Below are 57,671 nucleotides of genomic sequence, written 5' to 3' on the forward strand. Positions count from 1 at the left end.
GCGTTCGCGCACGCTGTCCCACCCAAATCAGATAGTGATGGAAGAACGGCGGGATCATCGCCCGCCTTCATCAGCAGAAGCTATGCTTTTCTCCGCATCTTGTACGACATCCCCCCGATTTGATGTCGTCTGCGCGATCGTACGTACCGACAGATCCGTTTCCGTGAGGGTCGCCGTCATCCGCATATCGCAAATTCCCCCAAAAAAATATTCGCGAATGGGCATCGTTACCGAAAAGAAGTTTGCTTCATCCTTCCAACTCAGTATCCGTTGGGCATTAAAATAACGGTCCCTCTCAAGAGAGACATAGGATTGTACCTCATAAAAACCGATGCCGAGCGAGCAATCACACTGCAATTCTAGGGAGAATTCTTCGTCCTTGTCGAATTCTCTGTCCCAGAAGATATCCCCGCGACTGCGCCCGGCCCAAATGGCGATATCCTGATTCAAGGTTCCCCATGAATAGATTTTGATGCCTTGCTTGTTTCTGATGCGGATGCCAACGTTGAGATTCTTCAACTTTTTGCGCGCGATTGCACGCATGCGAATGGTCATCGTCTCCCCGGGAGCGAAGACGTTTGCTTCCCGACCCTCGGCATCGTGGATGGTAACCGAGAGGATTTCAGCGTCGCCTGTGCCGAAATCAAAAGCGGCGGATTTTCTATCGTCGTCCTGCGTGTCCTTTTCGACCGAGACTTCCGCATTGGCTTCGCTTCGTGCCACAGCAACCTCATGAGCGAGCGATGCCGTCTCCTTTGAATGCAGAAGCTTACGATACTCCAGGACGACTTCGCTGGAGTTGCCCCACATTATTTGATTGCCATTATCGATCAGGAGCGCCTTGTCGGTCAGCGTGCGGACCGTTTCCTGATCATGCGAGACAAAAAGTAGGGTTACTCCCTTGGCACGCATGGCTTCAATGCGCTCGAAACAGCGCTTCTGGAATAAGTTGTCACCGACGGCCAGCGCTTCGTCCACGACCAGGATTTCGGGATCGACGTGAACGGCTACCGAGAAGGCAAGGCGCATCTGCATGCCGCTGGAATACGTGCTTACTTTCTGATCGACGAAGTCGCCAATCCCGGAAAAGTTAACGATATCGTCGTATCGTTCATTAATTTCTTCGCGCGAGAGGCCAATGATCGCAGCGTTAAGATATATATTGTCACGTCCGGTAAAGTCCGGATCGAAACCGGATCCAAGTTCGAGCAATGCGGAAATGCGGCCGACAACTCCAAGTTCGCCACTGGTCGGAGCTAATGTACCGCAGATCATCTGCAGCAAGGTCGATTTTCCCGAGCCATTGGTGCCGACGATTCCCACGGCACTACCCTTTTCGACCTCGAAGCTCACGTCTCGCAAGGCCCAGAAATCACGATGGAACTTCCTACGTCCCCGCCATAGGGTTTCCTTTAGGCGATCGGCCGGCCGATCGTATATTTCGTATTTTTTGCTGAGGTTTCGTGCGTGAATCAGAACGTTAGAGGACATCGGCAAAACCCTTCTTCGTCTTCATGAACCAGAAATAGCCCAGCGAAGCAATGGCAGAGGTAAAGACTATCAAGAGGGAGAGATGGACAAAATTCGGCATGGCGCCGTCGAACGCGACTTTGCGACACTCTTCGACGATCCATCCGATAAAGTTGAACTCCAGCAGCCAGCCATAGCGGTTTTCCAGCATCGAGGCAGGATAAAAAATAGGCGACATGAACATCAAGATGGTTATGGCGATGGGCACGACGTTGCGCATATCTCGCAGGAAGATCGTAAGTGAGGCGACAAACCACATAATGCCTAGAGCCGTAAGGACCAGAGGCACCAGCAACAACAACATAAATAACGAAGTTACATGTGGAGTACCGATAAAGATCGCGTAGCACAGAACGAAGAGTACTAGATTGATCGCAAAATTTCGCAACGCGGTAAACAGCGTGACATAGGACAATATTTCCAGCGGAAAGACCACTTTCTTGACAAATGCCACACGGCTGAGCACTAGCATCGGAGATTGCCCGATGCATTCGGCGAATAAATTAAAAATCGTCATGCCAAGAAAGATTTTGAGGGCTGAAGTTGCCGCAGACGCCTGAGCATCCGTCGACCATCGAACATTGAAGACGAATGCAAAAACAAAAGTATACATCGCGATCTGAATTAAAGGGCCAAGAAATCCCCAGAGCCATCCGAGATACGTGTTGGCATTCTTAGTCTCGATTTCGCGCACGCTGAGCGAGAGCACTAATTGCCGGTGGCTGATTAGCGGCTGGAAAAACAAAAAACCTTTGATTCTTTTTATCATTCTGACCTCGCGTCTCGGCAAATGCGCTAGTTAGTCGCGTTGCGGCGCAGCGACACATAGAGTTCTTCATAATGCCGCGTGCAGTCCTCTATATCAAATTGGGCAAGAACATGTTCCCTCGCTCGGCTGCCCATGGCCGCGCGCTCCGCCTCCGGCATGCCGGAGGCTGCTTCCATTGCTTTCGCTAGTTGGTTTGCTTCGGCCGGCGGCACTACCCAACCACAGTTTGCTACGACGTTCGGACATTCGCCGACGTTGGTGACGATCGCCGGTAATTTACATGCCATCGCTTCGCAAAGCGCAAGCGGAAGCGCCTCACCGAATGCCGATGACATAATAAATATGTCCAAAGCCGAGAGTACGGCGGGTATATCTCGCATCAGTCCGACCAGAGACACATGTGCTTCGATGTTCAGCTTGCGGATCAAAGCCACAAGCTGGACATTTTCAGCCGTCAAGCCGTCTCCGACGAGCACGAGGTGGAGGGCATTGTTTCCTCGTTGCGCTTGAGCGAACGCTTCCAGTAGGGTGGCGTGATCTTTTTGCGGATGCCAGCGTGCTACGTTACCGATGACGATTTTGCCATCAAGATTCCAGGCAGCGCGCAAACGCTGCCTGTCGCTGGCAGAGGATTGAAACCGCGCGGTATCGATTCCGTTGTTGATTATCACTGCACGCGACATGTCATAGCCAATGTGAGCATGATAAGCCTTTGACGATGGCGAGCAGTAGACTGTTTCTTGAGGCAGGGACCTAGAAAGCCACTGTCCAAGGGTAACCATCATACGCGTCGCTACTTTGGTGTACTGAGCCTCCAATTCAGTGGCATGGAGTGACCACAAGAGTGGCCGGCCGCGTGGCTTTAGAGCGCCGCCGATGAGATTAGCATGATACATCCACGTATGAATAACGTCGGCATCGCTTAGGACACGGCGTACAGCACTCAATCGATTGACTGCCGTTCTCATCGATGGAAGCCCCAGATTGGAGACCGGCACGTCTGCGTCCAGGAGTTGCTGCCCCAATGCACCGATCGACGTTAGGCTGACGACGTTATGCTTGAAGCGGCTGCGGTCGCTTTTTGCGATCAGCGTCTGCATCAGGCGTTCGGCCCCTCCGACGTTAAGACCGGTAATGACGTGTGCAACTCTTACGCGCTCGGAAATGGTTTATCGCCTTCGCCGTTCTATGACTTCTTGTAGGTATGTGAGGCGCCCATAAAGTATCGAGCCAGGTTTGCCAAGAGAATTTGCTTTCGCTGGCCTGGATTTCCCTTCAATGCCATGGCAAGTGACCAACAATTTCCTCTGCTCACACCGTTGCGGACGGTGTCAAAACAGATTTGCATCAGGTGGGATTGCTTTAAAATTTTTCCGTCTTGCATAGAAATGGGTGACGTGCCTTTGAGCGGTCTCATCAAAGGCATGCTTATTTATTCGCCCGGATTGCCCCGCCAGGCCGGTTGTACCATTGTTAGGTAAAGACGGCCGACTGCGGAGGCGACTTTCGCCGTCGTATACCCTTCCCGAACGCGTTCAGCCGCGCTCAAGCCCATCAAGCCTATCTGCTCCGGACGTGCGGCTAACTCAGCTATCGCGGCGGCGAAAGCAACTGAATCCGCAACCGGCAAAACATAGCCGTCTATCCCGTGGCGCACAAAATGTCGACAGCCAGGAATATTCGTTGTCAGAGACAGACGACCACATGCGGCTGATTCCAGCAATGTGCGCGGCAAGCCTTCTCCACCTCGAGATGGAAGGCAAGCGATGTGATGCTCGCGCCAAACACTCAAGATATCCGACGTTGCGCCACGCCAGGTTATGCCGGGCTCCATCGACCATTCACGGAGTTTTGCCTCAGTGATCGCTTTTGGATTAGCCAAATCCGGATTGCCAAATAAGGACAACTCCACATCCACGCCATTGGCGCGCGCGCGCTGAACGGCCTCTACCGCCGTGTCCACGCCCTTTGACCATAGCATCCGGGCGACAACTGCGATGCGAAGTGGTTTGACCTCGGGAAGCGGCTGGACCGGATAATCATCCGGATCGATGCCGGCTCCTCCAACTATTTCCACTGCGTCGTCGTGTGCATCAAGTCCCAAAACCGCTGGATCGTCGTCGTTTTCGAATAGAAACGTTGTTTCCGACGAACGTAACAACCTCATAATGAGCAAACGGATCGCAGCTCGAACGGTTTTACTGATGATATTCTGCCGCACACCAAGATAACCCCACCCCGTGATCGCAAATATGCGCTTTTTGATTCCCGATGCGGCAGCGGCCATTCCACCCAGCAGAATTGGTTTCAAAGAGATGCAATGCACAAGTGACGGGCGTTCCGTGTTCAAAATATGGATTAGCCGTCTAATCACCGCGAGTGCGGCCAAAGGGTTAAGGCTGCGGCGGTGAAGGTCGATGGTAATGACCCTCGCACCGGTCGCTTCGATTGCCGCGGCGTGGCGGCAAACCCGCGTCATAACGACCACTTCGAAACCGAGCGCCACCGCCTCTCGTGCCATGGGGAGGAAATGCGAGGCAAAAAACCAGTCCTCGGTAACTATGAAAGCTATCTTAGCCATTGTGACGATTCAAGAAAATCAGACGCCCGCCATTTGCGCAACTCAAGTTTTGGTGCATCGTTTCGGGTGAGATCGTGGTCGGTCTTATCTTCTTGGTGGCTCAATGAGACCTCCGGGGCCTTAATGTTTAGCTCTCAATGATATATGTGATTGCTTAGATGGCGGCTGCCGCGGCTCACGGCGCAGGCTTCGCTGCCTCCAAGTACTCCCCCTTCAGCCGCATGTGACACCAGCAGGCGAAGGCGGAGCTTGCGAAGGCGAGGCTTTCGCCGATCGCCAGGCGATTGTTGGAGTTGCTGAGCAGGGTTAGCGAGAAGAAGAAGAGGCAGGCGATATAGGCGTGCCATGCGGCGCGCGGAATAATGCCGGCCTTGCGGGCGCGCCAGACGGCGCGGATGAAGATGGCGAGCATGAAGCCCATGATTGCCGCACCGAACAGGCCGTAGCGCACTAGGATTTCCAGATAGCCGTTGTGCAGCAGCGTGTACTGGACATGCGAGTAGCGCGTCTCGGCCCAGCGTTCGAGCCACCGGTTACCCCAGCCAAAGATCGGTGCCGAGGAAAAGACTTCCCAGCTGTTCGACCAGAGCTGCAGGCGTTCGTCCATCGACACCGGTGTATTGCTGGAGCTGATGGCGTTTGAAACCACGCCGCCCATCTCATGCCCATTAGCCACATTTTCGACCATGGAAATGGCTGCCGACAAAGTCGGACCAGCCGTCTTGTCGAGATTGTGCCTGACGCCATAGATACCGGCGATCAACAGGGCTGCGACAGCGATGATGATGACGACGCCGCTCTTCAGGCGCAAATAGGTGAGCGTAACTAGCGCCAGGACAGGCAGTGTTATGCCGAGTGCCAGCCAGACGCCTTTCGATTTAGCGCCGTAGATGGCGATGAAACAGAGCGCGACGATGAAGGGCGAAGCGATATAGGCGAAGCGGGCGATCCGGCGGTCAATGGATTTGTCCGTTAGGTAATGCAACAGCCAGAACAGGGTGAAGATCACGATCATGCCGCAGGCAACGGCGCCGTGGATCTGGTTGTTCATGATCAACGGCCGGATGGTTTCGCCGGCAAAGACCTCGCGCAGATGCTGAGTGGCGACCAGCATGATGAGGACCACGGCGAAATAGGCCGCGACGATCTTTTCCATCAGCTCTTCGTAGAGCAGGAAGGCGACGCCCATGATGGGGAAGAAGAAGGGGAAGGCATAGAGCCAATCCGAAGCGCCGATATCGTGCTGCGGCGTCAGCCAGAAGGTGATGAAGAAACGCGCCATGACATAGAAGGCCCAGCCCATGCAGAGCCAGCCGATCCAATCGGTGCGCGGCCGTATCGGCGCCTTCATATAGTAGTAGAGGGCGATCAGAGAGAGGAGCGCGGTGGCATACCGGTAGGCGTCGCTCTCGACGACGGTCGGCGAAGCGACAAGCAGCCAGAGAATGCCGCCGATGATGGCGAGCGGCTTCGTCATGTTGCTTCCTGCCTTCGTGACGCCGATCGGTTCGGCTGCAAGATCAGCATGCGGTTTGTTGATGCGCGAGTCGTCCAATGTCGTCATCCGCCTTTGTCCAGAATCGGTTCACCATCCGGCATTCCTCGCCCCGTTACGGGCCGTATGGTCGCAAAGGGGCAGGAATACGGCAATTTTCCCGCGCCGTTGTGTCACTGATGCCGATTTCGCTGATTGTTTGTCAATGAGCAACTCCGTCGCGCCGGACCACTTTCAATACCGTCAGGAAAATGATCTTCAGATCGAAAAGAAAGGAGCGTCGGTGCAGATAGTCCTCGTCCAGCGCCACCTTCTCGGGGATCGGCAGCTCGTCGCGGCCGTTGACCTGCGCCCAACCGGTCAAGCCCGGTAGCAAAGCGTCGACGCCACGTTCCGTGCGCAGTGCGACGAGATCGTGCTGGTTGAATAGCGCCGGGCGCGGGCCGACGATGCTCATCTCGCCTCTCAGGATGCACCAAAGCTGCGGCAACTCGTCGAGGCTCGACTTGCGCAGGAAGGAGCCGATCGGCGTCAGATAGATCTTGGGGTCCTTCAACAGATGGGTCGCAACCGCCGGCGTATCCGTACGCATGCTTCGAAATTTCGGCATGCGGAAGATCTTATTTTTCCGGCCGACCCGATCCGACCAATAGAGGATCGGACCAGGTGAGGTCAGACGCACTGCAAGTGCGACGATCAGGATCGGGATGAAAAAAACGATGGTCGCGGCTAGAGCGGCGAGAAAATCGAAAAGGCGCTTGGCGATCGTATAAAACATCGTCTCTTGTCGTTGCATCACCCTCTGTTCTGAGGGTGATCAAGGTCGTCAGTGTTCCGTCCATCTCATATCGCGATTTCAAGCACAACCAGTCCCGGCAAGATTCCCCGCCCTTGTTCTAAGCAGACATCCCGTGCAAAGCATGTCCCAATTAATCATGGTGCGGAAAAGTGGAGGCAGCTGGCGGATGATCCTGGTGACGGGTGCGACGGGTTTTGTCGGACAAGCTCTGTGCACGGAGCTTTCCCGCCGGCGAATGGAGTATCGGCCGGTCAGCCGCAACTTCCGCCCAGGCTTCGTCGCCATCGGGACGATGGATCGCGATACGGATTGGACCGATGCGCTTGCCGGCGTCGATGTCGTCATGCATCTGGCGGCCCGCGTCCATGTCATGAACGAGAGCGCCGCCGATCCCTTGGCTGCGTTCCGAGCCGTCAATGTCGATGCGACCGTCAACCTGGCGCGACAAGCCGCGGCCGCGAGCGTAAAACGCTTCGTCTTCCTGAGCTCGATCAAGGTCAATGGCGAGGAGACGGCGGAGGGGGAGCCTTTCAAGGCTTCCGATATACCGAATCCGGAAGATGCCTACGGCCGCTCGAAACTGGAGGCGGAGGAGGCCTTGCTCGCGATATCAGCGGAAACGGGCATGGAGGTCGTCATCATCCGGCCGCCGCTCGTCTATGGTCCCGGCGTTAAGGCGAATTTCGCAAGCTTGATGAGGTGGGCTGCGCGGCCGTTTCCCTGGCCGTTTGGGGCGGTTCGAAACCGCAGGTCGCTCGTTTATATCGGCAATCTCGTCGATTTCATGCTGCTCTGCGCCAGCCACTCTGCCGTCAGTAATCGTGTATTCCTGGTCAGCGATGGCGAAGATCTTTCGATTGGCCAGCTGATCTCCAAACTATCTCTGGCTGCAGGGCGCAAGGCTTGGATACTACCGCTGCCGCCTGCGCTGCTTGAGGGACTTGCCGCAATTCTGGGACGTCGAGCCGCCGCGCGGCGATTGCTTAGCTCGCTTCAGGTCGATATTGGCGAGACGCGGGCGCTCACCGGCTGGTCGCCGCCTTACTCCGTCGAAGAAGGGTTGGCGGCAACGGTCGCCGGCGGGGATAAAGGCGCGCTGAGCTAGCGTTTCAGCCTTACAGACTCCAGACTGAGTGACCTTCCAGCAGAGGATTACTCCGATCGAGAGCTGCCTTCACGTCGACGACGACGCCGTTCTCGCTCAAGAGATCGAGGATAGTGGCTGCACCTTCCGCCAGATAGGATTTATGGGGAACGGCAAGCACGACGGCATCAAGCTTGCCGAAATCCTTCAGCTCCATCAGGCGAATGCCGTATTCCTCCTCGGCTTCCGCATGGCTCGCCATCGGATCGTGCACCAGCGGCTCCAGGCCGAACTGATGCAGTTCGCTTATAATGTCGGGAACGCGGCTGTTGCGCAGGTCAGGCACATTTTCCTTGAAGGTCAGACCGAATATGCCGATGCGCGCGCCATTGATCGGCTTTTTCGCCGCAACCAGCATCTTGATGAGCTTCTGGGCAATGAAGGCGCCCATTCCGTCATTAATGCGGCGGCCGGAGAGGATGACTTCGGGATGATAGCCGAGCTCTTCTGCCTTGGCAGTCAGATAATAGGGGTCGACGCCGATGCAGTGGCCGCCGACCAGGCCGGGAGTAAAGGGCAGGAAGTTCCATTTCGTCCGTGCCGCCTTTAAAACATCGGCGGTGCGGATATCCATTTTCTCGAAAATGATCGAAAGCTCGTTCATCAGTGCGATGTTGACGTCGCGCTGGGTGTTTTCGATCACCTTGGCGGCCTCGGCCACCTTAATACTCGGGGCGCGATGAATGCCCGCCTCGACCACGGCACCATAGATGGCGGCGATCTTTTCCAAGGTTTCCGCATCATCGCCGGCGACGACCTTCACGATGCGCTCAAAGGTGTGTTCCTTGTCGCCAGGGTTGATTCGTTCCGGCGAATAGCCGACATGGAAATCCTCGCCCTGGCGCAGCCCGGAAACTTCCGCCAGCACCGGGCCGCAGACCTCTTCGGTAACGCCGGGATAGACGGTCGATTCATAGACAACGATCGAACCCTTGCGCAGGACTTTGCCGACGGTGCGCGAGGCGGAAATCATGGGCCGCAGGTCGGGCTGGCGGTTCCGATCGATCGGCGTCGGCACGGCAACGATGAAGATATCGCGATCCTTGAGATCCTCGATCTCGCTGCTGATGTGCAGTCCGCTCGACCGAAGCCGTTCAGAAGAAATCTCCCGGGTATCGTCCTTGCCCGCCTGCAGCGCAGTGACGCGAGAGGCTTTGATGTCGAAGCCGACCACATCATGGAATTTTTCGGCAAGCGCAATCGCGACAGGTAGGCCAACATAACCGAGGCCAATGACGGCAATTTTTTCGTTCAACACAACATACCTCGAACACTCCGCCTGAATTAGCCCGAATTTGAAGCTGATGTCAGCGCCTAATATTTGCCCTCGGGATCATTTCAGCCGCAGTCGCATGAATGTGATGACCGGTCGGTCACTTTGAAACAAGTGTGAAACGGCGGCATTGCGGCATTTCGTGACAAGAGTTTCAGGTGGGTGATGGGACGTCTATCGAAACTTTCTGATTTCGAACCTATTTATTGGGAGTGACTTCATTTCTTTGAAAGCGTATTCGCAATGCGAAACAGCTATCTCAAACATCTGCGCACACAGCGCGAGCAGCTTGAAGCCAAGCTTGAGCTGCACATTGCCCGCTATTGTTTTGGCGAAGGCGAGGTGGACGACGGTACCGAGGCGGAGCTCCGTCAACGCATCGCGGAAATCTCCGACGAGATTGCCGCTCTCGAGGCCGAACGCGCGGAGTAAGATTTGCGCGCCACCTCACTTTATCGTCATGCTAGGTCCTTGCTTTCCGAATTCGTCATGCGTGCATCGGCGCGGAACGCTTCCATACCAATCTTGTGTAGATGACGGTATTGCGCGGTATCTTGCGGGATCCGGCTCGCCTCGATCAGAGCGCCGAGCAAGAATGCGCGATCGGCTTTCCTCAAGCCAGCCTTGATGATCAATCCGCCGAAGATCATCCTTTCGCGCGTTTCGCGCTTGCGATCTTTTATCATGTCGCGCTCCTGCCTGCGTTCGAGAAGCATAATCCGCTGATCTAGCCTCTTAAGTGGATGCGCCCGTTTTCCTTTTTTCGCCGTCGCGAAATCGCTCTGTGATTTCGGCGAGAACCTCATTGAGCTCGGCGTCGGAAATGTCCAGTTCCGCGAGACCGGCCCTCCGTGCCGCGCTAGCGAAACGTTCATTGGCCCTGGCGACCATGTTCTTGCGCTTCTCTCTGAGCAGCTCGATCTGCCTGTCGATCTCGGAAGTCGTGGTTCTTGAACGCATGCCCGTCCTTTCTTTCATCGGGATCAATTCTGATAGCATCTTTTATACTGCATTAAACGCTGTAGTCAAATCGGCTGAAATAGTATAGGAAAGTGGAATTCATCCTAAAAAATCGGCCTCTTAGAGGCCTTTTTGCCAGGTCTCTCGATATCTATGCGCTACCGATGTGCCAGAAAAGATAGAGTCAAATATGGCTATTATGTTTTTGAGAGCGAAAATAATCAGCCGTGGAGCGGGGCAAAATATTATCTCGGCTGCCGCATATCGTCATCGTACCAAGATGAAGGATGAGCAGGTAGGGACTAAGTTCCGCTACTCCGCGAGGGCGGACGAACTCATCCATGAGGAACTCGCTCTGCCTGATGATACACCGGCATGGTTGCGAACTTTAATCGACGGACGATCGGTTGCCGGCGCCAGCGAAGCGCTCTGGAATGCCGTCGATTGCTTCGAGACCCGGTGTGATGCGCGGTTAGCCCGCGAGATTATCCTTGCGCTTCCAAACGAGCTCGGCAGGACTGAGAATATCGCGCTGGTGCGCGATTTCGTTCGCGAGAATCTTTTGTTGCGCGGAATGGTTGCAGACTGGGTCTATCACGACAAGAAGGGCAATCCGCACGTCCACGTCATGACCACGCTGCGTCCACTGACCGCGGAAGGGTTTGGGCCGAAGCACGTCGCTATCGTCGACGACACGGGCGAGCCGCTGCGCCTCAAAAGCCCCGATAGGCCGAAAGGAGCAATCATTTACCGTCCGTGGGCAGGCAACAAGGAAACGATGGAGGAGTGGAAGCTTGCCTGGGCTCAAACGGTAACGCGCCATCTGGCACTTGCCGGTCACGATATTCGCATAGACGGCCGCTCCTATGAGGAGCAGGGATTGCGAGGAATGGGGCAGCGTCATCTCGGTCCTGCCCGCACGACGCTTCTACGCAAGGGTGCCAATGTCTATTTCGCCCCGGCGGCGTTGGCGCGGCGTTACGAGACGGCGGATCGCCTTGCTGCCGACCCCGGTCTACTGCTTAGGCAACTCAGCAATGAGCGCTCGACTTTTGGTGAAGCCGAGATCGCCCGTGCCCTGCACCGCCACGTTGATGATCCAATCGTCTTTGCCAATATCCGCGCGAAACTGATGGCGTCGGACGATTTGGTAATGCTGCGGCCGCAGCAGGTGAGTGCGGAAACTGGTGGGGTCGAGCTGCCGGCGGTCTTCACGACGCGCGCGACGATCAGAACCGAATTCCACATGGCGCGGTCGGCATTCAATCTCTCGAACATGGGTGGTTTCGCGGTATCGTCATCCCAAGTTGATGCCGCCATAGGTGAGATTGAGGCGGCTCCCGACAGGGTCATCCGCCTTGACGCTGAGCAGCTCGATGCGGTTCGGCATATCACGGCCGATAGCGGCATTGCCGCGGTCGTCGGGATTGCGGGCGCTGGCAAATCGACATTGCTGAGTGTGGCACGTCTCGCCTGGGAACGAGACGGCAGGCGCGTCCTCGGAGCAGCGCTCGCCGGCAAGGCGGCGGAGGCATTGACTGGCAGTTCCGGGATTCGTTCGCGTACGATTGCCGCTTGGGAGCTTGCCTGGAAAAACGATCATGACCTACTTCAGAAGGGCGACGTCTTGGTCCTAGACGAAGCTGGCATGGTATCGTCGCAACAGATGGCACGTCTCCTCAAACGCGTCGAGGATGCCGGCGCGAAAGCGGTTCTTGTCGGCGACGCGATGCAACTTCAGCCGATCCAGGCGGGGGCTGCCTTCCGTGCCGTCGTCGAGCGCATCGGCTTTGCCGAATTGGTCGGCGTTCGCCGCCAGAGACACGAATGGGCGCGAGAGGCGTCTCGTCTATTTGCCCGTGGAAATGTCGAGGAAGCCTTGAGTGCCTATAGCGCCCATGGCCATCTCCTTGAAAGTGACACGCGCAATGATGCGGTTCAACGCATCGTCTCCGACTGGGTCAGCGCCCGCCTTGATGCCATTGCCAAGGTGGAGGCCGAAGGTCGTAAATTGCGTGGCGACGAGTTGATGGTTCTCGCCCACCCTAACAGCGATGTGAGACGCCTCAACGACGCGATCCGTGCGGTCATGTTGCAACAGGATGCGCTTGGGGAAGGCAGGTCGTTTCGTACAGAGCGCGGCATACGTGAGTTTAGTAAGGGAGACCGGATCATCTTCCTCGAAAATGCACGTTTCGTCGAACCGAAAGCCCCTCACTTAACTGTTCAGCACGTCAAGAACGGCATGTTTGGAACGGTCATATCGACAGCGGGTCGAGGCGGGCTACCATTCCTTTTCGTTCGGTTGGACAGTGGTCGCGATGTCATGTTCTCCGAAGACACTTATCGCAATGTCGACCATGGCTATGCCGCAACGATTCACAAGACCCAAGGATCGACCTTCGACCGCACTTTCGTGCTGGCAACCGGCATGATGGACCGGCACCTGACATATGTTGCCATGACGCGTCACCGCGAGCGTGTCGATCTTTATGCGGCAGGGGAAGATTTTCAGCCAAGGTTCGAACGGGCCAAGACGGCGCGCGTCGAGCATGCGGCTGGCATTACCGGCGAGCTTGTTGAAATCGGACTTGCGAAGTTTCACAAGCAGGACGACTCCGGTCCTTCTCCTTATGTTGACGTCAGAACGAACGATGGAACCACGCATCGCCTTTGGGGCGTCAATCTGCCCAAGGCGCTTGAGGAGGCCGGCGTCGGGGTCGGGGATACTGTGACCATGCGCAAGGAGGGGACTGAAAAAGTTACCGTTAAAGCGCCTGTTGTTGATGAGGAAACGGGTGCGAGGCACTTTGAGGATCGTGTTGTCGAACGCAATATTTGGACGGCCTATCCCATTGGCAAGCCCGAGGCTCGGACGGAGCAACCTGCCGCAGACAATCACCGACCAACGTTCTTTGCGCAACTGATTGAACGGCTGTCGCGCCCCGGCGAAAAGACCACAACGCTCGATTTCCAAAATGAGCCGTCTTATCAATCCGTGGCTTTCGATTTCGCAAAGCGGCGCGGCATCGACATCATCGCGGACCATAGTCACGCAGTCACCGCACGGGTTGAGCGTCTATCCAATTGGCTCATTGCCCAGGGTGATCATGTGGCGCGGCTCTGGCAACGGCCGAACGTGCCCTTCGGGGTCGCAGTCGAAACTTCAGGGCGAAATGCTGCTATTCACGCAACACACGACAAAGACGCCTTGCTCGTTCCAACGGCGGATGCTTCCGATCTATTACCCGCGGTGAACTCCCTAACCCGATCGTTTGCAGAAGAGGCGCGTCTCGCCCAACTCGCATCGCCTGCGATGTTGCCGGCGGTCACGAAATTCAATGTAAGCCTCGATGAGGAGGCTCGAACACGCGTAATCGAGACTGAGCATTACAAACAGGCGAGAGCAGCACTCACCGCGACGGGGTCCGTGATCTGGCGCGATCCCGCAGCCGCCGTGGCGATGATCGAAGATCTGGTGCAAAAGCAGATCGACCCTGAGCGTATTGCGCGTGCCGTCACCACAGAGCCAACTGCCTATGGCCCTTTGCGCGGTAGCGGCAGAATGATGGATAGGCTGCTTGCTGGTGGTCGCGAGCGTAGGGAAGCTCTGCGGGCGGTTGAACCAGTTGGTGCTAATGTACGCTCTCTGGGGCGAGTTTACTTGAGCGCTTTTGAGGACGAAAAAGCGGCGGTCATGATAGAGCGGGAACGGATGGCAATACCTATTCCGGCGTTGACGAGAACCGCTCAGACAGCGCTGCGACACATTTCGTCCGAGACGGAGAAGAAGCCGCGCGAACTGGCACGATTGGTCCGGTCGTTGTCGGCAGATGTCCGTCAGGAATTTTCTCTCGTTAGCAAGGCACTTGATGCTCGCTTCGGACCCGGTGTCATTTTGCGCAATGAAGCTGATGCTGCCAAGATGGTCTCAAAGTCTCAGCAGACGGACTTCAAGGCCATCCTGGGCCAATTGCGCATGGTCCAACGTGTCGTCGCTATAGATAGGGCAGAAGAGATTATCGCCGAGCGCCAACTTCGAACGATCAACCATGCCCGTGGCGTTGATCGCTGAGAGCATCCGGAGATTTTAGAGGGAACGATAGGCTTATATCCGGACCGACCGGCGCCGCACGGCGATGCTTCGCTTCTCCAGCGCGCAAACGTCTCGACATCGGAGGTCATTCGGCGCGATAAGGTCGGAGACGATCGAAGCGAGCGAGAAAGCAATGAAGCCGAGCCTGCCCACCCTTCTGAGCATCAATGGCGGCTATGTCGATACCGCGGGGTTTCTTGCCCTGCATGGCCTGTTCACGGCGCATGTCACGGGCAATTTCGTCACGCTCGGTGCTTCCCTGGCGCTTGGAACGTCGGGCGCGCTGGCCAAGCTTCTGGCGTTGCCGGTTTTCTGCGTCGTCGTCATTCTCGCCCGTCTCCTTGGCGGCGATCTCTCGCGGCGCAATCTGCCGACGCTGCAGATCATCCTCTCGCTGAAATTGCTGCTATTAGCGTTCGCGGCGATCCTCGCTTTGCGCTTCGGTCCGTTTGGCGATGGAGACGGCTGGCAGCCGCTTCTGACGGGCATGACCCTTGTCGCGGCCATGGCCATCCAGACGACGGCGCATCGCATTCACCTCGGCTCGACACCACCGACGACCATGATGACGGGCACGACGACGCAGATCATGATCGACATCGCCGATCTGCTCCATGGTGCCAAGCCAGAAGAAAAGGCGGCGATGCAGGCGCGGCTTCGCCGCATGGGAGCGGCCGTCGGCGGCTTTGCCTTCGGCTGCGCGCTGGCGGCGGCGCTTTTCCTGATCGTCGGCATGGCTTGTTTCCTGCTGCCGCCGGTTCTGGCGCTGGCGGGAATTCTCATGCATAGCGGTAAGGCGGAGGTGAAGCCGGCTTAGCTTTTTCGCCTACGTCCATTCTTGAGACTACCAATCTTGCTCCTTTCTCCCGCCTTGCAAGTCGGCTACAGCTCTCTAAGTGTACGCGTCGGATCGAACCGGTCCGCCGCGTTCGAGGCGGCAAATCCTTGTGAGTTAAGAAGGGATGGTCATGGCAGGAGAAACGGTGCTTGTGGTCGGCGGAGCCGGATATATCGGTTCGCACACTTGTCTGGATCTGGCGAATAAGGGGTTCAAACCCGTCGTCTACGACAATTTCTCCAATGGGCATCGCGAATTCGTCAAATGGGGTCCGGCCGAGGAAGGCGATATCCGCGATCGGGCGCGCCTCGACGAGGTGCTGGCCAAGCACAAGCCTGCCGCTATCCTGCATTTCGCCGCACTGATCGAGGTCGGCGAGTCGGTCAAGGATCCCGTCGCCTTCTACGAAAACAATGTCATCGGCACGCTGACGCTGCTGTCCGCAGCGCAGGCGGCCGGTGTGAAGGCTTTCGTCTTCTCCTCGACCTGCGCAACATACGGTCTGCCGCAGAGCGTGCCGCTGGACGAGAGCCACCAGCAGGTGCCGATCAATCCTTATGGCCGCACGAAATATATCGTCGAGCAGGCGCTGGCGGATTATGACCAATACAAGGGGCTGCGCTCCGTGGTTCTGCGCTATTTCAATGCTGCCGGCGCCGATTTCGAGGGGCGCATCGGCGAATGGCATACGCCGGAAACCCATGCGATCCCGCTCGCCATCGATGCCGCCCTTGGTCGCCGTCAGGGCTTCAAGGTCTTCGGCAGCGACTATGACACGCGCGACGGCACCTGCGTGCGCGATTACATCCATGTGTTAGACCTCGCAGACGCTCATGTGCGAGCCGTGCAATATTTGCTTGATGGCGGCGATTCCGTCGCGCTCAACCTCGGCACCGGCACCGGTACGACGGTGAAGGAATTGCTCGGAACGATCGAGACCGTGTCGAACCGGCCGTTTCCGGTCGAGTATGTCGGCCGCCGCGAGGGCGATTCGACGACGCTTGTCGCGAATAACGACAAGGCTCGCGATATTCTTGGCTGGTCGCCGCAATATGACCTGACCGAGATCATTCAATCCGCCTGGAATTGGCATGCCAAATCCAACCAGCACTAAACGGCGTTCTGTCGCTGGTGTTGAGGGCAAACGCCCGAATGTCCTGCTGATTTCAGCCGACCAGTGGCGGGGAGATTGCCTCTCCGCCGTCGGGCATCAATGCGTGAAGACGCCGAATGTCGATGCGCTCGCGCGGGAAGGCGTGCTCTTCCGGCGGCACTATGCCGGAACGGCCCCCTGTTCGCCGGCGCGCGCGACGCTCTATACCGGTCTTTACCAGATGAACCATCGTGTTTGCCGCAATGGTTCGCCGCTGGATGGCCGTTTTGACAATGTCGCGCTCGCGGCGCGGCGGGCCGGCTATGACCCGACGCTGTTCGGCTATACCGACACGGCACCCGATCCGCGCAGCCGCGATCCCCACGATCCGCATCTGACGACCTATGAGGGCGTACTGCCCGGCTTCACGCCGCGGCAGCTTTTGCCCGAGCACGAGAAACAATGGCTTTCCTGGCTGCGGTCGCGCGGCCATGCCGATGCCGTCAGCCGGGATATCCATATTCCCGTCGGCGCCGGAGCCGGCGAGATTTCCAGCAATGCACCCGCCTACTCCAAGGAGGAGACGCAGACGACCTTTCTGGCGGGCGAATTCATCCGCTGGCTCGGCGAACAGGATCAGCCCTGGTTCGCGCATGTTTCCTTCCTAAGGCCGCATCCGCCTTTCTCGGTGCCGGAGCCTTATAACCGTATGTTTTCGGCCGCCGACGGCCCGGCCTTTGCGCGCGCCGCCGATCGCGAGACGGAAATGGCAGCGCATCCGCTGCTCGCCTTTGGTCTACCGCTGATCGGCAAGAGCGGCTTCATCTATGGCGGCAAAGGCTCCATCAGCGACTGGACGTCACAAGACTTTGCGGCGATCCGCGCGATCTATTACGGCATGATTGCCGAGGTCGACGCGCAGCTCGGCCGGATCTGGCAGGCATTGAAGGATGCCGGCGCCTGGGACGATACCATCATCGTCTTCACATCAGATCATGCCGAGATGATGGGCGACCACTGGATGCTCGGCAAGGGCGGTTTCTTCGACGGCAGCTATCATGTGCCGCTCGTTATTCGCGATCCCGGCCAGCTTGCCACGCACGGCCGGCAGGTGGAGCATTTCACCAGTGCTGCGGATATTTTCCCGAGCCTGTGCGACCGGCTTGGCATCGCCCCGGCAAATCATGTCGATGGCGAAAGCCTGCTGCCGTTCCTTTCCGGTTCCGAGCCGGAAAACTGGCGCGACGCGGCTTTCTGGGAGTTCGATTTCCGCGATATTGCCGAGGGTGTCCCCGAGCAGCATTTCGGCTTGCGGTCCAATGCCTGCAATCTGGCGGTCGTTCGCGACGAGCGCTTCAAATATGTCCATTGCGCCGGGCTGCCGCCGCTGCTCTTCGATTTGGCGAAGGATCCGGCCGAGCTGTCCAATGTCGCCGAAGACGGCGCCTATATGGCGATCAGGCTCGCCTATGCCGAAAAGCTGCTTTCCCTTCGCGCGGAGCATCTCGACCAGACGCTCGCCTATACGGAACTGACGGAAAAAGGGCCGGTCTCGCTCCGGCCCTGAATCATCTTAGCCGAGTGCGCCGAGATAATTCATCTTGCCCACCGCCAGGCCGCGGCTGCGCAGGATGTCGTGCGTAGTGGTGACGTGGAAGAAGAAGTTCGGCAGCGCGAATTTCGCCAGGTAATCTTCGCCCTTGAAGGTGATCTTGTTGCCTCCCGGCGTGATCGTCACTTCCCGCGTTTCGCTGCCTTCCATGGTGGCCGGCGTGATCGTCGCCAAAAAATCCTGCGTCTTCTTCAGACGCTCCCGCAAGTCCGCGACGGTCGTCTCGTTATCTTCGAAACGCGGCGCATCGATCCCGGCGAGACGGGAAATGGTGAGCTTCGCCGTATCCGAGGCGCGCTGGTACTGGCCGGAGAGCGGCAGCATGTCGTCGATCAGGCGCGCGGAAACGAGTTCCTCCGCCGCAATGCCTTTCTCCGTCGCATAGGCTTCGATCTTGTCGAGATAGGCCGAAAGGTTTTGCAGGCCGCGTTGAAAGATGGGGACTGAGAAACTGTACATCGAGGGCATGCGTTTTCTCCATTGCGGGCCGCGGCGCGGCTGGTGGGTTTGCCGACATTCTATTCCGTTTCCATCTCGATGGAATAATCGTTCTACGGTATCGGCGCTCATATGTAGGGTTAGACCGCCTATTCTTGCACCAGCGGACACGAGAAAACGCGTCGTCGTGAGGTCCCGTTTCGGGGACTAGAATTTGCTGTTGACCTTTCCCTTGAAAAATGGAATGAATATTCCGGATAGAGAATTTTACGGTTTGTTTGTTCCGTTTTTCGATGTGGTCGCCATGGGAGTGGCGGCTGAATTGACTAGAGGCCCCGCAGTCGAAACTGGGGGCTCCGGCATTTAGGAGGGGTGTGGCCGGGCACCTTATCTGGGAGGAAAACATGAAGAAATTTATCCTTGGCTCCGCGATGGCTCTTCTGCTGTCGACCGCTGCCCACGCCCAAACCATCGGCGTTTCGATGGCGCTCTTCGACGACAACTTCCTGACCGTTCTGCGCAACGGCATGCAGGACTACGCCAAGGACAAGGGCGTGACCCTGCAGGTCGAAGACGCCCAGAACGACATCGCCAAGCAGCAGAGCCAGATCCAAAACTTCATCGCCAGTAAGGTCGATGCCATCATCGTGAACCCGGTCGATACCGACGCGACGGCTGCGATTTCCAAGCTCGCCGCCGACGCAAAGATCCCGCTCGTCTACGTCAACCGCGAGCCGGCAAACGTCGACAGCCTTCCGGACAAACAGGCTTTCGTCGCCTCGAACGAGCAGGAATCCGGTACGCTGGAAGCCAAGGAAGTCTGCCGGCTGCTGGGCGGGAAGGGTAAGGCCGTCATCATGATGGGCGAGCTTTCCAACCAGGCTGCCCGCATGCGCACCAAGGACGTCCATGATGTCGTGGCGACCGACGAGTGCAAGGGCATTAAGATCGTTCAGGAGCAGACCGCCAACTGGCAGCGCACCCAGGGTGCCGACCTGATGACCAACTGGCTCTCCAGCGGCATCGAATTCGATGCCGTCATCTCCAACAATGATGAAATGGCGATCGGCGCTATCCAGGCACTAAAAGCTTCCGGCAAGTCGCTGGACAAGATCGTCGTTGCGGGCGTCGACGCCACGCAGGACGCGCTTGCCGCCATGCAGGCTGGCGACCTGAAGGTCACCGTGTTCCAGGATGCCGCCGGCCAGGGCAAGGGTGCAGTCGATGCCGCACTCAAGCTTGCCAAGGGCGATAAGGTCGAGAAGAAGGTCTATATCCCCTTCCAGCTCGTCACGCCGGCTAACGTCAAGGACTTCGTCAAGAAGAACTGAGGACGAGAGTGATCGACGGATACGGGCTTAAAAAGCCCGTATCCTTTGAAATCCGATCTGCCCGGAGGGAAAAATGGTTGTGAGCCCATCCACCATGGCGGCGGTGCGCGCCAGCGGCGTTGTCCCCAATGCCGCCTATCTGTTGAGCGCCGAAGGCATCCGCAAGGAATTTCCCGGCGTGCTCGCCCTCGATGAGGTTTCCTTCCGCCTGAAGCGTGGAACGGTGCATGCGCTGATGGGCGAAAACGGCGCGGGCAAGTCGACGCTGATGAAGATCCTTGCCGGCATCTATATCCCCGATCAGGGCGAGGTACGCCTCAAGGGCGTCGAAATCCGGCTGAAGTCACCGCTTGACGCACTGGAAAACGGCATCGCGATGATTCATCAGGAATTGAACCTGATGCCATTCATGACGGTTTCGGAGAATATATGGATCCGCCGCGAGCCCAAGAACCGTTTTGGCCTCGTCGATCATGCGGAGATGAGCCGCAAGACCGAGGAGCTCTTCCAGCGCCTCAATATTTCCATCGATCCTGAAATCCAGGTGCGCGAGCTTTCTGTCGCAAGCCGCCAGATGGTCGAAATCGCCAAGGCGGTCTCCTATAATTCCGACGTGCTGATCATGGATGAGCCGACCTCGGCGCTCACCGAGCGCGAGGTGGCGCATCTATTCCAGATTATCCGCGACCTGCGCGCCCAGGGCATCGGCATCGTCTACATCACCCACAAGATGAACGAGCTGTTCGAGATCGCCGACGAGTTTTCGGTGTTCCGCGACGGCAAATATATCGGCACGCATGCCTCCACCGATGTGACGCGCGACGACATCATCCGCATGATGGTCGGCCGCGAGATCACGCAGATGTTCCCGAAGGAGGAAGTGCCAATCGGCGAGACCGTGCTGTCGGTCAAGGATTTGAGCCTCGACGGCGTCTTCTCTAATGTGTCCTTCGATGTGAGGGCCGGCGAGATCCTCGGGGTGGCCGGGCTTGTCGGATCGGGTCGGTCGAATGTTGCCGAGACCATCTTCGGCGTGACGCCTGCTACGTCCGGCACGATCGAGCTTTTTGGCAAGAAGGCCGAGATTTCCTCGCCGGCGGCGGCAATCCGCCACGGCATGGCCTTCCTGACCGAGGACCGCAAGGATACGGGCTGTCTTCTCATCTTGAGCGTACTCGAGAACATGCAGGTGGCCGTGCTGCACGACAAGTTCGTGCGCGGCGGCTTCGTGCAGGAGGGCGCGATTGAAGAGGCCTGCGAGGAGATGGCACGCAAGCTGCGCGTCAAGACGCCGAACCTCGACGAGCGCATCGAAAATCTATCGGGCGGCAATCAGCAAAAGGCCCTGATCGGCCGGTGGATGCTCACCAATCCCCGCATTCTGATCCTGGACGAGCCGACGCGTGGCATCGATGTCGGCGCCAAGGCCGAGATCCATCGTCTCGTTACCGAGATGGCGCGCAACGGCGTCGCCGTCATCATGATCTCGTCGGAAATGCCCGAGGTGCTTGGCATGAGCGACCGCATCATGGTCATGCATGAAGGACGGGTCACGGGATTCCTGGATCGTGCGGACGCAACTCAAGTGAAGGTGATGGAGCTGGCCGCGCAGTGACGCCGCCAATCATCGCAAGGGAGGATTGAACCATGGTTAGCAAAGTTGCAGAGGCGACCGCCCCGGCGGTCACACGGCCAAGACGTCGCCGCGTGCCGCCCGAACTCGGCATCTTCCTGGTGCTGATCGGCATCGCGCTCCTGTGCGAGATCCTCGGCTGGATCTTCGTCGGCCAGAGCTTCCTGATGAACCTGCAGCGCCTGAAGATCATGATCCTGCAGGTCTCGGTCATCGGCATCATCTCGGTCGGCGTGACGCAGGTCATCATCACAGGCGGTATCGACCTCTCGTCCGGCTCCGTCGTCGGCCTGACGGCCATGGTCGCCGCAAGCTTTGCCCAGTCATCGACATGGGCAAGGGCCGTCTATCCCGCACTGACCGACATGCCCTTCTTCGTGCCGATCGGCATCGGCCTGCTGATCGGCCTGCTTGCCGGCTACATCAACGGTCAGCTGATCACGAAAACGAAGATCCCGCCCTTCATCGCGACGCTCGGCATGATGGTTTCGGCCCGCGGCCTGTCGAAGCTTTATACCAAGGGCCAGCCGATCTCAGGCCTGACCGACCAGTTCAATTTCATCGGGTCGGGAATTTGGCCGGTCGTCGTCTTCCTCATCATCGCGGTCCTCTTCCATGTCGTGCTGCGCTACACGCGCTATGGCAAGTTCACCTATGCGATCGGCGCCAATGTGCAGGCCGCGCGCGTATCGGGCATCAATGTCGAGGCGCATCTGGTCAAGGTCTATGCGATTGCCGGGCTTCTGGCCGGCCTTGCCGGCATCATCACGGCCGCCCGCGTGCAGACGGCGCAGGCCGGCATGGGTGTGAACTACGAGCTGGACGCGATCGCGGCGGCCGTCATCGGCGGTACGTCACTGACCGGCGGCGTCGGTCGCATCGCCGGCACGGTTATCGGCACCGTTATCCTCGGTGTCATGATCTCCGGCTTCACCTTCCTCAATGTCGATGCCTATTACCAGGAAATCGCCAAGGGCTTCATCATCGTCGCGGCTGTTGCCATCGACGTCTACCGCCAGAAGAAGCGGGCCAAGCGCTGAAATGCCCGACACATCGTCAGCGTTCTAACATGCTCTCAAGGCGGGGTTTTTACCCCGCCTTTTCCATTTGACGATGCCATTCCATGCAAATGCAAATTTTTTTCATTTGGGTATGGCGAATCCTGTCAGCTTTTCTATTCTGGCCGCTTTCATTCGCTCACTCGAGCGCTTCATCCGGGATAGACAATGCAAGCCGTATTCGATGGTCATAACGACGTTCTCCTGAGGCTCTGGCATCACGCGCGCGACGGCGCCGACCCGATCGCCGAATTCCGGGACGGGACGTCGAGCGGTCACATCGATGCTCCGCGGGCCAAGGCCGGCGGTTTGGCCGGGGGGCTGTGCGCCATCTATATTCCCTCGGGCGATCTCGTTTTCGCCGATCCTGATAGCAATGGCCATTATGCCACGCCTTTGGCGGCTCCGCTGGAGCGCGCGCCCTCTCTCGACATCGCGCTGGACATGGCCGCGATCGCGCTGAGACTCGACCGCGCCGGCGCCTGGAAGCTCTGCCGGTCCACGGCCGACATCCGCGACTGCATGGAGAAAGGCATTTTCGCTGCTGTTATGCACATGGAAGGCTGCGAGGCGATCGATGCCGATCTCGTCGCGCTCGAAACCTTCTATGCCGCCGGTCTGCGCTCGCTCGGCCCCGTCTGGAGCCGCAACAATGTCTTCGCCCATGGCGTGCCTTTCGCCTATCCGAGTTCGCCGGATACCGGACCTGGCCTCACCGAGGCTGGTTTCGCGCTGGTGCGCGCCTGCAACCAGCTCGGCATCCTCGTCGATCTCGCCCATATAACCGAAAAGGGTTTCTGGGATGTGGCGAACACATCGGACCAGCCGCTGGTTGCAAGCCACTCCAATGCGCATGCGCTGACGCCGGTCGCGCGCAACCTCACCGACAAGCAGCTCGACGCCATCAAGGAGAGCCGCGGCATCGTCGGCCTCAACTATGCGACCGCGATGCTGCGCGACGACGCGCGCTCGGATGCCGACACGCCGATCGAGGCGATGGTTCGGCATGTCGATCATCTCGTCGGGCGTCTCGGCATCGATTGCGTCGGCCTCGGATCGGACTTCGACGGTGCGACGATTCCGGCTGAAATTGCTGATGCGGCAGGCAACCAGAAGCTGATTGAAGCCCTTCGCAACGCTGGTTATGGTGAGGCCGATCTTGTAAAGCTGTGCAGGGAGAACTGGCTTCGGGTCCTGGCGTCCGCCTGGAAGGAAGGTAGCCGGTGAAGTGCGTGCCGATATTGCGTAAAGTTTGTTAAGAGGGGAATGAAAACAATGATGATGACCAAGATGAATCGCGGTTTGCGCGCACTGTCTGCCGGCGCGGCTCTCTCGCTTCTGCTGATGGCGGCGCCGAATGCATATGCCGCCACGCCCAAGGACACGCTGGTCGAGGGTTTTGCTTTCGACGATATTCTCAGCATGGATCCGGCCGAAGCCTATGAGCTGTCGGCTGCCGAAATCACCGGCAACACCTATAGCCTGCTCGTCCGTCTCGACATTAACGATACGTCCAAGATCAAGGGTGACCTTGCAGAGAGCTGGTCGGTCTCCGACGATCACCTGACCTATACGTTCAAGCTGAAGCCCGGCCTGAAGTTTGCGTCCGGCAATCCGATCACCGCCGAAGACGTTGCATGGTCCTTCGAGCGCGTCGTCAAGCTCAACAAGAGCCCGGCCTTCATTCTTACCCAATTCGGCCTGACCGGCGACAACGTAACAGAGAAGGCTAAGGCAACCGATGCGAACACCTTCACCTTCACCGTCGACAAGCCCTATGCGCCGAGCTTCGTGTTGAACTGCCTGACGGCGACCGTCGCCGAAGTGGTCGACAAGAAACTGGTCCTGCAGCATGTGAAGCCGGCAACACCGACCGCCGACTATAAGTACGACAACGACTTCGGCAACAGCTGGCTGAAGACCGGCTTTGCCGGTTCCGGACCGTTTAAGCTGCGTGAATGGCGCGCCAACGAGGCCGTCGTGCTGGAGCGCAACGACAACTATTATGGCGAAAAGACGAAGCTGAACCGCGTCATCTATCGCTTCATGAAGGAAAGCTCGGCACAGCGCCTGGCGCTGGAGAACGGCGATATCGATATCGCCCGCAACCTGTCGCCGACCGATCTCGAGGCCGTCGAGAAGAACCCGCAGCTTGCTTCGACCAGTGCGCCGAAGGGCACCATCTACTACATGAGCCTCAACCAGAAGAACGCCAATCTGGCCAAGCCAGAAGTGCAGCAGGCGTTCAAATATCTGGTCGATTACGATGCCATCGGCAAGACGCTGATCAAGGGCATCGGCGAGATCCACCAGACGTTCGAACCGAAGGGCATGCTCGGCTCGCTGGATGAGAATCCGTTCAAGCTCGACGTCGCCAAGGCCAAGGAATTGCTGGCCAAGGCAGGCCTGCCCAATGGCTTCTCGATCACCATGGACGTGCGCAGCATCGAGCCGGATACGGGTATCGCGACCGCCATCCAGCAGACGCTCGGCCAGGCCGGCATCAAGGTGGAAATCATCCCGGGCGACGGCAAGCAGAAGCTGACGAAATATCGTGCCCGTAATCACGATATCTACTTCGGCAACTGGGGCCCGGACTATTGGGATCCCCATTCCAATGCCGATACCTTCACCACCAACGACGACAATTCCGATACCAGCAGCAACAAGACGCTCGTGTGGCGCAACACCTGGACCGCTCCCGAACTGGAGAAGCAGGCCAAGGCGGCGCTCTTCGAGGGCGATGCTAGCAAGCGCGGCGCAATGTATCAGGACATCCAGAAGAAATTCCTGGAAGCAAGCCCCTTCATCATCCTCTATCAGCAGACGGAAGTCGCCGGCTATCGCAAGGACGTGAAGGACTTCAAGCTTGGTCCGAGCTTCGACAACAACTTCGTCTGGCCGATCTCCAAGTGATGATCCGGCAGGACTAGGTCTTTGAGCACTGTCGAACGGAAAATGCAGGTGCGGCCCAAAAAGGGCCGTGCCGCTCCCTTTTTCATGGGGCTGCTGCGATTTCTCGTCGTCGCCGTCACCACCTATCTCGGCCTTCTGGCCGTCACCTTCTTCATCGGGCGCGTCATCCCGATCGATCCGGCGCTGGCGATCGCCGGCGATCACGCGCCGCAGCAGATATTGGAACGTCTGCGGCGCGAGATGCATCTCGACGAGCCGCTTTATCTGCAGTTCTATTATTATCTCGTCAGCGCTCTAAGCGGCGATTTCGGCACGTCGGTTCTGACGACGAATCCGGTCATGGATGACATCAGGCGCGTCTTCCCAGCGACAATGGAGCTCGCGACGGTCGGCACGATCATTGGCGCCATCTTCGGGGTTCCATTCGGTGTGCTCGCCGCGGTGCGCCGCAACAGCATCATAGACCAGATCGTCCGCGTGATTGGCCTCGTCGGCTATTCCGTGCCGGTCTTCTGGCTGGCCATGGTTTCGCTCGTCATCTTCTATGCGAAGCTGAACTGGGTCGCCTATCCCGGCCGCATCGACATCGCCTATGAATATACTTTCACGCCGGTCACCGGGTTCTTCCTGCTAGACAGCGCTATGCAGGGGCAATGGGACGTCTTCTGGGACGTGTTCCGCCACATCATCCTTCCGGCGTCGCTGCTCGGCTATTTCTCGCTTGCCTATATCAGCCGCATGACCCGCAGCTTCATGCTGAACGAACTAGGCCAGGAATATATCGTTGCGGCCCGCGCCAAGGGCCTTTCCGAGACGCGGGTGATCTGGGGGCATGCCCTGCGCAGTGCCGCCGTGCCGCTGATCACGGTGATCGCGCTTTCCTATGCCGGGCTGCTCGAGGGATCCGTGCTGACCGAGATCGTCTTCTCCTGGCCGGGCATCGGCTTCTATATCACCAGTTCGCTGCGCAATGCCGACATGAATGCCGTTCTCGGCGGCACCATCGTCGTCGGCACGGTGTTCATAGGCATCAATCTGATTTCCGATCTTCTGTATCGGACGCTCGACCCAAGGACCCGACGTAAATGACTGTCGAGACCACTCAACCCAGCTTGAGGGACTGGCTGCTCTCCGACCGGCCGCAGTCGCGCCGGCAGGCGAGATTGGGACGTGCCTACGTCACCTGGCGGCAGTTTTCCGCCAATCGCCTGGCCGTCATCGGGCTCGCGATCATCATCGCGCTCGTGCTCGTGGCGGCGCTCGCCGATGTCATCGCTCCGCATTCGCCCGTCATCGGCGACTTGACGAATGCCTATCTGAAACCACCGGGCACGCCGGGCTATCTTCTCGGCACCGACGATCTCGGCCGCGATATCCTTTCGCGCCTCATCTACGGTTCGCGCTGGACACTCTACATCGTCATTCTGGTCGCGATCATCTCGGCGCCGATCGGGCTGATCATCGGCATGGTGTCAGGCTATCTGGGCGGCTGGGTCGATGTGATCCTGATGCGCATCACCGATATCTTCCTTGCCTTTCCGAAGCTTGTGCTGGCCCTTGCCTTCGCCGGTGCCCTCGGCGCAGGCATCGAAAATGCCGTCATCGCGATTGCTATCACCTCCTGGCCGCCCTATGCGCGGCTGGCGCGCGCTGAAACAATGACGGTGCGGCGTTCGGACTATATCGCCGCCGTGCAGCTCATGGGTGCCTCGCCGCTGCGCATCATCTTCCGCCATGTCATGCCGCTCTGCATCTCCTCGGTGATCGTCCGTGTGACGCTCGACATGGCCGGCGTGATCCTGACGGCCGCCGGTCTCGGCTTCCTGGGGCTCGGCGCGCAGCCGCCGCTGCCGGAATGGGGCGTCATGATCGCGAGCGGCTTCAAATACTATCTCGATCAATGGTGGGTGGCGGCCATGCCCGGCATCGCGATCCTCATCGTCAGCCTCGGCTTCAACCTGCTCGGCGACGGCCTGCGCGATGCGCTCGATCCGAAGGAGAGCGGGCAATGACGGCACTTCTGACCGTGGAAAACCTTAAGGTTCGCTATCCGACCCGTACCGGCGTCATCGACGCCGTGCGCGGCGTCTCTTTCACGCTGGGTCGCGAGCGGCTTGGCATCGTCGGCGAGAGCGGTTCCGGCAAATCGCAGACCGGCCGCGCCATCATGGGACTGACGCCGCCACACGGCATCGTCACAGCCGACAAGCTCGATTTCAGCGGCATTGACTTGCTGTCGATCTCGGCCAAAGAGCGCCGGTCACTGCGCGGCAAACGCGTCGCCATGGTGTTGCAGGATCCGAAATACTCGCTCGATCCTGTCATGACCATCGGCAAGCAGATCACCGAGACGCTGCGCACCCATGAGAAGGTGAGCAAGGCCGAGGCTCGCGATCGCGCCCTTGCCATGCTGGAAGCGGTGCAGATCCGCGATCCCGCCCGTGTCTACGACCTGCATCCGCACGAGGTTTCGGGCGGCATGGGCCAACGCGTCATGATCGCCATGATGCTGATCGCCGGGCCGGAGCTGCTGATTGCCGACGAGCCGACTTCGGCGCTCGACGTCACCGTTCAGCTCGATGTCCTCAAAATCATGGACAAGCTCGTCTCCGAGCGTGGCATGGGGCTGATTTTCGTCTCGCACGACCTGCGGCTGGTGTCGTCCTTCTGCGACCGCGTAATCGTCATGTATGCGGGTAAGGTGGTGGAAGAACTCAAAGCTGCCGAATTGAACAATGCCCGGCATCCCTATACGCGCGGCCTGCTGAACTGCATGCCGGTCATTGGCGAAAACAGGCATCCGCTGCCGGTGCTCGACCGCAAGCCGGAGTGGGCGGCATGACGACAGCACTCGCAGTTGATGGCCTCAGTGTGGTCTATGATGGCTATTATGCGCTCGACGCCGTCGGCATCGACGTGAACAAGGGCGAATCCTTCGGTCTGGTCGGCGAGTCTGGCTCCGGCAAATCGACGCTGCTGCGCGCCGTTGCGGGCCTTGCGCCCGTCACCGACGGCACGATCCACGTCGTCGGCGAACAGCTGAAGGGCGCCCGGCGCAGCAAGACCTTCTATCGCCAGGTACAGATGGTGTTTCAGGATCCCTACGGTTCCCTGCATCCGCGCCAGACGATCGACCGGTTGCTGCTTGAGCCTTTGTCGATTCATGGGATCGGCGACACGGAGACCCGGATCGCCAGGGCGCTGGATGAAGTCGGCCTCGGAAAGGGCTTCCGCTTCCGCTATCCGCACCAGCTCTCCGGCGGCCAGCGCCAGCGCGTCGCCATTGCGCGCGCGCTGATCGTGGAGCCGTCGATCCTGTTGCTCGACGAGCCGACTTCGGCGCTCGATGCCTCGGTGCAGGCCGAAGTGCTCAACCTACTTGAGCAGGTTCGCAGGGATCGCCATCTGACCTTCGTTATGGTCAGCCACGATCTCGGCGTCATCACCCATATGTGCGAGCGTCTGGCCGTCATGCGCAACGGCGCAGTCGTCGAGAGGCTGACCGCGAAGGAACTGGCTGTCGGCGATGTGAAGGAAGATTACACGCGCAATCTCATGGTCGCCAGCAAGGGGTTCGTCCGCGCCTGAGCGGGCGGCTTGTGCCTCAGCGGCGCGTTAACGAACTGGGCGCGTAAACACGACCAATCGTATAGACTATTGACACCTGCCGCAATTCTGTCATGATCTCGTTAATGGCAGTTAACTTTCGTGATCCCGACAAGGGGTCAGACGTTAAGTGGAGGCAGACATGTTTTTCATGGGTGGCATGACCATGGGCTATCTTCATCCGCCGGTTCCGGCGAAACGGGAAGGTGCACGGTCCGCTACTCTTGCTGACGAAAACTGCCGCCGCCAGGCCGGACCTGCCGAAGAGCAGACGGCCGATACCAGCGCCATCGAGCGCAGCTTGATTTGGGCCCGCCGCATTCTTTGCTGAATTGGCATTGCCGATCTTTCGGGTCCTCGACTTCAGATGGTTTAATTTTTCTCGGCTCGCGTTCTGGACGGAAATTCATCTCTACCTAATTGATAGGAAATGTATGAATATCCGTCCCGGGCTTGGCCTGAGAGACATATAAGAAACGAACGGAGGCAACACATGGCGAATTTGGGTATTTCGAATGCGCATGTGAATCAGTTCGATGGTTCCAAGCGCGCCGCCAAGACGCGGCAGAAGATTCAAACAGTGATTCATGTCGTACTGTTTTCGGCTGCATTCCTGTTTGTCGCGGCCATTGTTTGTGGGCTTGTCGTCTAAGGCGACGTTTGGCCGGTGGCGGCTTTGTTCCGCCGCTGATGTGGGGCCGATGCGGCCCATCTCTTGAAAATCGGGAAGTTTGCGGGTCCGGTCAATCACGACTGGTCGTTTTTCTCCTTGTGCAGCTTCCGATCTCGTTTCATCGGCAGAGTTTCGCCGGGCAAGGAAAATTTGCTCGGCCGATGGAATGTGCCGTGTGAAACAGTAAACTTTATCTCAAAATATGGCGCGGCGAGAAGGCGATGAATGCCGTGCTCGACCAGCTGGTGGATGACGAAAACCGCATCATCCGGCTGTTCACGCCGCCCTTTGCCAAGTCGGCGCGTGATCCGGGTTACATCAAGTCCTATCCGCCTGGTGTGGGCGAGAATGGCGGCCAGTATACTCATGCGGCCACCTGGGTCGTCATGGCGCTGGCCGAGATGGATCGCGGTGACGATGCCTGGCATTGCTTCGATATGCTGAACCCGATCAACCATGCACGCGATCGTGATCAGGCCGATACCTATCGTGTAGAGCCCTATGTGGTTGCTGCTGATATCTACGGCGAAGGACAATTGACGGGCCGTGGCGGCTGGACCTGGTACACGGGCTCCGCCGGCTGGCTGTATCGCGTCGCTGTCGAAGGCATTCTCGGTATCCGCGTGAAAAACGGACGACTTTTCGTCAAACCGGCATTGCCCTCGAACTGGGATGGCTTTACGGCGGATATCGAGCTGCCGGGCGGAAATTACCGTATTTCCGTCTCAAAAGCGCCCGATGTGGCGGGATACTCGGTCACTATCAATGACAGGGCGGTCGCCCATCCCGAAGAGGGCTATCCGGTCGGACAGTAGCGTTTCTGCACTGTTTCGCTTCGACGATCGGGGCCAAAGGGGGAACTCTTTGGCCCCGATTGCATTTGAGTGTCGGAACAGGAGAGTTTTATGAATTCGAGGGCGAATATGAGCTCGGTGTCGGCACAACGAGTGAGTTTGCCGAAGCCGGTCTCCCAGAGGGATACCCGACTGGATGTTCTCAGAGCCCTGGCTCTGATCATGATTTTCATCAACCATGTGCCGGGGCAGATCTTCGAGGATTTCACTTCGAAGAATTTCGGCTTCTCCGATGGTGCCGAAGCCTTTGTGCTGATCTCCGGCATATCGGTCGGCCTTGCCTATGGAACGAGATTTCTTCCGGGCAATCGGCTGAACATGGCATGGAAGGCGATCAAACGTGCCTTCACGCTTTATACCGCGCATATGATCACGACCTTCGTGACGCTGGTGCTCTTCATTTCTGGCGCGTGGCTTTTCCACCAGAAGGGCTTGCTCTGCGAAGTGAATATCCTTGCCCTGCTGATGGACCCGGCGCGCGGCATTCCCGCGCTGCTGACGCTCGGGCACCAGATCGGCTACAACAACATTCTACCCATGTACGGTGCCTTGTTCCTGATGCTGCCGCTGATCATGCTGCTGGAAGCAAGAAGCCCCCTACTTCTGCTCGCAATTTCGGTTGGCGTCTGGCTGGTGTCCGGCATCTATTACATCGCGCCGCATACGACATTGCTTGAGGGCTTCTGGTTCCTCAATCCGCTATCCTGGCAGCTGCTTTTCGTCATCGGCTTCGTCGCCAGCATGCATGTCAAGCGCGGCGGGCACATCCCTGCCCATCCGGTTCTGATCGGGCTGGCCTGCGCCTATGTGCTCGTGTCTTTCATCTGGGTGACCGACAAGCTGTGGATACTCGGCGACTACCTCGCCATGCTCGGTCTGCCGACCGTCGTCACCGGCTTCGACAAGACTTTCCTGTCGCTGCCGCGGCTGCTGCATGTTCTGGCGCTTGCCTATCTGATCGTCAGCATCCCCGCCATTTCGGCGTTCCTGCGCCGCTCGGCCAATCACCCGCTGACGATCCTCGGGCGGCATTCGCTGAACATCTTCGTTGCCGGCACCATCCTCGCCATGGCTGGTCAGGTCCTTCTCTACGTGACCAACAAGAGCCCCGTCGTCGGCGCCATCTATGTCGTCTTCGGCATCGCTGCCCAGTTCCTCTATGCCTATCATCTCGAGCACAAGCGGCTTCAGCTTGCCGGCCAGCGCGCGGCGAAGAAGCCTGCCGCACCGACTGCGATGCCTGCGCATTTCGGAAAGCCTCACTGAAGGTTGCTGCCGCGCTGCGTGCCTGTGCCGTTCGGTGCATCGATCTTCGTGCGATTGCCGAGAAAAGCAGGCCCTACCGTCAAAATTTACCTTAGTGTTATGCGCAGCTAGCTCCCAAGCGCGTCTAAATCAGAACGGGATATGATCGCCCAGATCTTCAACCTGTACCCCGAGAGCCTTCGCAAGGGCCCTTCTTCCGCTATCAGGCAACCTTGTAAGGCTGCTGGCGATCGCTTCCTGCCACGATGGCCCTCTCGCGCACGCCTCTTCGTAGGCATCGGCTAAGACGTCGCCTTGGCGTGTCTCCACGAGGGCCTCGAAAAGCAGGGAGGCCTGAGATCGATCCTTGTCTGCCTTGGTGCGTCCCAACGCGTCTGTGAGCCGTCTCGATGCTACGATGAGTTTGTGGACGGCAAACCGCTCGGGAACCGGAACTAACACGCTTACACCTTCACGATGAAGAAGCACGGTGCGGACAGGTTCGTAGATCAGGTAGTCCAAGAATCGTAGGCTTTCCGCCGACGCGCCTCCGAGGGCGGGCATGGGCGATGGTTTGCCGGAATACTCGTCAGATCCCCGGTTGCTCGTGAGAAACTCTACTCGATAGCCCTTTGCGTTCACGAAAGCGACGACCTTTGCCTGATCCGATTGGTGCGGGATCGCTCGGAAGCTGGGATCAACCGACTGGAGGACTTCCAGCACGGGTGGCAAACTATCCCCAACTTCTGCCGAGATTGCAAAATCCTGCGCGAAATCGGCATCACTTGTCTGCATTGCCGACGAGGGCAGCCGAACACCAAGAAGGCCCGCATAGGTACCGAATGCCACAGATCCGATCAGGACGGCCCGCAGTCGGAACAATCCGGCGTCCGCAAGGGCCTTCGTGATGTCTCCAGCGAATGGGTCTGGACCGGGAAGACCAGCGCGACGCAAGGAGCTGACCATGCGCCGGCGTTCCTTGATGTTGTCCTTGATCTGCTTGTGGGCGTTCACCCGCGCCGTGATTTCTTCGTCGCTGTGCGGGCCGACATAGCGTCGCTTGTCGCCGTTTGGTGTAGGGAGATCGAAATACCAGTAGTCGCGGCCCTTGACGGGAACCGTGACGAAACGCCCCTCCAGAGGGAAGTCCGCATGGAACTGGCCATCGAGTGCGCGCTGTGCGAGTTCCGCGAACATTGTTCGGTATACAATATCGATTTCTTTCATCGATATATTCCTCTGAAGCGTTGCGTCCGCGCGGTCGTCAGCTGGTAATCATTTCCTTGAACGCGATTTTGCGACGACATAGTTATAATGTTTCCGTAGAAAGATTATAACTCATTTTGCCGGCGTCAACGATTGCATCAATTATAATTTCTTCGCGAAAACATTATAACCAGAGCAGAACTCCGGTTGGCGCTTGTTTCACAAATATCGTTCGCCCACAGCCTCAACAGCAAAAAAGCCGGGAGAGCATCGCTCTCCCGGCTTTGATCTTGGGCCCCTTGCGAAGATCAGGCGGCTTCGCTTTCCGTTGTGTGTGCCTTGCGGACTTCCTCGTCCGTCAGGATACCGCTGGCGCGCAGCAAGGCGGCGAAGCGGCCGTTGCTCTGGCTGAGCTCGTTGAAGCTGCCATTCTCGATGATGCGGCCGTTGTCCAGGAAGAGGACCATATCCGCCTCGCGGACCGTCGACAGGCGATGCGCGATGATGAAGGTCGTGCGGTTCTGGCGCAAGTTGTCGATCGCCGTCTTGACCCGGTTTTCGGTTTCGACGTCGAGCGCACTGGTCGCTTCGTCGAGCACCAGGATCGGCGCATCCTTGAGGATGGCGCGGGCGATCGCGATACGCTGGCGTTCGCCACCCGAGAGCTTGTTGCCACGCTCGCCGACGCGGGTATCGTAGCCGCCTTCGCGGGTTTCGATGAAGTCGTTGGCGGCGGCGGCCTGGGCTGCGCGGATCATTTCCTCCTGCGTCGCACCTTCACGGCCGAGGCGGATGTTGTCGCTGATCGAGCGGTTCAGCAGGCCGGCATCCTGGAAGACGGTGGCGATGAAGCGGCGCAGCGACTTGCGGGTCACCTTGGTGATGTCGTGACCGTCGACGAGGATCTGGCCCTTCTGCGGATCGAAGACACGCTGCAGCAGGTTGACGAGCGTCGTCTTGCCGGCGCCCGTCGGGCCGACGATGGCGACGGTCTGGCCAGCCTTCACCTTGAAGGAGATGTCGTGCAGGCCCTGCGACGAGTTGGCGAAGCCGAAGGATACGTCGCGGAACTCCACTTCGCCCTTGACGTCCTTGATTTCGGCAAGGCCGGCCGGCTCTTCGCGGTCGCGAACCGAATCTTCCAGCGTGTAGAAGTCTTCAAGCTTGGCGCGTGCTTCGAAAATCTGGTTGGCGAAGTTGCGCAGCTGCTCCAGGCGGCCGATCAGCACGTTGGCGAAGGCGATGAAGGTGATGAGCGCGCCGAGGCTTAGGCTGCCGTCCTGCACGAGAACGGTGCCGATCATCAGGATCGCCATCATGGCGACAGTCGAGGCCGTGCGATTCAGCGCGCCGGCAAGAGCCCACCAGTCGAGCACCGGATATTGAGCCTGCAGCAGGCGCTCGGTGAAGGACTTCAGTGCCTTGGTTTCAGCTTCGATGCGGTTATAGCTGTGCAGCACCGAAACGTTGCTGATCGAGTCACTCACATGCGAGAAGACGGTGTTGTAATGGCTCTCGACCGAGCTCTGGCCATCCTTTGTGCGGTTCATGACCAGACGGCCGATGATCCAGTAAAAGACGCCTAGCAGGACGAGGACCGCGGACAGTCGCAGGTCCATGGCCATGGCGGTCGGGATCATGATGACGAGCGCGACGGCGGTCGTGAGGTGGTTGCGCATGAATTCCAGCCACAGGCCGAACAGCGCTTCGCAGGCGCGAAGCAGCGTGTTCAGCGCGCTTGCGGTGCCGCGCTGGCTATGCCAGGACAGCGGCATCGAGATGATGCGGCCGAATGCTTCGGTGAGCAGGGAGGCGCGGCGGCCATGCGCAAGGCGGTCGGCCTCGCGGGACACAACGATGAAGGCGACAGCACTGAAGACGGCGAAGCCCGCCCACAGCATCATCGTCGGCGTGACGGCTTCTTTCTTGGCAATGGCGTCGAAGATACGGCCGAACAGGACCGGTTCATAGATGGTGGTCATCGCAAGCGCGATGTTTGCGACCACCACCATCCAAACGCGGTAGCGATACGCGCCAAGATACTTCAGGGCTCTTGCATAGACTTTGAACAGTGACACGTCAGGCACCCTCTTTGCATCAGCAAAACTCGGAATGCTGCGACACTACAGATCGGTACCTGAACCGGCGATTAACGGAATCTGAAGCTGTTTTTTCAAGGGAATTTCCCGCCTGACGCGTGCTGTCGCAGCGAGGTGCTATCGGCCGCCGCAGAAATGTGACAATTTGGGGGCGACCCTGCCGCGACATCATCCGTTACTATTAAGTCACGCCGAGCGCGGCCATTCACGGTTGAATGGTAAAAAAATCGCCAAAGGCGTTCAATTTCGCGCCGGCCTGAGTATGTTGCCGGCGATTAAGCGCGCTATGGGGCCAGGCGAGCAGGGTGGCAATGCTCGTCCGCCAATAATTCAGGCTGCGAGGCCGAGGGGTAAATGTGAATATCCATTCGCTAATAGAATTGCTTGTGGTTATCGAAGAATGCGAGCGTACAAAGGATGTCGTGGCCGAGCTTGAGCTTGTGCTCCGTTCCTACAAATTCGATTTCTACGGTCTGCTGCGGCAGACGAGGCCGAATGTCGATATCGCCAACTTCATGCTGGCAGGCCGCTGGCCCGATCAATGGCCGCTGACCTATGTCCGCAAGAGATACATGCTCGTCGATCCGGTGGCGCGCTATGCCACCAGGGCACAGCGCCCCTTCCGCTGGAGGGATGCCGTGGCTGCGCACAAATCGGACCCGCTCCGGCGCCGGATGGAGCAGATGATGGCGGATGCTCGTGCCAACGGGCTTATCGACGGCTATATTTTTCCGATTCACGGACGAAGCGGTCTGCTCGGCAGCATGACGATCGGCGGTGAGGCGGTCGATCTTTCCCCGACCGAGCTTTCGCTCTTCGATGCCGTGGCCAGAAAGGCCTTCTGGCGGCTGCTAGAGCTGCGCGACGAAGCGCAATTGCTCGAGGAACAGGAGAAAGCCGATCTGAAACTGACCAAACGCGAGATGGAGGTGCTCAACCATCTGGCCGACGGCATGACGTCGATCGAGATCAGCCGGCTGCTGACGATCTCCAATCATACCGTCGACTGGTACATGAACAGTATCCAGGACAAGCTGAAGGCCAGAAATCGGCAGCACATTGTTGCCATCGCTTTCAGAAACGGACTTATTCCGTAACGGCAACTATTTTGATGTCGGATGTCGCAGGAGAAATTGAACTTCCTGTGACAAGAAGTTAAGAATTCTCTTCGCGGGTGCAGCATTGCCCGTTTCGATGCCGTGAGGAGACAGCATTGCCCATATCCAAGATCCTGGTTGCCAACCGTTCCGAAATCGCCATCCGCGTATTCCGCGCCGCCAACGAGCTTGGCATAAAAACGGTGGCCATCTGGGCCGAGGAAGACAAACTCGCGCTGCATCGCTTCAAGGCCGACGAGAGCTATCAGGTCGGCCGCGGTCCACATCTTGCCCGCGATCTCGGGCCGATCGAGAGCTATCTGTCGATCGGCGAGATCATCCGCGTTGCCAAGCTTTCCGGCGCCGATGCCATCCATCCAGGTTACGGCCTGCTGTCGGAAAGCCCGGAATTCGTCGATGCATGCGATGCCGCCGGCATCATCTTCATCGGCCCGCGCGCCGATACGATGCGCCAGCTCGGCAACAAGGTGGCCGCCCGCAATCTTGCGATCTCGGTCGGCGTGCCTGTCGTGCCGGCAACCGATCCCTTGCCTGACGATATGAAGGAAGTCGCCAAGATGGCGGCCGAGATCGGCTATCCGGTCATGCTCAAAGCCTCCTGGGGTGGCGGCGGCCGCGGCATGCGCGTCATCCGCTCCGAGGCAGACCTTGCCAAGGAAGTGACGGAAGCCAAGCGCGAGGCGAAGGCCGCCTTCGGCAAGGACGAGGTCTATCTCGAAAAGCTCGTCGAGCGTGCCCGCCATGTCGAAAGCCAGATTCTCGGCGACACGCATGGCAATGTCGTGCATCTGTTCGAACGTGACTGTTCGGTTCAGCGGCGCAACCAGAAGGTCGTCGAGCGTGCGCCGGCCCCCTATCTCACCGATGCGCAGCGTCAGGAACTGGCCGCCTATTCGCTGAAGATCGCCAAGGCGACGAATTATGTCGGTGCCGGCACCGTCGAATATCTGATGGATGCCGATACCGGCAAATTCTACTTCATCGAAGTCAATCCGCGCATTCAGGTCGAGCATACGGTGACCGAAGTCGTCACCGGCATCGATATCGTCAAGGCGCAGATTCATATTCTCGACGGCTTTGCCATCGGCACCCCGGAATCGGGCGTTCCGAAGCAGGAAGACATTCGACTCAACGGCCATGCGCTGCAGTGCCGCGTGACGACGGAAGATCCGGAGCACAATTTCATTCCGGATTATGGCCGCATCACCGCCTATCGTTCTGCGTCCGGCTTCGGCATCCGTCTCGACGGCGGCACCTCCTATACCGGCGCGATCATCACCCGTTATTATGACCCGCTGCTGGTGAAGGTGACGGCCTGGGCGCCGAACCCGCAAGAGGCGATCGCCCGCATGTACCGTGCGCTGCGCGAATTCCGCATCCGCGGTGTCGCGACGAACCTGACATTCCTCGAAGCGATCATCACGCACGAGAAATTCCGTGACAACAGCTACACGACGCGCTTCATCGATTCGACGCCGGAACTGTTCCAGCAGGTCAAGCGCCAGGACCGCGCCACGAAGCTTCTGACCTATCTCGCCGATGTCACGGTCAACGGCCATCCGGAAACGCGCGGCCGTCCAGTAACTTCGCCCAAGGTGGCGCAGCCAGTGTTGCCCTATATAGACAGCAATATCCCCGACGGCACCAAGCAGCTCCTCGACAAGCTCGGCCCGCAGAAATTCGCCGAGTGGATGCGCAACGAGAAGCGCGTGCTGATGACAGACACGACGATGCGCGACGGCCATCAGTCGCTGCTTGCGACCCGCATGCGCACCTATGACATCGCCAGCATCGCCGGCACCTATGCGCGCGCCCTGCCGCAGCTTCTGTCATTGGAATGCTGGGGCGGCGCCACCTTCGACGTCTCCATGCGCTTCCTGACGGAAGATCCATGGGAGCGTCTGGCGCTGATCCGCGAGGGCGCGCCGAACCTGCTGCTGCAAATGCTGCTGCGCGGCGCCAACGGCGTCGGCTATACCAATTATCCCGACAATGTCGTGAAATACTTCGTCCGCCAGGCGGCCAAGGGCGGCGTCGATCTCTTCCGCGTCTTCGACTGCTTGAACTGGGTCGAGAACATGCGCGTGTCGATGGATGCGGTTGCCGAGGAGAACAAGCTCTGCGAAGCGGCGATCTGCTACACGGGCGACATCCTCAATTCGGCGCGGCCGAAGTACGACCTGAAATATTATACCGATCTCGCTGTCGAGCTGGAAAAGGCCGGCGCTCATATCATCGCGCTGAAGGATATGGCGGGCTTGCTGAAGCCGGCTGCCGCCAAGGTACTGTTCAAGGCGCTACGCGAGGCGACCGGCCTGCCGATCCACTTCCATACGCATGATACCTCGGGCATTGCCGCCGCGACCGTGCTTGCCGCCGTCGATGCCGGCGTCGATGCCGTGGATGCCGCGATGGATGCGCTGTCGGGCAATACCTCGCAGCCTTGCCTCGGCTCGATCGTCGAAGCCCTCAAGGGCTCCGAGCGTGATCCGGGTCTCGACCCCGAATGGATCCGCCGCATCTCCTTCTACTGGGAAGCCGTGCGCCATCAGTACGCCGCCTTCGAAAGCGATCTCAAGGGACCGGCCTCGGAAGTCTATCTGCACGAAATGCCCGGCGGCCAGTTCACCAACCTCAAAGAACAGGCCCGCTCGCTCGGGCTTGAGACCCGCTGGCACCAGGTGGCGCAGGCCTATGCCGATGCGAACCAGATGTTCGGCGATATCGTCAAGGTGACGCCGTCCTCCAAGGTCGTCGGCGACATGGCGCTGATGATGGTCAGCCAGGACCTGACGGTCGCCGATGTCGAAAACCCGGCCAAGGATATCGCCTTCCCGGATTCGGTCGTCTCCATGCTGAAGGGCGATCTCGGCCAGCCGCCGTCCGGATGGCCGCAAGCGCTGCAGAAGAAGGCGCTGAAGGGCGACAAACCCTATACCGTCCGTCCCGGTTCCCTGCTTGCCGAGGCCGATCTCGATGCGGAGCGGAAGGTCATCGAGACCAAGCTGGAGCGCAAGGTCGACGATTTCGAATTCGCCTCCTACCTGATGTATCCGAAGGTCTTCACCGATTACGCACTGGCCGCCGACACCTACGGTCCGGTCTCGGTGCTGCCGACGCCGGCCTACTTTTACGGTCTCAAGGAAGGTGATGAGCTCTTTGCCGAGATCGAAAAGGGCAAGACGCTCGTCATCGTCAACCAGGCGATGACAGCGACCGACGAGAAAGGCATGGTGACGGTATTCTTCGAGCTCAATGGCCAGCCGCGCCGCATCAAGGTGCCGGATCGCGCCCATGGGGCTTCCGGCAGTGCCGTGCGCCGCAAGGCGGAGACCGGCAATGCCGCCCATGTCGGCGCGCCGATGCCGGGCGTCATCTCCACGGTCTTCGTCTCGCCCGGCCAGGCGATCAAGGCCGGCGACGTGCTTGTTTCCATCGAGGCCATGAAGATGGAGACGGCGCTGCACGCCGAAAAGGATGGCACGATCTCCGAGGTGCTGGTGCGCGCCGGCGACCAGATCGACGCCAAGGATCTGCTCGTCGTCTACGGCGCATAATCCAAGCTTCGCTGAGATATGAAGGCGGCCGAATCTGGCCGCCTATTGCAGACGGGAGCTTTGGTCGCGGGTATCCGAGATCGGCTCTCCATGTGCGAACGCGACGAAGAATTCCATAGCTTTCGTGTCGGATCATGGTAGCCAGGTCGAGGAGGCGGAGGCATGACGAGAGCATTTTCCTTGCGGGCGGCGACAGATGCCGATGTCGATGCAATTCGGGCGCTGACACGCGAGGCCTATTGTAAGTGGGTGCCTCTCATCGGCCGAGAACCACTGCCGATGACGGCAGATTATGCCGAGGCCGTGCGCAAGCATCGTATCGATCTCTTGGAGGCCAATGGTGAGCTTTTGGCGTTGATCGAGATGGTGCCGAGAGAGGATCACCTGTTGATCGAGAGCGTCGCCGTCTCGCCGCGACATCAGGGAAAGGGCATCGGCAGGAAACTGCTAGTTCATGCCGAGCAGGTTGCGGCCGAGCTCGGCGTGAGTGACATGCGGCTTTACACCAACAAGCGTTTTGTCGAGAATGTGCAGCTCTATCTCCGACACGGTTATGCGATCGACCGCGAGGAGCCGCTGAAAGATGGTTTCCTTGTCCATATGAGCAAGCGCATCTGATCGGCGCCAGCTACCTCCGTTTTTCGATCAAGGCAGCCCAGACTGCAGCCACTAGCGCGAGTACCGCGGATGCCAGCATCAGGGCGAAGAGCGCATGTATCGTTGGCGATCGTGCAATGAACAGACCGCCGATCGAGCCGATGAGCGCGCCGCCAGCAATCCGCATGGCAGCGGCGAGGCCTGCGGCTGTGCCGACCATATCCGACCTGACCGACATGGCGCCGCTATTGGCGGCCGGCATGGTGAGGCCGTTGCCGATGCCGATGAAGATGCAGGGGCCGAAGAGTGCCAGAACCTCAACCATGCCCGATAGCGACAAGGCAAGCCCGATTGACAGACCAATGCAGGTCAGTAACCGCGCGATGACGAGGATCGTGCCGAGCGGGATTCTTGCGCCATGGCGGCCAGCCACATAGCTGCCGAGAATGAAGCCGGCCGGAACGAGGCCCATGTAGAAGCCAAGCTTGGCGCTCGAACCGCCGAGCGCATCGCCTATCGTCAGCGGCGCTCCGCCGAGAAAAATGTAGAGCACGCCCATCGAGCACGCCATGCAGAGCGTATAGGCCCAGAACCGAGCCGAACGCAAAAGCAGGGCATAGGAGGCAAGATAGTTTCTGCGCGCGGCTGACGCCGGCGCTTTCGATCCCTTCAGTTCATGCAGGGACAGAAAGAGGGCGGCAATGCCGAAGATCGCAAGGACGATGAAGCTTGCCCGCCAGCCGAAAAGCTCGTCCAAAGATCCGCCGAACAAGGGGCCGACCATGGGCGCCAATGCCCATCCCATGGCGAGATAGCCGAACTTGCTGGCAGCCTGGCGCTCGTCTGATGTTTCCCTGATGATGACGAGGGCGACCGAATAACACGGTCCGATACAGGCCTGCATCATGCGGCATAGCAGGAAGATGTCGATATTCGGCGCGAGAACGCAGCCAATCGAAGCGATGATGAAGATCGAGAGCGCCGTCAAGACGACAGGCCGACGGCCGAACCGGTCGGATATCGCGCCCCCGACCGCCTCAAGGGCCGCGGTGACAATCGAAAAGCCGGCAACCGATAGATTCACGAGAGCGAAATCTGCATGGAGTGCCGCTGCGATCTTCGGCAGCGACGGCAGGATCATGTTAACAGGCAGCACGGCAAGTGCCGAGAGCAGGATGAGGGTTATCAGCCGCGGCGGTGCGGCGGCTCTTTCGGTCGCCGTGTCGTCGGTTGGTTGCTTGGATGGATGATCGATGCGGCTTTCGGTGCGCGTCATGGCCTTGTCCGTCGTGTGAATGGGAAGTCGAGGGGAATCTGACGGGGTGCGGCCCGGATTTCAGGCAATAAAAAATGGCCCCGTCAGGAGCCTGCTTACCGCGCATGGGTGCTTTCGCCGGATGGTTACACCATCCTGCCCATACGCCTTCCTACCACTACGAGAACGAGTGCCGTGTTCATGGCATTAGAGCTAGCCGCAAAGCGGCCAAGCGTCAATGCGCGGCTTTGTCCAATAGCGACGAACCCCGTTTTAACCTCAGCCGGCGGCTCAGATGCGGCTCAGATGCGGCTCAAATATCGTAGCTGAGCCCGGAATTCAGTGTCGAGATGAATTGCTTCGTCCGCTCCTGTGCCGGATTGGAGAAGATGTTGCGAGAAGAGCCTGTCTCGACGATGTTGCCTGCTTCCAGGAACACGACGTTGTTGGCGATCTTCGAGGCGAGGCGCAGGTCGTGCGTCGCCATGACCATGGTCGTGCCTTCGTTGGCGAGCTTGCCCAGCACGTCGACCACTTCGGCCGCCAGTTCCGGATCGAGCGCCGAGGTCGGTTCGTCGCAGAGCAGCACGCGCGGCGAGGGGGCGAGCGCCCGGGCGATGGCGACACGCTGCTGCTGGCCGCCCGAGAGCGTCGAGGGCCAGGCATCGATCTTGTGTGCCATGCCGACCTTGGTCAGAAGCTCGACGGCGCGGGCGCGGGCCTTGTCCTGAGGCCAGCGCAGCACGGTCGTCAGGCCCTCCATGACGTTCTGGATTGCGGTCTGATGCGGAAAGAGCTGGAAATTCTGGAAGACCATGCCCGTCTGGCGGCGGATCTTCTGGATATCCTGCCAGGACGGCTTCTTACCCGGCTGGAAGGTAGCGGTCTCCTCGCCGATGCGGATCGTTCCGGCGGTCGGGATTTCCAAAAGGTTGATGCAGCGAAGCAGCGTGCTTTTGCCGCCGCCCGAAGGTCCCACAAGCGCCGTCACCGTTCCCTCGGGGATCAACAGGCTGATATCCTTGAGGATGACAATGTCGCCGAAGCGCTTTTCGATATGCGAAAGCTCGATCATGCCTGTGCCTCCAGCGTGCCGCCAGAGCGGGCGAAGCGGCGTTCGAGGTAGCCCTGCAGCGTCGAAAGAAAGGTGCTGAGCACGAGATAGATGATGGCGGCCTCGATATAGAGGATCAGCGGCTCATAGGTCGTTGCGACGATGCGCTGCGCGGCCTGAAATAGCTCCGGCACGGTGATGGCTGCGGCAAGCGATGTATCCTTGACCAGCGAAATGAAGGTGTTCGACAGCGGCGGCACGGCGACGCGGGCTGCCTGGGGGAGGATGGTGCGGCTCATGGCTTGGCGCCAGTTCATGCCGATCGAATAGGCGGCTTCCCACTGGCCCTTTGGCACAGAGGAAATGACGGCGCGGATGATCTCGGACGTATAGGCCCCGACGCTCAGCGTAAAGCCGATGATGGCTGCCGGAAAAGCGTCGAGCAGGATGCCGAGGCTCGGCAGGCCGTAGAAAATGACGAAGAGCTGCACCAGAAGCGGCGTGCCGCGGATCACCCAGACATAGAAGCGGGCGATGGCGACGAACGGCGCCGGGGCAAACAGCCTGACGACGGCGGTGAGCAAGCCGAGCAGAAGGCCAAGCACGAAGGTTATCAAGGTGAGCGGGATGGTGAAGACGAGCCCCGCCCAAAGCAGCGTGCCCAGTGACTCCCACATCAGTTGCAGCCAATGCTCCAAGGAGAAGCCTTTCGATAACAGAATGCGTCCGGAGGTGACCCCGGACGCATCTTTTTCACAATTTGGCGTTTCTGCCTATTCCCCTTACTTCGAAACGTCCTGTCCGAAGTATTTTTTGGAGATCTTGTCATAGGTGCCGTCAGCCTTGATATCGGCCAGCGCCTTGTTGATCGCAGCAAGCAGCTCCGGCTCGCCCTTGCGGATGATGACGGCGGAGAAATCGGCATTGGCCTGCTGGGCGACGATCTTCACCGGCGCGTCGGGCTTGTGCTTCTTGAAATCGAGGAAGGAAAGGCTGTCGTTGATCGTGGCGTCGGCGCGGCCGGTCAGCACGAGCTGGATCGACTGGTCGAAACCGTCGGTACCGACGAGTTCGGCGCCGGATTCGGTTGCGAGCTTGCCGAAGTTGCTGGTCAGCGACTGTGCGGCTTTCTTACCCTTGAGATCGGCGAAATCCTTGATATCGGTATTGCTGTCCTTGACGATCAGCACGGCCTTGGAAGCGATATAGGGCTCGGAGAAGTCATACTTCTTCTTGCGCGCTTCGGTGACGCCGACTTCGTTGATGACGGCGTCGTAGCGGTTGGCATCGAGACCGGCGATCAGGCCATCCCACTTGCCTTCCAGGAACTGCACCTTGACGCCGAGCTTGGCGGCAATCGCCTCGGCGATCTCGACATCGAAGCCGGTCAGCTTGCCGCTCTCGTCATGAAAGGTGAAGGGCGCATAGGTGCCTTCCGTGCCGACCTTGAATACGCCGGCCGACTGGATCGCCTTGAGGTTTTCGCCGGCATGGGCGGGGAGCAGGAACGCAGCCTGCACGAGGGCGGCGGCGGCAACAGTCTTCAACCAGTTCATCGTTCTCTTCCGTTTCTGGAGCGGTTTCATTCAATGTCGCATACATCGCAGAAAAATTGCATCGCGAAAGCGTAAAAAACTGCGAGATAAATGGGCAATTGCGAATATTTTTCTCAAAGAACGCGGATCGAGCCATCGAGCGAGGCGAGGCTTCCATCTCGATCGATAATTGCTGACCAATGTGGCAGTGCAGCATAGTGACAATTCTCGATGTCGCCCTACCTTTCCCAATGTTGCTCCATCTTTCTCAATGTTGCCTATTGCAGCATCTGGTTGTGTCTTTGGTGCGGCATGATTCATGCAGGGCATGCGCGCTATCAATGTCTCCAGTCGGTTTGCCGGGAGACGCGGGCGGCGATCAAAATGCGTTTCTATTAGGAATTGCAGTGCAGGAATTGATCTGACACAGCCCGAAGAGGTGACGAATTGTCCATCATTGCGCGCTGGCGGCCTTGGCCGGTTCGTGAGCTTCACGTCGTGGCTGCGTCAATTCTTCTGAGCGTGTCAACATTCATGCCGACCTTTGCGGCGGAAATGACCGAGCGGCCGTCGAAATGGGTCGGCCGCGTTGCGGCCAACGATGCGGCTTTTGGCTGGCCCGGCAGCGGTTTTGCGCTGCGTTTCGAAGGCACTTCGCTCTCGGCTACCCTCTTTGATACCGGGCAAAACAGCCTGGAGATCGAATTGGACGGTGTTCCCCAGCGCCTTGATCTGCAGACGGGGCAACACCGATATCAGCTTGCCGATGGCTTGCAGCAAGGCGTCCATAGCGTTCGCGCGACCCGCCGCACCGAAGGATGGATTGGCGATACCACATTCGTTTCGGCCGAAACCGACGGGTCGTTCCTTCCAGCGGAGGCATCGACCGAAGAGATGGTGGCAATAGGAGACTCCATCACTGCAGGCTACGGTGTCGAGGGTGTCGGTCCCGGATGCAAATTCACTCCCGGAACTGAAAATCAATATCTGACATATGCCGCTCTCGCCGCGCGTAGCCTTGGGATGGAGCTTACGACGCTCGCGGTTTCGGGAATCGGCCTTTCGCGTGCTCGCAAGGGCACGAAAACCATGCTTGACGTCATCGACAATGGGACGCTGTTGAGAAGCGGTGCGCCCGGTCTTCCTGACGAGCGCGTTTCCACGGTCGTCATCAATTTGGGGACGAACGATTTTTCGGACGGCAAGAATCCCGACGATTTCGGCGGGGAATATGCCAAGCTTCTCTCCAAGCTCAGATATCAGTTTCCAAAAGCGTATTTCTATGCCGCGCTCGGGCCGATGATGCCGCAGAAGGATTTCGATGCTGCCGAGAAAGCAATCAAGGCCGTCGTCCAGACGAGCGTCGCGAAAGGCGAAAACCGCCTTCGATATCTGAATTTACGCGTCAAACCGAAGGATTTTGGATGCAACTGGCATCCAAGCCGCAGCACCCAGGCGGCGATGGCGGATGTGTTGGAACAAGCAATCAAAGCGGATCGAGGCCGTCATGGTTGACGAGCAGGTGCTTTCCATTCCGCGGTCAAACTCGAAACAATTGGACTCTCTCCAGTTTCTTCGGTTTGTGGCCGCCTTCTCCGTTGTTCTCTTTCATTTCGGACGCACCCTTGTGCTCGAGTACCATGTCGATCGCAATTATTTCGACATGGGTGCGGCCGGCGTCGACATTTTCTTCGTTCTGAGCGGCTTCATCATCAGTTATTCCTCCGATCCGGGACGCGGAATTGTCTATTTCGCACGCAAGCGCGTTGCAAGAATAGTTCCGCTTTATTGGTTGCTGACGCTGGTGATCGTCTTGATCGCGCTCGTGAAGCCCAACCTGCTCAATTCGACTGTGGTGACCGTCGACACGGTCATCAAATCTCTACTTTTCATCCCCTATCAGAAAAGCGGGGGCGCCGTACAACCGATCCTTTTCCTGGGCTGGACGCTTTGTTACGAGGTGTTTTTCTACCTGATCTACGGCGCCTGCCTGATCTTTGGCGCCAAGGCAAGCTGGTTCGCCTCCGCAGCCATCTTCTTCCTGATCGCGCTGCATGCGATTTGGCCCGCGGGATCTATCGAATGGCGTTTCTATACAAATCCGATATTGATCGAATTCGTTCTCGGCATGATGCTTCACAAGGCATATTCGGCTTACAGCGCCATCAGGAGCGGATCGAATGTCGCCGCCTTTGTGCTCGTTCTCCTGGCATGCGGGGCTTACTTCTTCATCGTGACACTCGCCGGCCCCAGTCTCTTTGCCTCAAGTCTCTTTGCGGTCCTCTTCGTCTCGGGCTTCCTGCTCATGCGGCTGCCGTCCGGGAAACTTTGGGCCATTCTGGTTCTGCTGGGAGATGCGTCCTACTCGCTCTATCTCGTTCATCCCTACACGTTTCAGCTTCCGGTTAAATTGCTGGGCAAGCACCTCTCCCTGGCCGTTGTGACGGGAATTTTGGCGCTGGTCACGCTTTGCACGATCGGGATCTCGGTGGTGCTTCTTAAGTTCTTCGAGCGGCCGATGCAGGCTCTTCTGATGCGGCGGCCGAAACCCATCGAGCCGACTGTCGCTCCGGTGGGGTAAAACCCAGCGTCTCGCTGCGGGTCGGCGACCATCAAGCCGCGGCCGTTCGACGCTTCATTCGTTCGCTGATAATGATGATGAAGCCGGCGCTGAGGATTAGGATAGCGCCGATGAAGGTGTTGGCGCCGGGGATGTCGCCCCAGATGAGGTAGCCGAGCAGGAAGGCCCAGACGAGGGAGGTGTATTCGAACGGTGCCAGCACCGAGACGGGTGCCTGGCGCATGCCTTCGAAGAGGGCGAGCTGACCGGCGCCGGCGATGATGCCGGTCAAGGCGAGTAGGACGATCTGGAGCGGCGTCGGCGTGTGCCAGTGGATGATCGCCATGCCGGCGGTCAGGATGATGAACATGATGTTGGAGACGGCCATCTGGATATGGCTCTTCTCGTGCAGCGCCGTCTTGCGTAGGAGCACCATGCCGCATGCCCAGAGGACGGCGGCCTGCAGCGCCAGATAGACCGGCCAGGAAATCGACAGCCCCACGGGATTGGAGGCGATCACCACGCCGCAAAAGCCGACGCCGACCGCCATCCAGCGGGCGAAGGTGACCTTTTCGCGCAGCACGATGGTTGCCAGAATCGTGCCGACGATCGGAGCGGCGTAGTAGAGCGTCGTTACCTCGGCGAGCTGCAGATAGGACGCCGCCGAATAATAGGAAATCCAGGCGATCAGGATGATGATGCTGCGCACGATCATCGGCTTGATGATCGGCGAGCGCGCCACCTTATGGGCGAGCGAAGGCCCTTCGAAGACGAAGCAGCCGGCAAGAATGGTGCAGCTTCGGATGAACAGGACCTGCCAGACGGGAATGGAGGCGACGAGCAGCTTCACCGCCGAATCGTGGGCGGTGAACAGCATGTAGGCAAACACCGTAAGCAGGATGCCATAGCCGATGGAGTTTTTCACGGGGATGCACCAGAGGATGACCCGGCTTGGGCCGACCGAAGAATCTTTCAGGTCTCAACCGATAGGAGCCTACTTTTTCGGCGTCAATAGAACATTTTGCCGATGGCGTGCACATGTGAATGATTTATTCGGGTTGTGGTGTCTTTGCCTCCGCTTTAACAGACGGAGATGAAATGTGACCGCTTCGACTTTTTCGATCGTTGAGATTTTAATCGATTTAAATAGACTGCGGCGCAAATTTGGAGGAATTTTCATGGACAACGGGACGAGAATGGAGGGCTTGAAGGAGCGTAGGAGCCCGTTTTTCACCAAATCACGTGCTGCGGTGTCGCTGATGTTTCTCATGAACGGCTTCATGGTCGGATGCTGGGCACCGAAAATTCCCGAATTCGCCGAGCGGCTGCAACTGACGAAATTCGAGCTCGGCCTGATGATCCTCATCTTCGGCGTCGGCTCCCTCGTCATGATGCCGCTCGCCGGCGCGCAGATCGCCGTGCGCGGCTCGCGCGTCGTCGTGCAGGCCTTTGCTGTGCTGCTGCTGCCGATGATCCTGGCGCTGACGCTGGCGCCGAATGTCTGGACGGCGGCGATCGCGCTTTTTCTCTTCGGCGGTTTCATCGGCGCCATGGATGTGGCCATGAATGCCAATGCCGTCTCGGTCGAAAAATCCATGCGCCGGGCGATCATGTCCTCCTGCCATGCCTTCTGGAGCCTGGGCGGCCTTTTGGGCGCGGCGATCGGCGGGCTGCTGATTTCGCGCTGGGGCATTCTCGGCCATGCCGAAGCCTCGACTGCGATCGCCGTGCTTTTCCTCGCCATTGCCTGGCCTATGGTGCTTGGCGATCAACCGCATCATGATGAGGCCAAGCCGAAGGCAAAGCTGCCGATGATCCCGCTGCCCTGGCTGCTCGGCATCGTCGCGCTCTTCTGCATGGTACCGGAAGGCGCGGTTCTGGATTGGAGCGCGCTCTATCTCAGCCAGGAAAAGGGCGCCTCAGTGGCGCTCTCCGGCTTCGGCTACGCCGCTTTCTCCGCCACCATGGCGACCATGCGTTTTGCCGGCGATTTCGTCCGCGATTGGCTAGGGGCCGTCAGGACGCTGCGGGTCTGCACGGTCTTCGCCATCGTTGGCATGCTGGCGGCGGCGCTGGCGCCGAACGCGGAAATCGCCATTCTCGGCTTTGCGCTCTGCGGCATCGGCATTTCCAACATGGTGCCGATCGCCTTTTCGGCTGCCGGCAATATTCCGGGCCTGCAGCCGGGCATCGCCATTTCGGTCGTCACGACGCTCGGCTATTCCGGTATGCTGGTTGCGCCGTCGGCGATAGGCTTTGCCGCCGAGCATGTCGGCTTCTCGCCAGTCCTGATGGCGCTACCGGTGCTGCTGCTTGTGGTGCTGGCATTGTCATCGCTGGCGCGCTACGCCGACGGCATCGGGGACGCCAAGCACTAATTTCGTCGCTTTTGCCCGGTAACGGTTGAGGTCAGTCCGATCAAAAGAGATTGTCGTGGCGGTTGACAACGACCGCTCTGTGATCCACCTGAAAGACACCCATTTTCGAGGCCTGCGAGAGCTTTCCATGTCGTCCGCCACCGATTTCGATCCGAAACCGCGCCGTTCCTCCGTTGCCGTCGATGTCGGCGGCGTGATCGTTGGCGGCGGTGCCCCCGTCGTCGTGCAGTCCATGACCAATACCGACACGGCAGATATCGATTCGACCGTCGCCCAGGTCGCCGCCCTCTACAAAGCCGGCTCGGAACTCGTGCGCATCACCGTCGATCGCGATGAAAGCGCTGCCGCCGTGCCGAAGATCCGCGAGCGGCTGCTGCGCCTCGGCATGGACGTGCCGCTGATCGGCGATTTCCACTATATCGGCCACAAGCTGCTCGCCGATCATCCGGCTTGCGCCGAGGCGCTGGCGAAATATCGCATCAATCCCGGCAATGTCGGCTTCAAGGACAAGAAGGACAAGCAGTTCGCCGAAATCATCGAGATGGCGATCCGCTACGACAAGCCGGTGCGCATCGGCGTCAATTGGGGCTCGCTCGATCAGGATCTTCTGACCGCGCTGATGGACAAGAATGCGGCGGAAGGTTCGCCGCTCTCGGCCCGGCAAGTGACGCGCGAGACCATCGTACAGTCTGCGCTGATTTCGGCGAGTCTCGCGGAAGATATCGGCCTCCCGCGCAACCGCATCATCCTCTCGGCCAAGGTCAGTCAGGTACAGGATCTCATCGCCGTCTACTCCATGCTGTCGGAGCGTTCCGACCATGCGCTGCATCTCGGGCTCACCGAGGCCGGCATGGGCTCGAAGGGCATCGTCGCCTCGTCCGCCGCCATGGGCTATGTGCTGCAGCATGGCATCGGCGACACGATCCGCGTTTCGCTGACGCCGGAACCGAATGGCGACCGTACCCGTGAAGTGCAGGTGGCGCAGGAACTGCTGCAGGTCATGGGCTTCCGTCAGTTCATCCCCGTGGTTGCGGCATGTCCCGGCTGCGGCCGAACGACGTCGACGGTCTTCCAGGAACTGGCGCAGAACATCCAGAACGATATCCGCAAGAACATGCCGGTCTGGCGCGAGAAATATCCGGGCGTGGAAGCTCTGAACGTCGCTGTCATGGGCTGCATCGTCAACGGTCCGGGCGAAAGCAAGCATGCCGACATCGGCATTTCGCTGCCCGGAACCGGCGAGACGCCGGCCGCGCCGGTGTTCATCGATGGTCAAAAGGCCATGACCCTGCGCGGCCCGAACATCGCCTCGGACTTCGAGGCACTGGTGACCGACTATATCGAAAAGCGATTCGGTCGGAAGAACGTCGCGGCGGAGTGATCCGCCGCTTAAAGCCGAGGCTGATTAGATATTGCTCGTCAGCAGCTTGATGCCGGCAAAGCAATAGAAGCCGGCCATGGCGCCCTCGATCCAGCGGCGGGCATTGCGATATACTTTGAGCGCATGCGATGTCGAAAATAGGATCGCATAGCCCATAAACGCCAGAAAACCCGTCGTGCCGCAGACGACGATGATCAGCACCGCTACGGAAGCGGGCGCGCCCTGCGGCATGCCGAGCGCGATGATGGCGAGCCATGCGAAGATCGCCTTGGGATTGGTCACGTGGATGCCGTAGCCACGCAGGATCAGCGATTTGAAGCTAGGCGCCTTCTGTTCCATCTCGGCTGTTTGCAGCTCGCCATGGGCGCGTACGGCACGGAATGCCTTGTAAGCGAGATAGAGCAGATAGATGCCACCGAAGATCTTCAGAACTTCCAGCGCCATCGCATAGGTCTGCAGTAGCGTCGCAAGGCCTGCCGCTGCGGCAATCGCCCAGGTCATTGATCCCCCGAAAATCCCGAGCGAGATCGTCATGCCGGCTTTGCGGCCATGGGTCATCGAGGTGCCGATGATGGCCATGATGGCGGGGCCAGGGCTAACGACGGCAATGATGTAGGCGATATAGGCCGGCAGGATCTGCGGCAGATAGGCAAGGGTTTCGTGCATGGAAGATTTCCCGGGGATGTCGGCCGTCGCGGAGAATTCAGCGTCTAAAGGCCAATACGGAACGGGACTGTGTCATAGATTGCGGCCGAAATCACCCGGCGCAGTTATGGATTCTTGTGATGGTGACATTTCATGGCTGAATGAATGGCCATGGCTGAGCGTGGCCATGGGCCGGTAGCCGCTGCCGAGCGGCTGGCTCACCCTCATGCAACACAATTGACGGTATTTCGGAATCAGCTCTTTCGGTTCGCGATGAAGCGGGCGGTTTCCGTCAGGATGCCTGCCTTGTCGCCATAGCCAGACAGCAGGTCAGCCGCTTCCTTCACCAGCCTTGCGAGCGTCGTTTCGGCCCATTCCTGCCCGTGCAGAGCGACCAGCGTGCCCTTGCCACGGGCGGCATCCTTGCCGGTTGCCTTGCCCATGGTGGCGGCATCGGCGGTGAGGTCGAGGAGATCGTCTGCGAGCTGGAAGGCAAGGCCGATCTTTTCACCGAAGATCCGGAGGCGCTTGCGGTCTTCGGCCGAAGCACCAGCGATGATGGCGCCGGCCTCGCAGGCAAAGCGGATCAGCGCGCCCGTCTTCATCGCCTGCAGCGTGGTGATACCCTTTTCGTCGGGCGCTTCCTTCTCGGCCGCGAGATCAAGCGCCTGGCCGCCGGCCATGCCGCCGATGCCGGCTGCGCGCGACAGCGCCAGCACGAGCGCCATTTTCCGATCCGCCGGCAGCTCCGTCTCGGGGGCGGCGATGATGTCGAAAGCGTAGGTCAGCAGGCTGTCGCCGGCAAGAATCGCCGTGGCGTAATCGAAGGCGATATGCACCGTCGGCTGGCCACGACGCAGATCATCGTCGTCCATGGCGGGTAGATCGTCATGGACCAGCGAATAGCAGTGCACGCATTCGAGTGCGGCGCCGACCCTCAGTGCCGCCTCGGCATCGCCGCCGAGAAGGGTCGCCGATTCCATGACCAGGAAGGGACGCAGCCGCTTGCCGCCGTTCAGGACGCCGTGGCGCATCGCGCTCAGCAGCCTGTCGGGGCGGGTGATCTCGTCATGGAGGCTGGTGTCGGCCAGCAGCCGGGTCAGCAGTGCTTCGGTCCTACCGGCATTGACCTTGAGGCGTTGTTCGAATGAGGTATCGGTGCTGTCCATGGCCGCTGTTTGGCATGAGAGGCGGTTGCTGGCAACGAGAATTGTCAACAGCCAGGTGGGGAATTGCGTCGCACTCTGGTCATCGCTTTGCGTAGACGGTATGACGAATGCAGCATCAGAGCGTTTCCCGGATATATCAAGGCGTGCCGGGATGGAGCGATCGTGGACGTCAGGCATTTGGACATATCGACGGACAGTGAGGAGGAGGAAGCCGAGGTGCCGCGACGCTCCTCCCTGTTGGCACGCTTCAGGGACCGTCCGTTCTGGCAGCGCATCGTCCTCGTCCTGATCGGCTTTTTGCTGCTCCCCTATGTCTTCATCGTCTTCTACCTGCTGCCGTTCATCCATCCCGTCTCCACCCTGATGATAGGTGATGCCGTCGCCTTTCAGGGATATGACCGCCGCTGGGTCCCGCTGGAGAAAATCGCGCCGGTGCTGGTGAAATCCGTCATGGTCTCGGAGGACGGGCAGTTCTGTTTTCACGGCGGCGTCGATTGGGGGGAGATGCGGGTTCTCGTCGAGGAGACGCTGAGCGGCAAATCCACCCGCGGCGGCAGCACGATCCCGATGCAGACGGTGAAGAACCTGTTTTTATGGAACGGCCGCTCCTTCGTGCGCAAGACGCTGGAATTGCCTTTGGCGGTCTCCGCCTCGGCCGTGTGGTCGAAACGCCGGATGATGGAAATCTATCTGAATGTTGCCGAATGGGGACCGGGCATTTACGGCATCGAGGCGGCGGCACGCTATCATTTCAAGGTGCCGGCCTCCAAGCTTACGGCACGTCAGGCGGCGCTTCTTGCCGTCTCGCTCCCCAATCCGATCGATCGGGTGGCAAGCAAGCCGGGACGAGGCCTCAGCCAACTCGCCTCGCTCATCCAGCGCCGCGCACGAAATGCCGACGCATATATCAAATGCCTTTATGACTGATATCAGAACTTGTCGTTCGATCGGCTTGTCGTCATCTGGCATCCTTGGCCGTGACGTAAGGGCGGGTTTGAATCATTTCAAATAATTCTTTCCCTTCGGATTCCGGCGCTGAATAGGAAACAATGATCGTGGACAAGCTCACTCTCTATATCGGCAACAAGAACTATTCGTCCTGGTCGTTTCGACCGTGGCTTGCTCTTGAAGGATGCGGCATTCCTTTTGAAGAGGTGCTGATACCTTTCGATTTTCCAGGTGGAAATCCGCGCATTCGTGAGGTGTCGCCGACGGGCAAGGTGCCGATGCTGGTTCACGGTGGTTTCAAGGTATGGGAATCCTTCGCCATCATTGAATATGCGGCCGAGCTTTTCCCGGATGCCGGACTTCTGCCGAGGGATCGCCAGGCGCGTGCGTTGGCGCGATCCTATAGCATGGAGATGATTTCGGGCTTCAGTGCCCTGCGTAACAGTTGCCCGATGAACATGCGCCGTCCGATCGCGCGCCGCGAGCTGCCAGATGCGGTGACGACGGATGTGGAGCGCATCGAAACAATCTGGCGCGAGGCGAGAGCCGTTTCAGGTGGGCCTTTCCTGTTCGGGAGCTTTTCCGGCGCGGATGCCATGTTTGCCCCTGTTGTCAGCCGCTTAGAGCGGTACGACATTGCGGTTGCGGCGGATACGCGGGACTATATGGCTGTTATGAAGGCGCTGCCTGCCTGGCAAAAATGGGAGGAAGCGGCATTGCAGGAAACATGGACCGTGCCGGAGGATGAGGACTGATTCGGCGTCGAATATCCGCGAATCTGGCGCGGCCGGCAAAAAATGCTATTTGGGACTGGTCAAAGCCCGGCAAGCCATGTATAAGCCCGCCCAATTTCCGAAATTGATGCATGTCTGTTTCGGCCGCCTTGCTGGCCGTGGACATGTTTCGTCCGTACATGGAGTAACGAGAATGGCTGTACCGAAGAGAAAAACGAGCCCGTCCAAGCGCGGTATGCGCCGCTCTGCTGACGCCCTGAAGGCTCCGACCTACGTCGAAGACAAGAACTCCGGCGAACTGCGTCGTCCGCACCACATCGACCTGAAGACCGGCATGTATCGCGGCCGTCAGGTTCTGACGCCGAAGGAAAGCGCATAATCTAGCGCTGCCTTAATGGCATGGATGAAAAGGCTGGCGGTTCGCCGGCCTTTTTGGTTTTGATCGGGGGTGCTGAAGTGGATTATACGGGGGGAAAAACGCCGCCTCGCGGTATGGTGCGGCTCTGATATTCCCCTCTGTCCCTTTCGGGACATCTCCCCCAAAAGGGGGGAGATTATTGGGAGTATGCTGCCCGCTCTCACCAAACCGATAACTGCAGTTCCGCGGATTCGATATCCGCTTGAGGCGCGAGGATTCAGCAAGTTACCAATCTCCCCACTTGTGGGGGAGATGTCACGTCAGTGACGCAGGGGGTAAAACTCTCCAAGAATTCACGAGCGCGTTGGCATGCATCAAAGGCTATCTAGCTTGTTCTGCATGGCGCGGAGCTGTTCCTTCAATTCGTCGATGTCCTTGGCTTCGGCCTTGCGGCTTTCCTTGGCCGGCGGCTTCATGAAGGGTGAGAACATCTGCATGGCCTGCTGGAACATTTCGGTGTTGCGGCGGACCTGTTCCTCGACCATCTGCATGGGCAGTTGCAGGTTCTTGCCGAGCGGCGTTTCGCCGAATGCGCGATTGATCTGCTCGCGCATCTGCGTCTGCTGCTCGGTAAAGGCGCGCATCGAGTGCTCGAGGAAGCTCGGCACTACCATCTGCATCTGGTCGCCGTAATAGCCGATCAGCTGCCGGAGGAAGGAAATCGGCAGTAGCGTGTTGCCGGTCTTCGATTCCTGTTCAAAAATGATCTGTGTCAGGACCGAATGCGTAATATCTTCACCGCTCTTGGCGTCCTGGACGATGAATTCCTCGCCCTTCTTCACCATCTCCGCCAGGTCGTCCAGCGTCACATAGGTGCTGGTGCCGGTATTGTATAGGCGGCGATTGGCATATTTCTTGATTACGATCTGGCCCTCATTTTTTGCCATTATCAGTCTCCTGGCCCCGTCTGATTGTATGGAATATTCCTCCACTCCGGAGTGTAGACGCAAAAGAAGCTTGGTGACAATCGGTTTGTGCGATGCGGCAAGGCCTTTCCTTTGATTGGATTTTTTGAACGCGGTGACAGCTTCGTGAAATCTGCTCGATGAAAATTCTTGCTGTTTGACTCAGAAGCAAAGCTTTGACAGTTTCGCCTCATATACGTGTCCATTCTGTGAGGAGGCTTCCATGAGCAGTTCATCCATCGTCGTCGCCAGCGCTGCCCGCACCGCTGTCGGTTCGTTCAACGGTGCTTTCGCGACCGTTCCGGCGCATGAACTTGGCGCGGCCGCGATCAAGGGTGCGCTGGAGCGCGCCGGTGTCGATGCCAAGGAAGTCGACGAAGTGATCCTCGGCCAGGTACTTCAGGCTGGCGAAGGACAAAACCCTGCCCGCCAGGCCGCGATGAAAGCCGGCATTCCGCAGGAGGCGACCGCATGGGGCGTGAACCAGCTTTGCGGTTCCGGCCTGCGTGCCGTGGCGCTCGGCCTGCAGCAGATTGCAACGGGTGACGCGAAGATCATCGTCGCCGGCGGCCAGGAATCCATGTCGATGGCGCCGCATGCCGCGAACCTGCGCTCCGGCACCAAGATGGGCGACATGAAAATGATCGATACCATGATCAAGGATGGCCTGACGGACGCCTTCTACGGCTATCACATGGGCATTACGGCGGAAAATATCGCCCGCCAATGGCAGCTTTCCCGCGATGAGCAGGATCAGTTCGCCGTTGCCTCGCAGAACAAGGCCGAAGCTGCGCAGAAGGCCGGCCGCTTCAAGGACGAGATCGTCCCTTTCACGATCCAGACGCGCAAGGGCGACGTCACGGTCGATGCCGATGAGTATATCCGCCATGGCGCGACGATGGAGGCCATGGCGAAGCTGCGCCCGGCCTTCGACAAGGAGGGTTCCGTCACCGCTGGCAATGCTTCCGGTCTCAACGACGGCGCCGCAGCGGCCGTGCTGATGACCGAGGCGGAAGCCTCGCGCCGCGGTATCCAGCCGCTGGCCCGCATCGTCTCCTGGGCGACAGCCGGTGTCGACCCGCAGATTATGGGGACCGGGCCGATCCCGGCCTCCCGCAAGGCGTTGGAGAAGGCCGGTTGGTCGGTCAACGACCTTGATCTTGTCGAGGCCAACGAGGCGTTTGCCGCCCAGGCCTGCGCCGTCAACAAGGACCTCGGCTGGGATACGTCGATTGTCAACGTCAATGGCGGCGCGATCGCCATCGGCCACCCGATCGGCGCCTCGGGCGCACGCGTCCTCAATACGCTGCTGTTCGAAATGAAGCGCCGCGGCGCCCGCAAGGGGCTTGCCACGCTGTGCATCGGCGGCGGCATGGGCGTCGCCATGTGCTTCGAAGCGCTTTAAAATCAAAAAAGTAGAGCAAGATGTCGTCCGAAAACCGCGGGACATTTTCGGCATCACGCTCTGAGGCGTCTTGAAGGGTATTTCCAGAAGAAGTGGTGAAAGCGGAGCGGGCTACCCGAGCTTCGGGCGTCCCGCCTCCGCAACAAAAAGGGGAGTGGCACATGAGCAGAGTGGCATTGGTAACCGGCGGTACGCGCGGCATCGGAGCCGCCATTTCGATGGCGCTGCACAATGCGGGTTACAAGGTGGCGGCAACCTATGCCGGCAATGACGAGAAGGCCCGGGCTTTCCACGATGTGACGGGTATCTCGGTCCACAAATGGGATGTCACCGACTATGAGGCGTGCGGCAAGGGAATTGCCAAGGTCGAGCACGATCTCGGCCATGTCGACATCCTGGTCAACAATGCCGGCATCACCCGTGACGCCATGTTCCATAAGATGACGCCGCAGCAGTGGCATGAGGTCATCAACACCAATCTCACCGGCCTCTTCAACATGACGCATCAGGTCTGGCAGGGCATGCGCGACCGCAGCTTCGGCCGCGTCATCAATATCTCTTCGATCAACGGCCAGAAGGGGCAGATGGGCCAGGCGAACTATTCCGCCGCCAAGGCAGGGGATCTCGGCTTCACCAAGGCGCTTGCCCAAGAAGGGGCCGCCAAGAACATCACCGTGAACGCGATTTGCCCTGGCTATATCGGTACTGAGATGGTGCTGGCGGTGCCGGAGAAAGTGCTGAACGAGCGCATCATCCCGCAGAT

Annotated in this window: 51 protein-coding genes and 1 pseudogene (2 of these 52 running past the window's edge); 31 read left to right on the forward strand and 21 right to left on the reverse strand. The window is 58.9% G+C overall.

The features are described 5' to 3' along the window. The 7 genes from FBZ99_RS24255 to FBZ99_RS24285 all read right to left on the reverse strand — a co-directional run. Positions 1 to 58 carry the 5' end (the start) of a hypothetical protein gene (locus FBZ99_RS24255; RefSeq protein WP_145635432.1) on the reverse strand. It extends 1,049 nt beyond the left edge of the window, so the window shows 58 of its 1,107 coding nt (coding positions 1-58); the start codon lies at positions 56 to 58; its stop codon lies beyond the left edge, outside the window. After that, positions 55 to 1,491, reverse strand: a complete 1,437-nt coding sequence (locus FBZ99_RS24260; protein ID WP_145635434.1) for an ABC transporter ATP-binding protein — start codon at positions 1,489 to 1,491, stop codon at positions 55 to 57. Before FBZ99_RS24260 ends, FBZ99_RS24255 begins: the two co-directional genes overlap by 4 nt. Further along, on the reverse strand, positions 1,481 to 2,299 hold the full coding sequence (locus FBZ99_RS24265; RefSeq protein ID WP_145635436.1) for an ABC transporter permease: 819 nt from the start codon (positions 2,297 to 2,299) through the stop codon (positions 1,481 to 1,483). Before FBZ99_RS24265 ends, FBZ99_RS24260 begins: the two co-directional genes overlap by 11 nt. Positions 2,300 to 2,325: 26 nt before the next feature. Next, positions 2,326 to 3,465: a glycosyltransferase gene (locus FBZ99_RS24270; RefSeq protein ID WP_333783690.1), complete on the reverse strand. Its 1,140-nt coding sequence runs from the start codon at positions 3,463 to 3,465 to the stop codon at positions 2,326 to 2,328. Between the two features lie 266 nt (positions 3,466 to 3,731). Then, complete coding sequence (locus FBZ99_RS24275; RefSeq protein ID WP_145635440.1) at positions 3,732 to 4,880, reverse strand: glycosyltransferase; 1,149 nt, start codon at positions 4,878 to 4,880, stop codon at positions 3,732 to 3,734. Positions 4,881 to 5,055: 175 nt separating this feature from the next. Then, complete coding sequence (locus FBZ99_RS24280) at positions 5,056 to 6,444, reverse strand: O-antigen ligase family protein (RefSeq protein WP_145635442.1); 1,389 nt, start codon at positions 6,442 to 6,444, stop codon at positions 5,056 to 5,058. 133 nt (positions 6,445 to 6,577) lie between these two features. Further along, positions 6,578 to 7,153 (reverse strand): sugar transferase, encoded by a 576-nt coding sequence (locus tag FBZ99_RS24285; protein WP_113352755.1) that lies wholly within the window; start codon positions 7,151 to 7,153, stop codon positions 6,578 to 6,580. Positions 7,154 to 7,340: 187 nt separating this feature from the next. On the opposite strand from FBZ99_RS24285, the gene FBZ99_RS24290 reads away from it, so the two are divergent. Further along, positions 7,341 to 8,279 carry a UDP-glucose 4-epimerase family protein gene (locus tag FBZ99_RS24290; protein WP_113389760.1) on the forward strand — a complete coding sequence of 313 codons (939 nt, stop codon included), beginning with the start codon at positions 7,341 to 7,343 and terminating at the stop codon, positions 8,277 to 8,279. Between the two features lie 10 nt (positions 8,280 to 8,289). Here the strand turns inward: FBZ99_RS24290 and FBZ99_RS24295 are convergent, their stop codons facing one another. After that, a complete protein-coding gene (locus FBZ99_RS24295; protein WP_113352753.1) occupies positions 8,290 to 9,576 on the reverse strand; it encodes a nucleotide sugar dehydrogenase in 1,287 nt (428 codons plus the stop codon). A 258-nt stretch (positions 9,577 to 9,834) separates the two neighbouring features. Between FBZ99_RS24295 and FBZ99_RS24300 the strand changes: the two genes are divergently transcribed. After that, positions 9,835 to 10,023, forward strand: coding sequence for a hypothetical protein (locus tag FBZ99_RS24300; protein ID WP_113352752.1), 189 nt, complete (start codon positions 9,835 to 9,837; stop codon positions 10,021 to 10,023). 26 nt (positions 10,024 to 10,049) lie between these two features. On the opposite strand, the gene FBZ99_RS24305 is transcribed toward FBZ99_RS24300, so the two are convergent. Both FBZ99_RS24305 and FBZ99_RS24310 read right to left on the reverse strand, forming a co-directional pair. Further along, positions 10,050 to 10,277, reverse strand: a complete 228-nt coding sequence (locus FBZ99_RS24305) for a conjugal transfer protein TraD (RefSeq protein WP_113389814.1) — start codon at positions 10,275 to 10,277, stop codon at positions 10,050 to 10,052. A gap of 49 nt (positions 10,278 to 10,326) precedes the next feature. Next, positions 10,327 to 10,551: a TraC family protein gene (locus tag FBZ99_RS24310; protein ID WP_145635444.1), complete on the reverse strand. Its 225-nt coding sequence runs from the start codon at positions 10,549 to 10,551 to the stop codon at positions 10,327 to 10,329. Between the two features lie 190 nt (positions 10,552 to 10,741). On the opposite strand from FBZ99_RS24310, the gene traA reads away from it, so the two are divergent. From traA to FBZ99_RS24330, 4 genes are all read left to right on the forward strand, one after another. Beyond that, positions 10,742 to 14,626, forward strand: a complete 3,885-nt coding sequence (traA, locus tag FBZ99_RS24315; protein WP_145635447.1) for a Ti-type conjugative transfer relaxase TraA — start codon at positions 10,742 to 10,744, stop codon at positions 14,624 to 14,626. A gap of 154 nt (positions 14,627 to 14,780) precedes the next feature. Then, positions 14,781 to 15,464, forward strand: coding sequence for a YoaK family protein (locus FBZ99_RS24320; protein ID WP_113331396.1), 684 nt, complete (start codon positions 14,781 to 14,783; stop codon positions 15,462 to 15,464). 151 nt (positions 15,465 to 15,615) lie between these two features. Continuing rightward, complete coding sequence (gene galE / locus FBZ99_RS24325) at positions 15,616 to 16,599, forward strand: UDP-glucose 4-epimerase GalE (RefSeq protein ID WP_069611643.1); 984 nt, start codon at positions 15,616 to 15,618, stop codon at positions 16,597 to 16,599. Beyond that, positions 16,577 to 18,145, forward strand: coding sequence for an alkaline phosphatase family protein (locus tag FBZ99_RS24330; RefSeq protein WP_145635449.1), 1,569 nt, complete (start codon positions 16,577 to 16,579; stop codon positions 18,143 to 18,145). The genes galE and FBZ99_RS24330 overlap by 23 nt, the downstream gene beginning before the upstream one ends. A gap of 6 nt (positions 18,146 to 18,151) precedes the next feature. Here FBZ99_RS24330 and FBZ99_RS24335 read toward each other — a convergent pair whose 3' ends face one another. Further along, positions 18,152 to 18,658 carry a DUF1993 domain-containing protein gene (locus tag FBZ99_RS24335; protein ID WP_145635452.1) on the reverse strand — a complete coding sequence of 169 codons (507 nt, stop codon included), beginning with the start codon at positions 18,656 to 18,658 and terminating at the stop codon, positions 18,152 to 18,154. A 374-nt stretch (positions 18,659 to 19,032) separates the two neighbouring features. On the opposite strand from FBZ99_RS24335, the gene FBZ99_RS24340 reads away from it, so the two are divergent. The 13 genes and pseudogenes from FBZ99_RS24340 (at position 19,033) to FBZ99_RS24395 (ending at position 31,965) form a co-directional block, all read left to right on the forward strand. Continuing rightward, the gene (locus FBZ99_RS24340) at positions 19,033 to 19,959 is read left to right on the forward strand and encodes a sugar ABC transporter substrate-binding protein (RefSeq protein ID WP_113396414.1); all 927 of its coding nucleotides are present in this window, start codon (positions 19,033 to 19,035) and stop codon (positions 19,957 to 19,959) included. Between the two features lie 73 nt (positions 19,960 to 20,032). After that, a complete protein-coding gene (locus tag FBZ99_RS24345) occupies positions 20,033 to 21,574 on the forward strand; it encodes a sugar ABC transporter ATP-binding protein (protein WP_145635454.1) in 1,542 nt (513 codons plus the stop codon). A gap of 32 nt (positions 21,575 to 21,606) precedes the next feature. Further along, positions 21,607 to 22,632, forward strand: coding sequence for an ABC transporter permease (locus FBZ99_RS24350; protein ID WP_095433172.1), 1,026 nt, complete (start codon positions 21,607 to 21,609; stop codon positions 22,630 to 22,632). 186 nt (positions 22,633 to 22,818) lie between these two features. After that, complete coding sequence (locus FBZ99_RS24355; RefSeq protein ID WP_145635456.1) at positions 22,819 to 23,877, forward strand: dipeptidase; 1,059 nt, start codon at positions 22,819 to 22,821, stop codon at positions 23,875 to 23,877. 48 nt (positions 23,878 to 23,925) lie between these two features. Continuing rightward, complete coding sequence (locus tag FBZ99_RS24360) at positions 23,926 to 25,566, forward strand: ABC transporter substrate-binding protein (RefSeq protein ID WP_113352744.1); 1,641 nt, start codon at positions 23,926 to 23,928, stop codon at positions 25,564 to 25,566. A gap of 21 nt (positions 25,567 to 25,587) precedes the next feature. Beyond that, entirely contained in the window at positions 25,588 to 26,655 is a 1,068-nt protein-coding gene (locus FBZ99_RS24365) for an ABC transporter permease (RefSeq protein ID WP_113352743.1), read from the forward strand. Beyond that, entirely contained in the window at positions 26,652 to 27,578 is a 927-nt protein-coding gene (locus tag FBZ99_RS24370; protein ID WP_069611510.1) for an ABC transporter permease, read from the forward strand. The genes FBZ99_RS24365 and FBZ99_RS24370 overlap by 4 nt, the downstream gene beginning before the upstream one ends. After that, positions 27,575 to 28,408, forward strand: coding sequence for an ABC transporter ATP-binding protein (locus tag FBZ99_RS24375; RefSeq protein WP_113352742.1), 834 nt, complete (start codon positions 27,575 to 27,577; stop codon positions 28,406 to 28,408). The genes FBZ99_RS24370 and FBZ99_RS24375 overlap by 4 nt, the downstream gene beginning before the upstream one ends. Continuing rightward, positions 28,405 to 29,154: an ABC transporter ATP-binding protein gene (locus FBZ99_RS24380; protein WP_145635458.1), complete on the forward strand. Its 750-nt coding sequence runs from the start codon at positions 28,405 to 28,407 to the stop codon at positions 29,152 to 29,154. The genes FBZ99_RS24375 and FBZ99_RS24380 overlap by 4 nt, the downstream gene beginning before the upstream one ends. Before the next feature lie 160 nt (positions 29,155 to 29,314). Next, complete coding sequence (locus tag FBZ99_RS24385; RefSeq protein WP_113352740.1) at positions 29,315 to 29,503, forward strand: hypothetical protein; 189 nt, start codon at positions 29,315 to 29,317, stop codon at positions 29,501 to 29,503. Positions 29,504 to 29,665: 162 nt separating this feature from the next. Continuing rightward, positions 29,666 to 29,824, forward strand: coding sequence for a hypothetical protein (locus FBZ99_RS33255; RefSeq protein WP_173004597.1), 159 nt, complete (start codon positions 29,666 to 29,668; stop codon positions 29,822 to 29,824). A 227-nt stretch (positions 29,825 to 30,051) separates the two neighbouring features. After that, positions 30,052 to 30,660 (forward strand): annotated as a pseudogene (locus tag FBZ99_RS24390) (GH36-type glycosyl hydrolase domain-containing protein); the annotation flags it as partial. Between the two features lie 108 nt (positions 30,661 to 30,768). After that, positions 30,769 to 31,965, forward strand: a complete 1,197-nt coding sequence (locus FBZ99_RS24395; RefSeq protein WP_233790107.1) for an OpgC family protein — start codon at positions 30,769 to 30,771, stop codon at positions 31,963 to 31,965. A gap of 129 nt (positions 31,966 to 32,094) precedes the next feature. On the opposite strand, the gene FBZ99_RS24400 is transcribed toward FBZ99_RS24395, so the two are convergent. Then, positions 32,095 to 33,171, reverse strand: a complete 1,077-nt coding sequence (locus FBZ99_RS24400; protein WP_145635460.1) for a nucleotidyltransferase family protein — start codon at positions 33,169 to 33,171, stop codon at positions 32,095 to 32,097. Between the two features lie 287 nt (positions 33,172 to 33,458). Beyond that, positions 33,459 to 35,228 (reverse strand): glucan ABC transporter ATP-binding protein/ permease, encoded by a 1,770-nt coding sequence (locus tag FBZ99_RS24405; RefSeq protein WP_145321893.1) that lies wholly within the window; start codon positions 35,226 to 35,228, stop codon positions 33,459 to 33,461. A 377-nt stretch (positions 35,229 to 35,605) separates the two neighbouring features. Between FBZ99_RS24405 and FBZ99_RS24410 the strand changes: the two genes are divergently transcribed. The 3 genes from FBZ99_RS24410 (at position 35,606) to FBZ99_RS24420 (ending at position 40,542) form a co-directional block, all read left to right on the forward strand. Further along, on the forward strand, positions 35,606 to 36,346 hold the full coding sequence (locus FBZ99_RS24410) for a helix-turn-helix transcriptional regulator (RefSeq protein ID WP_113389770.1): 741 nt from the start codon (positions 35,606 to 35,608) through the stop codon (positions 36,344 to 36,346). Between the two features lie 116 nt (positions 36,347 to 36,462). Next, positions 36,463 to 39,924: a pyruvate carboxylase gene (pyc, locus tag FBZ99_RS24415; protein ID WP_145635462.1), complete on the forward strand. Its 3,462-nt coding sequence runs from the start codon at positions 36,463 to 36,465 to the stop codon at positions 39,922 to 39,924. A gap of 162 nt (positions 39,925 to 40,086) precedes the next feature. Next, complete coding sequence (locus FBZ99_RS24420) at positions 40,087 to 40,542, forward strand: GNAT family N-acetyltransferase (protein WP_113331432.1); 456 nt, start codon at positions 40,087 to 40,089, stop codon at positions 40,540 to 40,542. A gap of 10 nt (positions 40,543 to 40,552) precedes the next feature. On the opposite strand, the gene FBZ99_RS24425 is transcribed toward FBZ99_RS24420, so the two are convergent. The 4 genes from FBZ99_RS24425 to FBZ99_RS24445 all read right to left on the reverse strand — a co-directional run bounded on the left by FBZ99_RS24425 (position 40,553) and on the right by FBZ99_RS24445 (position 44,386). After that, positions 40,553 to 41,797 (reverse strand): multidrug effflux MFS transporter, encoded by a 1,245-nt coding sequence (locus FBZ99_RS24425; protein WP_113501595.1) that lies wholly within the window; start codon positions 41,795 to 41,797, stop codon positions 40,553 to 40,555. Positions 41,798 to 42,089: 292 nt separating this feature from the next. After that, positions 42,090 to 42,851 carry an amino acid ABC transporter ATP-binding protein gene (locus FBZ99_RS24435; protein ID WP_113389773.1) on the reverse strand — a complete coding sequence of 254 codons (762 nt, stop codon included), beginning with the start codon at positions 42,849 to 42,851 and terminating at the stop codon, positions 42,090 to 42,092. Beyond that, on the reverse strand, positions 42,848 to 43,528 hold the full coding sequence (locus FBZ99_RS24440; protein WP_015341657.1) for an amino acid ABC transporter permease: 681 nt from the start codon (positions 43,526 to 43,528) through the stop codon (positions 42,848 to 42,850). The genes FBZ99_RS24435 and FBZ99_RS24440 overlap by 4 nt, the downstream gene beginning before the upstream one ends. An 84-nt stretch (positions 43,529 to 43,612) precedes the next feature. Then, positions 43,613 to 44,386 carry an amino acid ABC transporter substrate-binding protein gene (locus FBZ99_RS24445; RefSeq protein WP_113389774.1) on the reverse strand — a complete coding sequence of 258 codons (774 nt, stop codon included), beginning with the start codon at positions 44,384 to 44,386 and terminating at the stop codon, positions 43,613 to 43,615. A 426-nt stretch (positions 44,387 to 44,812) separates the two neighbouring features. On the opposite strand from FBZ99_RS24445, the gene FBZ99_RS24450 reads away from it, so the two are divergent. Together FBZ99_RS24450 and FBZ99_RS24455 are read left to right on the forward strand one after the other, a co-directional pair. Further along, on the forward strand, positions 44,813 to 45,880 hold the full coding sequence (locus FBZ99_RS24450; RefSeq protein ID WP_113395670.1) for an SGNH/GDSL hydrolase family protein: 1,068 nt from the start codon (positions 44,813 to 44,815) through the stop codon (positions 45,878 to 45,880). Beyond that, complete coding sequence (locus tag FBZ99_RS24455) at positions 45,873 to 46,946, forward strand: acyltransferase family protein (RefSeq protein WP_162764045.1); 1,074 nt, start codon at positions 45,873 to 45,875, stop codon at positions 46,944 to 46,946. Before FBZ99_RS24450 ends, FBZ99_RS24455 begins: the two co-directional genes overlap by 8 nt. 31 nt (positions 46,947 to 46,977) lie before the next feature. Here the strand turns inward: FBZ99_RS24455 and FBZ99_RS24460 are convergent, their stop codons facing one another. After that, on the reverse strand, positions 46,978 to 47,850 hold the full coding sequence (locus FBZ99_RS24460) for a DMT family transporter (protein ID WP_113501593.1): 873 nt from the start codon (positions 47,848 to 47,850) through the stop codon (positions 46,978 to 46,980). Positions 47,851 to 48,103: 253 nt separating this feature from the next. Between FBZ99_RS24460 and FBZ99_RS24465 the strand changes: the two genes are divergently transcribed. Together FBZ99_RS24465 and ispG are read left to right on the forward strand one after the other, a co-directional pair. Beyond that, a complete protein-coding gene (locus FBZ99_RS24465) occupies positions 48,104 to 49,303 on the forward strand; it encodes an MFS transporter (protein ID WP_113331447.1) in 1,200 nt (399 codons plus the stop codon). A gap of 127 nt (positions 49,304 to 49,430) precedes the next feature. Continuing rightward, positions 49,431 to 50,684: a flavodoxin-dependent (E)-4-hydroxy-3-methylbut-2-enyl-diphosphate synthase gene (gene ispG / locus FBZ99_RS24470; protein ID WP_113331449.1), complete on the forward strand. Its 1,254-nt coding sequence runs from the start codon at positions 49,431 to 49,433 to the stop codon at positions 50,682 to 50,684. Positions 50,685 to 50,708: 24 nt separating this feature from the next. Here ispG and FBZ99_RS24475 read toward each other — a convergent pair whose 3' ends face one another. Further along, positions 50,709 to 51,350, reverse strand: coding sequence for a LysE family translocator (locus FBZ99_RS24475; RefSeq protein ID WP_113389777.1), 642 nt, complete (start codon positions 51,348 to 51,350; stop codon positions 50,709 to 50,711). 233 nt (positions 51,351 to 51,583) lie between these two features. Next, the gene (locus FBZ99_RS24480; protein WP_145635465.1) at positions 51,584 to 52,498 is read right to left on the reverse strand and encodes a polyprenyl synthetase family protein; all 915 of its coding nucleotides are present in this window, start codon (positions 52,496 to 52,498) and stop codon (positions 51,584 to 51,586) included. Positions 52,499 to 52,675: 177 nt separating this feature from the next. Between FBZ99_RS24480 and mtgA the strand changes: the two genes are divergently transcribed. From mtgA to rpmF, 3 genes are all read left to right on the forward strand, one after another. Next, the gene (mtgA, locus tag FBZ99_RS24485; protein ID WP_371865532.1) at positions 52,676 to 53,425 is read left to right on the forward strand and encodes a monofunctional biosynthetic peptidoglycan transglycosylase; all 750 of its coding nucleotides are present in this window, start codon (positions 52,676 to 52,678) and stop codon (positions 53,423 to 53,425) included. Positions 53,426 to 53,553: 128 nt separating this feature from the next. Next, a complete protein-coding gene (locus tag FBZ99_RS24490; RefSeq protein ID WP_113352896.1) occupies positions 53,554 to 54,201 on the forward strand; it encodes a glutathione S-transferase family protein in 648 nt (215 codons plus the stop codon). 172 nt (positions 54,202 to 54,373) lie between these two features. Beyond that, positions 54,374 to 54,559, forward strand: a complete 186-nt coding sequence (gene rpmF, locus FBZ99_RS24495; RefSeq protein WP_003543812.1) for a 50S ribosomal protein L32 — start codon at positions 54,374 to 54,376, stop codon at positions 54,557 to 54,559. 353 nt (positions 54,560 to 54,912) lie between these two features. On the opposite strand, the gene phaR is transcribed toward rpmF, so the two are convergent. Then, on the reverse strand, positions 54,913 to 55,485 hold the full coding sequence (gene phaR / locus FBZ99_RS24500; protein ID WP_069611531.1) for a polyhydroxyalkanoate synthesis repressor PhaR: 573 nt from the start codon (positions 55,483 to 55,485) through the stop codon (positions 54,913 to 54,915). A 241-nt stretch (positions 55,486 to 55,726) separates the two neighbouring features. On the opposite strand from phaR, the gene FBZ99_RS24505 reads away from it, so the two are divergent. Further along, positions 55,727 to 56,908: an acetyl-CoA C-acetyltransferase gene (locus tag FBZ99_RS24505; protein ID WP_112724156.1), complete on the forward strand. Its 1,182-nt coding sequence runs from the start codon at positions 55,727 to 55,729 to the stop codon at positions 56,906 to 56,908. Positions 56,909 to 57,069: 161 nt separating this feature from the next. Next, positions 57,070 to 57,671 carry the 5' portion of a beta-ketoacyl-ACP reductase gene (locus tag FBZ99_RS24510; RefSeq protein WP_069611533.1) on the forward strand. Its footprint extends 124 nt past the window's final position, so 602 of the gene's 726 nt are visible here — the first part of the coding sequence; the start codon lies at positions 57,070 to 57,072; the stop codon falls past the right edge of the window.

Origin of the sequence: Rhizobium sp. ERR 1071, from assembly GCF_007828675.1 — a bacterium.
In the GTDB taxonomy this organism is placed as follows: Bacteria; Pseudomonadota; Alphaproteobacteria; order Rhizobiales; family Rhizobiaceae; genus Rhizobium; species Rhizobium dioscoreae.

Bases quoted from the DNA above. Each gene is read 5' to 3' on its own strand.
- FBZ99_RS24260 (WP_145635434.1), bottom strand. From the start codon at position 1,491: ATGTCCTCTAACGTTCTGATTCACGCACGAAACCTCAGCAAAAAATAC.
- FBZ99_RS24265 (WP_145635436.1), bottom strand. From the start codon at position 2,299: ATGATAAAAAGAATCAAAGGTTTTTTGTTTTTCCAGCCGCTAATCAGC.
- FBZ99_RS24275 (WP_145635440.1), bottom strand. From the start codon at position 4,880: ATGGCTAAGATAGCTTTCATAGTTACCGAGGACTGGTTTTTTGCCTCG.
- FBZ99_RS24280 (WP_145635442.1), bottom strand. From the start codon at position 6,444: ATGACGACATTGGACGACTCGCGCATCAACAAACCGCATGCTGATCTT.
- FBZ99_RS24285 (WP_113352755.1), bottom strand. From the start codon at position 7,153: ATGTTTTATACGATCGCCAAGCGCCTTTTCGATTTTCTCGCCGCTCTA.
- FBZ99_RS24290 (WP_113389760.1), top strand. From the start codon at position 7,341: ATGATCCTGGTGACGGGTGCGACGGGTTTTGTCGGACAAGCTCTGTGC.
- FBZ99_RS24300 (WP_113352752.1), top strand. From the start codon at position 9,835: ATGCGAAACAGCTATCTCAAACATCTGCGCACACAGCGCGAGCAGCTT.
- FBZ99_RS24305 (WP_113389814.1), bottom strand. From the start codon at position 10,277: ATGATAAAAGATCGCAAGCGCGAAACGCGCGAAAGGATGATCTTCGGC.
- FBZ99_RS24310 (WP_145635444.1), bottom strand. From the start codon at position 10,551: ATGCGTTCAAGAACCACGACTTCCGAGATCGACAGGCAGATCGAGCTG.
- traA (WP_145635447.1), top strand. From the start codon at position 10,742: ATGGCTATTATGTTTTTGAGAGCGAAAATAATCAGCCGTGGAGCGGGG.
- FBZ99_RS24320 (WP_113331396.1), top strand. From the start codon at position 14,781: ATGAAGCCGAGCCTGCCCACCCTTCTGAGCATCAATGGCGGCTATGTC.
- galE (WP_069611643.1), top strand. From the start codon at position 15,616: ATGGCAGGAGAAACGGTGCTTGTGGTCGGCGGAGCCGGATATATCGGT.
- FBZ99_RS24330 (WP_145635449.1), top strand. From the start codon at position 16,577: ATGCCAAATCCAACCAGCACTAAACGGCGTTCTGTCGCTGGTGTTGAG.
- FBZ99_RS24335 (WP_145635452.1), bottom strand. From the start codon at position 18,658: ATGCCCTCGATGTACAGTTTCTCAGTCCCCATCTTTCAACGCGGCCTG.
- FBZ99_RS24340 (WP_113396414.1), top strand. From the start codon at position 19,033: ATGAAGAAATTTATCCTTGGCTCCGCGATGGCTCTTCTGCTGTCGACC.
- FBZ99_RS24345 (WP_145635454.1), top strand. From the start codon at position 20,033: ATGGTTGTGAGCCCATCCACCATGGCGGCGGTGCGCGCCAGCGGCGTT.
- FBZ99_RS24350 (WP_095433172.1), top strand. From the start codon at position 21,607: ATGGTTAGCAAAGTTGCAGAGGCGACCGCCCCGGCGGTCACACGGCCA.
- FBZ99_RS24355 (WP_145635456.1), top strand. From the start codon at position 22,819: ATGCAAGCCGTATTCGATGGTCATAACGACGTTCTCCTGAGGCTCTGG.
- FBZ99_RS24360 (WP_113352744.1), top strand. From the start codon at position 23,926: ATGATGATGACCAAGATGAATCGCGGTTTGCGCGCACTGTCTGCCGGC.
- FBZ99_RS24370 (WP_069611510.1), top strand. From the start codon at position 26,652: ATGACTGTCGAGACCACTCAACCCAGCTTGAGGGACTGGCTGCTCTCC.
- FBZ99_RS24375 (WP_113352742.1), top strand. From the start codon at position 27,575: ATGACGGCACTTCTGACCGTGGAAAACCTTAAGGTTCGCTATCCGACC.
- FBZ99_RS24380 (WP_145635458.1), top strand. From the start codon at position 28,405: ATGACGACAGCACTCGCAGTTGATGGCCTCAGTGTGGTCTATGATGGC.
- FBZ99_RS24385 (WP_113352740.1), top strand. From the start codon at position 29,315: ATGTTTTTCATGGGTGGCATGACCATGGGCTATCTTCATCCGCCGGTT.
- FBZ99_RS33255 (WP_173004597.1), top strand. From the start codon at position 29,666: ATGGCGAATTTGGGTATTTCGAATGCGCATGTGAATCAGTTCGATGGT.
- FBZ99_RS24395 (WP_233790107.1), top strand. From the start codon at position 30,769: ATGAGCTCGGTGTCGGCACAACGAGTGAGTTTGCCGAAGCCGGTCTCC.
- FBZ99_RS24400 (WP_145635460.1), bottom strand. From the start codon at position 33,171: ATGAAAGAAATCGATATTGTATACCGAACAATGTTCGCGGAACTCGCA.
- FBZ99_RS24420 (WP_113331432.1), top strand. From the start codon at position 40,087: ATGACGAGAGCATTTTCCTTGCGGGCGGCGACAGATGCCGATGTCGAT.
- FBZ99_RS24425 (WP_113501595.1), bottom strand. From the start codon at position 41,797: ATGACGCGCACCGAAAGCCGCATCGATCATCCATCCAAGCAACCAACC.
- FBZ99_RS24435 (WP_113389773.1), bottom strand. From the start codon at position 42,851: ATGATCGAGCTTTCGCATATCGAAAAGCGCTTCGGCGACATTGTCATC.
- FBZ99_RS24445 (WP_113389774.1), bottom strand. From the start codon at position 44,386: ATGAACTGGTTGAAGACTGTTGCCGCCGCCGCCCTCGTGCAGGCTGCG.
- FBZ99_RS24455 (WP_162764045.1), top strand. From the start codon at position 45,873: ATGGTTGACGAGCAGGTGCTTTCCATTCCGCGGTCAAACTCGAAACAA.
- FBZ99_RS24465 (WP_113331447.1), top strand. From the start codon at position 48,104: ATGGACAACGGGACGAGAATGGAGGGCTTGAAGGAGCGTAGGAGCCCG.
- ispG (WP_113331449.1), top strand. From the start codon at position 49,431: ATGTCGTCCGCCACCGATTTCGATCCGAAACCGCGCCGTTCCTCCGTT.
- FBZ99_RS24475 (WP_113389777.1), bottom strand. From the start codon at position 51,350: ATGCACGAAACCCTTGCCTATCTGCCGCAGATCCTGCCGGCCTATATC.
- FBZ99_RS24480 (WP_145635465.1), bottom strand. From the start codon at position 52,498: ATGGACAGCACCGATACCTCATTCGAACAACGCCTCAAGGTCAATGCC.
- rpmF (WP_003543812.1), top strand. From the start codon at position 54,374: ATGGCTGTACCGAAGAGAAAAACGAGCCCGTCCAAGCGCGGTATGCGC.
- phaR (WP_069611531.1), bottom strand. From the start codon at position 55,485: ATGGCAAAAAATGAGGGCCAGATCGTAATCAAGAAATATGCCAATCGC.
- FBZ99_RS24505 (WP_112724156.1), top strand. From the start codon at position 55,727: ATGAGCAGTTCATCCATCGTCGTCGCCAGCGCTGCCCGCACCGCTGTC.